The sequence below is a fragment of the Pseudomonas sp. PS02290 genome, assembly GCF_029960075.1.
GTDB lineage: Bacteria > Pseudomonadota > Gammaproteobacteria > Pseudomonadales > Pseudomonadaceae > Aquipseudomonas.
The window spans coordinates 1-48,954 of the sequence record NZ_JASCOY010000037.1 but is presented as its reverse complement, the minus strand read 5'-3'; the positions used below and the strand labels follow the sequence as shown (position 1 = coordinate 48,954).

The 48,954-nt window shown below is 58.6% G+C and carries 54 protein-coding genes and 2 pseudogenes; 32 read left to right on the top strand and 24 right to left on the bottom strand.

Annotation, left to right across the window (positions count from 1 at the left end; all coding sequences use genetic code 11):
* A partial coding sequence (locus QMX88_RS16910) for an ATP-binding cassette domain-containing protein (RefSeq protein ID WP_282371315.1) occupies window positions 1-809 on the top strand: 809 nt, incomplete at its 5' end.
* 151 nt (window positions 810-960) lie between these two features.
* Entirely contained in the window at window positions 961-2,586 is a 1,626-nt protein-coding gene (locus QMX88_RS16905) for a methyl-accepting chemotaxis protein (protein WP_282371313.1), read from the top strand.
* 394 nt (window positions 2,587-2,980) lie between these two features.
* On the opposite strand, the gene QMX88_RS16900 is transcribed toward QMX88_RS16905, so the two are convergent.
* Both QMX88_RS16900 and QMX88_RS16895 read right to left on the bottom strand, forming a co-directional pair.
* Window positions 2,981-3,979, bottom strand: a complete 999-nt coding sequence (locus tag QMX88_RS16900; RefSeq protein ID WP_282371311.1) for an NAD(P)H-quinone oxidoreductase — start codon at window positions 3,977-3,979, stop codon at window positions 2,981-2,983.
* A gap of 80 nt (window positions 3,980-4,059) precedes the next feature.
* The gene (locus QMX88_RS16895) at window positions 4,060-5,235 is read right to left on the bottom strand and encodes a saccharopine dehydrogenase family protein (protein ID WP_282371309.1); all 1,176 of its coding nucleotides are present in this window, start codon (window positions 5,233-5,235) and stop codon (window positions 4,060-4,062) included.
* 110 nt (window positions 5,236-5,345) lie between these two features.
* On the opposite strand from QMX88_RS16895, the gene QMX88_RS16890 reads away from it, so the two are divergent.
* Window positions 5,346-6,245 (top strand): LysR family transcriptional regulator, encoded by a 900-nt coding sequence (locus QMX88_RS16890; protein WP_282371320.1) that lies wholly within the window; start codon window positions 5,346-5,348, stop codon window positions 6,243-6,245.
* Between the two features lie 178 nt (window positions 6,246-6,423).
* Here the strand turns inward: QMX88_RS16890 and QMX88_RS16885 are convergent, their stop codons facing one another.
* From QMX88_RS16885 to QMX88_RS16860, 6 genes are all read right to left on the bottom strand, one after another.
* Window positions 6,424-6,798 carry a hypothetical protein gene (locus tag QMX88_RS16885; RefSeq protein WP_282371307.1) on the bottom strand — a complete coding sequence of 125 codons (375 nt, stop codon included), beginning with the start codon at window positions 6,796-6,798 and terminating at the stop codon, window positions 6,424-6,426.
* 24 nt (window positions 6,799-6,822) lie between these two features.
* Complete coding sequence (locus QMX88_RS16880) at window positions 6,823-7,056, bottom strand: hypothetical protein (protein WP_197983860.1); 234 nt, start codon at window positions 7,054-7,056, stop codon at window positions 6,823-6,825.
* Window positions 7,057-7,112: 56 nt separating this feature from the next.
* The gene (locus QMX88_RS16875) at window positions 7,113-7,526 is read right to left on the bottom strand and encodes a nuclear transport factor 2 family protein (RefSeq protein ID WP_133776318.1); all 414 of its coding nucleotides are present in this window, start codon (window positions 7,524-7,526) and stop codon (window positions 7,113-7,115) included.
* Between the two features lie 82 nt (window positions 7,527-7,608).
* Window positions 7,609-8,208: an NADPH-dependent F420 reductase gene (locus QMX88_RS16870; protein ID WP_192172891.1), complete on the bottom strand. Its 600-nt coding sequence runs from the start codon at window positions 8,206-8,208 to the stop codon at window positions 7,609-7,611.
* A gap of 93 nt (window positions 8,209-8,301) precedes the next feature.
* The gene (locus QMX88_RS16865; RefSeq protein ID WP_282371305.1) at window positions 8,302-9,069 is read right to left on the bottom strand and encodes an SDR family NAD(P)-dependent oxidoreductase; all 768 of its coding nucleotides are present in this window, start codon (window positions 9,067-9,069) and stop codon (window positions 8,302-8,304) included.
* A gap of 82 nt (window positions 9,070-9,151) precedes the next feature.
* Window positions 9,152-9,886 carry an SDR family NAD(P)-dependent oxidoreductase gene (locus QMX88_RS16860; protein ID WP_192172893.1) on the bottom strand — a complete coding sequence of 245 codons (735 nt, stop codon included), beginning with the start codon at window positions 9,884-9,886 and terminating at the stop codon, window positions 9,152-9,154.
* A gap of 140 nt (window positions 9,887-10,026) precedes the next feature.
* Between QMX88_RS16860 and QMX88_RS16855 the strand changes: the two genes are divergently transcribed.
* On the top strand, window positions 10,027-10,584 hold the full coding sequence (locus QMX88_RS16855) for a LysR family transcriptional regulator (protein ID WP_282371304.1): 558 nt from the start codon (window positions 10,027-10,029) through the stop codon (window positions 10,582-10,584).
* Window positions 10,473-11,099, top strand: coding sequence for a substrate binding domain-containing protein (locus QMX88_RS16850; protein ID WP_282371319.1), 627 nt, complete (start codon window positions 10,473-10,475; stop codon window positions 11,097-11,099). Before QMX88_RS16855 ends, QMX88_RS16850 begins: the two co-directional genes overlap by 112 nt.
* 439 nt (window positions 11,100-11,538) lie before the next feature.
* Here QMX88_RS16850 and QMX88_RS16845 read toward each other — a convergent pair whose 3' ends face one another.
* From QMX88_RS16845 to QMX88_RS16835, 3 genes are all read right to left on the bottom strand, one after another.
* Window positions 11,539-12,558, bottom strand: a complete 1,020-nt coding sequence (locus QMX88_RS16845) for a zinc-binding alcohol dehydrogenase family protein (RefSeq protein WP_065991706.1) — start codon at window positions 12,556-12,558, stop codon at window positions 11,539-11,541.
* Between the two features lie 10 nt (window positions 12,559-12,568).
* Window positions 12,569-12,862 (bottom strand): putative quinol monooxygenase, encoded by a 294-nt coding sequence (locus QMX88_RS16840; RefSeq protein WP_065991705.1) that lies wholly within the window; start codon window positions 12,860-12,862, stop codon window positions 12,569-12,571.
* 229 nt (window positions 12,863-13,091) lie between these two features.
* A complete protein-coding gene (locus QMX88_RS16835) occupies window positions 13,092-14,090 on the bottom strand; it encodes a zinc-dependent alcohol dehydrogenase family protein (protein ID WP_282371303.1) in 999 nt (332 codons plus the stop codon).
* A 102-nt stretch (window positions 14,091-14,192) separates the two neighbouring features.
* Between QMX88_RS16835 and QMX88_RS16830 the strand changes: the two genes are divergently transcribed.
* Window positions 14,193-15,080, top strand: coding sequence for a LysR family transcriptional regulator (locus QMX88_RS16830; protein ID WP_282371302.1), 888 nt, complete (start codon window positions 14,193-14,195; stop codon window positions 15,078-15,080).
* Window positions 15,081-15,854: 774 nt separating this feature from the next.
* Here the strand turns inward: QMX88_RS16830 and gloA are convergent.
* Window positions 15,855-16,250, bottom strand: a complete 396-nt coding sequence (gene gloA / locus QMX88_RS16825) for a lactoylglutathione lyase (RefSeq protein ID WP_282371301.1) — start codon at window positions 16,248-16,250, stop codon at window positions 15,855-15,857.
* 202 nt (window positions 16,251-16,452) lie between these two features.
* Here gloA and QMX88_RS16820 point away from each other — a divergent pair, with 202 nt between their 5' ends.
* Window positions 16,453-17,313 carry a LysR family transcriptional regulator gene (locus QMX88_RS16820; protein ID WP_192172900.1) on the top strand — a complete coding sequence of 287 codons (861 nt, stop codon included), beginning with the start codon at window positions 16,453-16,455 and terminating at the stop codon, window positions 17,311-17,313.
* Between the two features lie 96 nt (window positions 17,314-17,409).
* Here QMX88_RS16820 and QMX88_RS16815 read toward each other — a convergent pair whose 3' ends face one another.
* Window positions 17,410-17,901, bottom strand: a complete 492-nt coding sequence (locus QMX88_RS16815; RefSeq protein ID WP_197983862.1) for a phosphate-starvation-inducible PsiE family protein — start codon at window positions 17,899-17,901, stop codon at window positions 17,410-17,412.
* Between the two features lie 209 nt (window positions 17,902-18,110).
* Entirely contained in the window at window positions 18,111-18,266 is a 156-nt protein-coding gene (locus QMX88_RS16810; RefSeq protein WP_282371300.1) for a hypothetical protein, read from the bottom strand.
* A gap of 283 nt (window positions 18,267-18,549) precedes the next feature.
* Between QMX88_RS16810 and QMX88_RS16805 the strand changes: the two genes are divergently transcribed.
* Window positions 18,550-19,533: an LLM class oxidoreductase gene (locus QMX88_RS16805; RefSeq protein ID WP_192172903.1), complete on the top strand. Its 984-nt coding sequence runs from the start codon at window positions 18,550-18,552 to the stop codon at window positions 19,531-19,533.
* Window positions 19,534-20,158: 625 nt separating this feature from the next.
* Here the strand turns inward: QMX88_RS16805 and QMX88_RS16795 are convergent.
* The 3 genes and pseudogenes from QMX88_RS16795 to QMX88_RS16785 form a co-directional block, all read right to left on the bottom strand.
* Window positions 20,159-22,915, bottom strand: a pseudogene (locus tag QMX88_RS16795) (ATP-dependent Clp protease ATP-binding subunit).
* A gap of 281 nt (window positions 22,916-23,196) precedes the next feature.
* Window positions 23,197-23,736 carry a DsbA family protein gene (locus tag QMX88_RS16790; RefSeq protein ID WP_065991699.1) on the bottom strand — a complete coding sequence of 180 codons (540 nt, stop codon included), beginning with the start codon at window positions 23,734-23,736 and terminating at the stop codon, window positions 23,197-23,199.
* An 8-nt stretch (window positions 23,737-23,744) separates the two neighbouring features.
* The gene (locus QMX88_RS16785; RefSeq protein ID WP_282371291.1) at window positions 23,745-24,026 is read right to left on the bottom strand and encodes a redoxin domain-containing protein; all 282 of its coding nucleotides are present in this window, start codon (window positions 24,024-24,026) and stop codon (window positions 23,745-23,747) included.
* A gap of 10 nt (window positions 24,027-24,036) precedes the next feature.
* On the opposite strand from QMX88_RS16785, the gene QMX88_RS16780 reads away from it, so the two are divergent.
* The 8 genes from QMX88_RS16780 to QMX88_RS16745 all read left to right on the top strand — a co-directional run bounded on the left by QMX88_RS16780 (window position 24,037) and on the right by QMX88_RS16745 (window position 28,465).
* Window positions 24,037-24,207, top strand: a complete 171-nt coding sequence (locus tag QMX88_RS16780) for a hypothetical protein (RefSeq protein ID WP_282371289.1) — start codon at window positions 24,037-24,039, stop codon at window positions 24,205-24,207.
* A gap of 13 nt (window positions 24,208-24,220) precedes the next feature.
* The gene (locus QMX88_RS16775) at window positions 24,221-24,781 is read left to right on the top strand and encodes a hypothetical protein (RefSeq protein WP_282371287.1); all 561 of its coding nucleotides are present in this window, start codon (window positions 24,221-24,223) and stop codon (window positions 24,779-24,781) included.
* Between the two features lie 385 nt (window positions 24,782-25,166).
* Window positions 25,167-25,337 carry a hypothetical protein gene (locus tag QMX88_RS16770; RefSeq protein WP_282371285.1) on the top strand — a complete coding sequence of 57 codons (171 nt, stop codon included), beginning with the start codon at window positions 25,167-25,169 and terminating at the stop codon, window positions 25,335-25,337.
* Window positions 25,338-25,384: 47 nt separating this feature from the next.
* Window positions 25,385-25,810, top strand: a complete 426-nt coding sequence (locus QMX88_RS16765; RefSeq protein WP_282371283.1) for a GNAT family N-acetyltransferase — start codon at window positions 25,385-25,387, stop codon at window positions 25,808-25,810.
* A gap of 26 nt (window positions 25,811-25,836) precedes the next feature.
* Window positions 25,837-26,061 (top strand): carbon storage regulator, encoded by a 225-nt coding sequence (locus tag QMX88_RS16760; RefSeq protein ID WP_282371281.1) that lies wholly within the window; start codon window positions 25,837-25,839, stop codon window positions 26,059-26,061.
* A gap of 1,008 nt (window positions 26,062-27,069) precedes the next feature.
* Window positions 27,070-27,957: a KfrB domain-containing protein gene (locus QMX88_RS16755; RefSeq protein WP_282371279.1), complete on the top strand. Its 888-nt coding sequence runs from the start codon at window positions 27,070-27,072 to the stop codon at window positions 27,955-27,957.
* A 73-nt stretch (window positions 27,958-28,030) separates the two neighbouring features.
* On the top strand, window positions 28,031-28,273 hold the full coding sequence (locus QMX88_RS16750) for a hypothetical protein (RefSeq protein WP_282371277.1): 243 nt from the start codon (window positions 28,031-28,033) through the stop codon (window positions 28,271-28,273).
* 15 nt (window positions 28,274-28,288) lie between these two features.
* Window positions 28,289-28,465 (top strand): hypothetical protein, encoded by a 177-nt coding sequence (locus tag QMX88_RS16745; protein WP_282371274.1) that lies wholly within the window; start codon window positions 28,289-28,291, stop codon window positions 28,463-28,465.
* 118 nt (window positions 28,466-28,583) lie between these two features.
* Here the strand turns inward: QMX88_RS16745 and QMX88_RS16740 are convergent, their stop codons facing one another.
* The 6 genes and pseudogenes from QMX88_RS16740 to QMX88_RS16715 all read right to left on the bottom strand — a co-directional run bounded on the left by QMX88_RS16740 (window position 28,584) and on the right by QMX88_RS16715 (window position 32,944).
* A complete protein-coding gene (locus QMX88_RS16740) occupies window positions 28,584-29,303 on the bottom strand; it encodes a PA1136 family autoinducer-binding transcriptional regulator (protein ID WP_282371272.1) in 720 nt (239 codons plus the stop codon).
* Complete coding sequence (hchA, locus tag QMX88_RS16735; RefSeq protein WP_282371270.1) at window positions 29,300-30,178, bottom strand: glyoxalase III HchA; 879 nt, start codon at window positions 30,176-30,178, stop codon at window positions 29,300-29,302. Before hchA ends, QMX88_RS16740 begins: the two co-directional genes overlap by 4 nt.
* 258 nt (window positions 30,179-30,436) lie before the next feature.
* Window positions 30,437-30,874 (bottom strand): annotated as a pseudogene (locus QMX88_RS16730) (tyrosine-type recombinase/integrase); the annotation flags it as partial.
* Window positions 30,875-30,932: 58 nt separating this feature from the next.
* Window positions 30,933-31,481: a GNAT family N-acetyltransferase gene (locus tag QMX88_RS16725; protein WP_282371268.1), complete on the bottom strand. Its 549-nt coding sequence runs from the start codon at window positions 31,479-31,481 to the stop codon at window positions 30,933-30,935.
* Window positions 31,482-31,845: 364 nt separating this feature from the next.
* Entirely contained in the window at window positions 31,846-32,325 is a 480-nt protein-coding gene (locus QMX88_RS16720; RefSeq protein WP_282371266.1) for a DUF6882 domain-containing protein, read from the bottom strand.
* 148 nt (window positions 32,326-32,473) lie between these two features.
* Complete coding sequence (locus tag QMX88_RS16715) at window positions 32,474-32,944, bottom strand: hypothetical protein (RefSeq protein ID WP_282371264.1); 471 nt, start codon at window positions 32,942-32,944, stop codon at window positions 32,474-32,476.
* A gap of 209 nt (window positions 32,945-33,153) precedes the next feature.
* Between QMX88_RS16715 and QMX88_RS16710 the strand changes: the two genes are divergently transcribed.
* Window positions 33,154-33,759 carry a GNAT family N-acetyltransferase gene (locus QMX88_RS16710; protein WP_282371262.1) on the top strand — a complete coding sequence of 202 codons (606 nt, stop codon included), beginning with the start codon at window positions 33,154-33,156 and terminating at the stop codon, window positions 33,757-33,759.
* 50 nt (window positions 33,760-33,809) lie between these two features.
* Here QMX88_RS16710 and QMX88_RS16705 read toward each other — a convergent pair whose 3' ends face one another.
* The gene (locus QMX88_RS16705; protein WP_122622240.1) at window positions 33,810-34,277 is read right to left on the bottom strand and encodes a TlpA family protein disulfide reductase; all 468 of its coding nucleotides are present in this window, start codon (window positions 34,275-34,277) and stop codon (window positions 33,810-33,812) included.
* Between the two features lie 135 nt (window positions 34,278-34,412).
* On the opposite strand from QMX88_RS16705, the gene arsC reads away from it, so the two are divergent.
* The 15 genes from arsC to QMX88_RS16630 all read left to right on the top strand — a co-directional run bounded on the left by arsC (window position 34,413) and on the right by QMX88_RS16630 (window position 48,806).
* Window positions 34,413-34,766, top strand: a complete 354-nt coding sequence (gene arsC / locus QMX88_RS16700) for an arsenate reductase (glutaredoxin) (RefSeq protein ID WP_192172914.1) — start codon at window positions 34,413-34,415, stop codon at window positions 34,764-34,766.
* Window positions 34,763-35,368 (top strand): NAD(P)H:quinone oxidoreductase, encoded by a 606-nt coding sequence (gene wrbA / locus QMX88_RS16695; RefSeq protein ID WP_282371258.1) that lies wholly within the window; start codon window positions 34,763-34,765, stop codon window positions 35,366-35,368. The genes arsC and wrbA overlap by 4 nt, the downstream gene beginning before the upstream one ends.
* Before the next feature lie 144 nt (window positions 35,369-35,512).
* Window positions 35,513-36,184, top strand: a complete 672-nt coding sequence (locus QMX88_RS16690; RefSeq protein WP_205487018.1) for a DNA-3-methyladenine glycosylase I — start codon at window positions 35,513-35,515, stop codon at window positions 36,182-36,184.
* Window positions 36,185-36,274: 90 nt separating this feature from the next.
* Window positions 36,275-36,958, top strand: coding sequence for a GntR family transcriptional regulator (locus tag QMX88_RS16685; RefSeq protein WP_065992829.1), 684 nt, complete (start codon window positions 36,275-36,277; stop codon window positions 36,956-36,958).
* A gap of 768 nt (window positions 36,959-37,726) precedes the next feature.
* Window positions 37,727-38,677: a 4-hydroxyproline epimerase gene (locus QMX88_RS16680; protein ID WP_282371247.1), complete on the top strand. Its 951-nt coding sequence runs from the start codon at window positions 37,727-37,729 to the stop codon at window positions 38,675-38,677.
* Complete coding sequence (locus QMX88_RS16675) at window positions 38,674-39,810, top strand: NAD(P)/FAD-dependent oxidoreductase (protein ID WP_282371245.1); 1,137 nt, start codon at window positions 38,674-38,676, stop codon at window positions 39,808-39,810. Before QMX88_RS16680 ends, QMX88_RS16675 begins: the two co-directional genes overlap by 4 nt.
* Window positions 39,803-40,039, top strand: a complete 237-nt coding sequence (locus QMX88_RS16670; protein WP_282371243.1) for a (2Fe-2S)-binding protein — start codon at window positions 39,803-39,805, stop codon at window positions 40,037-40,039. Before QMX88_RS16675 ends, QMX88_RS16670 begins: the two co-directional genes overlap by 8 nt.
* On the top strand, window positions 40,036-41,292 hold the full coding sequence (locus QMX88_RS16665) for an NAD(P)/FAD-dependent oxidoreductase (protein WP_282371241.1): 1,257 nt from the start codon (window positions 40,036-40,038) through the stop codon (window positions 41,290-41,292). The genes QMX88_RS16670 and QMX88_RS16665 overlap by 4 nt, the downstream gene beginning before the upstream one ends.
* Window positions 41,293-41,575: 283 nt before the next feature.
* Window positions 41,576-42,325 (top strand): AraC family transcriptional regulator, encoded by a 750-nt coding sequence (locus tag QMX88_RS16660; RefSeq protein WP_282371317.1) that lies wholly within the window; start codon window positions 41,576-41,578, stop codon window positions 42,323-42,325.
* Between the two features lie 379 nt (window positions 42,326-42,704).
* Window positions 42,705-43,517: an ABC transporter substrate-binding protein gene (locus QMX88_RS16655; protein ID WP_192172921.1), complete on the top strand. Its 813-nt coding sequence runs from the start codon at window positions 42,705-42,707 to the stop codon at window positions 43,515-43,517.
* A 220-nt stretch (window positions 43,518-43,737) separates the two neighbouring features.
* Window positions 43,738-45,510, top strand: a complete 1,773-nt coding sequence (gene lhpI / locus QMX88_RS16650; RefSeq protein WP_282371238.1) for a cis-3-hydroxy-L-proline dehydratase — start codon at window positions 43,738-43,740, stop codon at window positions 45,508-45,510.
* Window positions 45,503-46,168: an amino acid ABC transporter permease gene (locus QMX88_RS16645; protein WP_282371236.1), complete on the top strand. Its 666-nt coding sequence runs from the start codon at window positions 45,503-45,505 to the stop codon at window positions 46,166-46,168. Before lhpI ends, QMX88_RS16645 begins: the two co-directional genes overlap by 8 nt.
* 10 nt (window positions 46,169-46,178) lie before the next feature.
* Complete coding sequence (locus QMX88_RS16640) at window positions 46,179-46,829, top strand: amino acid ABC transporter permease (RefSeq protein ID WP_282371234.1); 651 nt, start codon at window positions 46,179-46,181, stop codon at window positions 46,827-46,829.
* Complete coding sequence (locus tag QMX88_RS16635) at window positions 46,822-47,544, top strand: amino acid ABC transporter ATP-binding protein (RefSeq protein WP_282371232.1); 723 nt, start codon at window positions 46,822-46,824, stop codon at window positions 47,542-47,544. Before QMX88_RS16640 ends, QMX88_RS16635 begins: the two co-directional genes overlap by 8 nt.
* A 224-nt stretch (window positions 47,545-47,768) precedes the next feature.
* Window positions 47,769-48,806 (top strand): trans-3-hydroxy-L-proline dehydratase, encoded by a 1,038-nt coding sequence (locus QMX88_RS16630; RefSeq protein WP_282371231.1) that lies wholly within the window; start codon window positions 47,769-47,771, stop codon window positions 48,804-48,806.
* Window positions 48,807-48,954: the final 148 nt, after the last annotated feature.

Here is a 48,954-nt window from a genome sequence, read left to right as displayed (position 1 = left end):
TCTTCGAGCAACTGGATGAGCAGACCGAGCAGGACCTGGGCACCGTAGAGCGCGACAAGGTTTCAGGCCGTCTGGAGGTCAAAAACCTCACGTTCACCTACCCAGGCACGGAAAAGCGCGTGCTCAACGACGTGAGTTTTGTCGCCGAAGCCGGTCAGATGGTCGCGCTGGTGGGCCGCTCCGGCAGCGGCAAATCCACGTTGGCGAGCCTGATTCCGCGCTTCTACGATCACGTGCAGGGCCAGATTCTTCTCGATGGCGTCGAGATTCAGGACTACACCCTGCGCAGCCTGCGTCGTCAGATCGCGCTGGTGAACCAGAACGTCACGCTGTTCAACGACACCATCGCCAACAACATCGCGTATGGCGATCTGGCGGGCGTGCCGCTGGAAGAGATCAAGAAAGCCTCGGCCGATGCCTACTCGGACGAATTCATCGACAAGTTGCCTCAGCAGTACCAGACCCTCGTCGGCGAGAACGGCGTGCTGCTGTCCGGGGGCCAGCGCCAGCGTTTGGCGATTGCCCGCGCGCTGCTGAAAAACGCGCCGCTGCTGATTCTCGACGAAGCGACCTCGGCGCTGGATACCGAGTCCGAGCGCCATATCCAGAAAGCCCTGGAGAAGGTCGTGCAAGGCCGTACCACGCTGGTGATCGCCCACCGCTTGTCCACCATCGAAAAAGCCGACGTCATTCTGGTGATGGACGAAGGCCGCATTGTCGAGCGCGGCTCCCATACCAAGCTGCTGGCGCAGAACGGCTACTACACGCGACTGCATGCCAAACAGTTCGAAGAGATCGAGCCCGCCTAGGTCGACACGGTGCTGGGAGGGACACCATACAACTCCGCCAAGGTGCCCTCGCGGCACCAGCTGTCGGCTGAGGGTTGCGTCCACAAGCTACTACTCAAGAAAAAACGCCGGTTGTCGATGTGATTAGCAACATCATCAACCGGACTCGGACATGAATTTCCGTTCATACAATATCGCTACTCGCAGCTTGCTATGTTTCGGCCTATTAGCGGCTCTGGTCGCGGGGGTCGGCATTTTCGGCCTTTCGCAAATGTCCCAGGTCCGCAGCCAAAGCTTAGTGATTGAGACCAACAGCGTTCCGAGCATCGTTGAGGCCGACAACCTTGCCCTGCAGCTGGCCCGTACCCGGATCGAAGTCCTGCGCCTGCTGGCCATCCCGGATGCCACGACTGTGGCGAGCACGCGTGACAAAATCAACACGATCAATAGCGAAGTGGCCGCAGCATTCGGCCGCTATGACAAGTTGGTCAGTTCGGATCGGGAGCGGCAAGCTTTTGAACATCTCCGCCAGATACACCAAGACTACGTCAAGAGTATTAGTCAGCTCGCCGAGCTGGTTGCTCTAGGCAAGTTGGATGAAGCGCGTGGTCTGGTGCAGTCGGGCATGGCTCAGCTGGGCGCTAAAATGAATGAAGGTACCGAGGCCCTGCGCAGGGTAAACCAGGAGGACATCAAAGCGGCCGCCCAGGCCTCCAGCGCAACCTACAGCCAGTCCAGGTCCATCACTTGGGCCGCCATCGGTCTTGCCTTGGGATTGACGCTGCTCCTGGCCTGGCGTCTAACCGTGAGCTTGACCAAACCGATCGCGAATGCCGTGATCGCAGCTAAGAGGATCGCCGGCGGTGATCTGACCCAGGCACTGGAGACCGGTGGCCAGGACGAAGCGGCTCAGCTCCTGCAGGCAATGCAGCAGATGCAGACTGACTTGCGCGACACCTTGGGCCACCTGGGCCATTCCGCGACTCAACTCGCCTCCGCTGCCGAAGAGATGACGGCAGTCATGAACGAGAGTGCTATTGGCCTGCAGCAGCAGAACAGCGAAATTGAGATGGCGGCCACAGCGGTCACGGAAATGAGCCAGGCGGTCGACGAGGTGGCCGGCAATGCTACGTCCACCTCTACCGAATCGCGCAAAGCCGCCGATACTGCGCGCCAGGGTCAGCAACAGCTCGGCAATACACTCAGCTCGATCGAGACCTTGACAGACAACGTCATGGGCGCAAGCGAGCGCGCGGGTGAGCTGGCTGGACAGACCCGCAATATCAGCCAGGTGCTGGACGTCATCCGTTCGGTTGCCGAGCAGACCAACCTTCTGGCTCTTAACGCTGCAATTGAGGCCGCTCGCGCAGGTGACGCCGGTCGTGGTTTCGCGGTGGTTGCCGATGAGGTCCGAGCGCTCGCCCATCGTACCGGTGAGAGCACCCGGGAAATTGAAAGCATGATCGGCAGCATTCAACAGGGCACTGGCCAGACTGTAGACGCCTTACTGACCAGTGCCGACCAAGCCCGGCAGACACGCGAGCAGGCCCAGTCGGCCAGCGCTGCTCTTGCTGCCATTGCCCAATCGGTCTCGGGCATTGACGACCGGAATCTGGTGATCGCGAGTGCCGCCGAGGAGCAGGCTCAGGTAGCCCGGGAGGTCGACCGCAACCTGATACGAATTCGCGATCTCTCTGTGCAAACGGCGGCCGGGGCTGAGCAAACACGAGCAGCGAGCCAGCAGTTGTCAGAATTGGCAGTCGGACTTAACGAGCAGATCAGCCGATTCCGCGTGTAATCCTTACCCTTACCTTAATTTGTAAGCGAGCGTCTGCCGCTGTGGGATGAACCGTGTTTGATACCGGCCTGCCGGTAGCGCCTGCTGATCTTCTGTTGCCCCATCCACCGTAAGTCGGTGTCCGAAAGGCATGAAAAAAGGCCCGCGGGCTGTCGGAAAGTCCGGGGACCTATTTAGCGGATATCCCGTTACAAGCAGTCATGACGCAGCACACTGCTGAAGGCCTGGCGACTGCTTCGGGTCGAGAGCGTTCAGTTAAGACCGGCCGCCTCCGACCCAAATCGGTTAAACCGGACAGAACAAGCCGCTCGCCACCCACGCGACCATGGACACTTCAAACAAGCAACGAAAAACGCCCGGCGGCAGTCAACGACACGCACCGGGCGATTCCCATTCACACCACCTTCAGCACGATTTTGCCGATATGGTCGCCCTGCTCCATTCGCTGATGCGCTTGTGCTGCGTCGGCGAGAGGGAAAACACGGTCAATGATCGGCAGGCATTCGCCTTGACTGAGCAGCGGCCAGACATTGGCGAGTACGGCGCGAGCAATCTCGGCTTTTTCCTCCGCGCTGCGCGAACGCATCATCGACCCTGTCACCGAGCCTTGCTTTTCCATCAACGCCAGCAGATTGAAGTCCTTGACGGAGTTGCCGCCCAGAAAGCCGATAATGACCAGTCGACCGCGTCGCGCAAGTGACGCCACGTTGCTCTCGAAATAGCTCCCGCCCATGATGTCGAGAATGACGTCCACGCCCTTCTCGTGGGTTTGCCGGGCGATCTCCTGAGCGAAGTCCACCTCGCGGTAATTGATCGCTTCGCCACCCAGCGCGCGGATTCGGTCGCACTTTTCCTGGCTGCCGGCCGTTGCAAAAGCCTTGATCCCCAAGGCCTTGCACAGCATGAGCGCGGTCGTGCCGATGCCGCTGGTGCCGCCATGGATCAATACGGTGCAGCCCTTTTGTGCTCGGCCCAACTCGAAAAGGTTGGCCCACACGGTGAAGAATGTTTCCGGAATGGCCGCGGCCTGAATCATGTCCACGCCGTCGGGGACCGGTAATGATTGGGTGGCCGCCACAACGCAGTATTCGGCGTAACCGCCGCCATTGGTCAGCGCACATACCTTGTCGCCCAGCTTGAAGTTGGCCACTTTTGCGCCAACCCCAACGACCTCACCGGCCACTTCCAACCCGGGCACAGGCGTCATGCCGGGTTTCATCGGGTATTTGCCCGAACGCTGTATGACATCAGGACGATTGATGCCGGCGGCGTGAACCCGGATCAGCAGCTCGTGATCACCGGGCATCGGCACATCGGCCTGCATTATCTTTAATACGTCAGGGCCACCGGGTTCGGTGATCTCGATGTAGTTCATACGCTTTGGCAGATTCATGGTTCACCTCTTGTTGAGTGGGCTAAAGACTCTGAAAGCTGAACGTCCAAGACATTCAGCCTTTTTAGCCGCCTATCGAATTAACCCTCGACGGTAAACCTCAGTCCGGCTTTTTCAGTCAGGCGCTTGAGCAACGCCTCATTCAACGCCGCCGCGGGCGTCCAGCAACCGCCCGGGGTCTCCTCACGTGTCACATCGAACGCCAGCGCCATCGCTGACTCGGCCAACATCTTGGAGGTCGACAGGTAGCCCGGATCCTCGTCGCAACTCACGGATGCCTTGAGCACCTGACCGTCTGCCAGTTCTGCGATGAACAACACATCATAAAAGCCTGCATCAAGCTCCTTCTGTGTCGGCCCTTGCCCCGGTTGCGGATGACCGCCCTCATTGAAAGAGAAGCCTGCCAGACCAAGCTCATCGTCTTCGCTCGGTTGCGCACTGAGCATCAGCATTTCGTCGTATTGAAACGACGTGCCCCACAGGTGCCCTTCCAGCAAGTTTGTGCGATGCACCGCCTTGGAATTGATGCCGGACATGATGAAAGGGCCGACCCAGGTCTGAGCCAGCTCATCCCGGTAGGGGGTCTGATCATCAGGTTGCTCGACACCTTTGAATCCCGGTGTGTAGGCAAACGGATCGGCCACCAGTTCACCGAGAGCGGGATCTTGCGCCGCGGCTGCAACCACAGCATCGACACTCAGGAACGTGCCACCGGACAGCACGCCTTGCATGCTGCGCACGCGGCCCCTGATCCGAGGCGCATAGCGAGCGAACTTCTTCATGACCTGCTGCTGGGTGAACCATACGCCGAGGTCGAACGGCACCGAATCGAAACCACAGGAGAACACCAGTCGCGCGCCCGATGCCTGGGCTTGGGCCTGATGGCTGCCGATCATTTGGGCAATCCAGGGAATCTCCCCCGAGAGGTCGACGTAGTCCGTCCCCAACTCGGCGCAGGCTGCCACCAGGTTCGAACCATAGACCGAAAACGGCCCTGCGGTGGTAATCACGACCCTGGTTGCGGCAACCATGTCGCGTACGGACGCCTGGTCCTGGGCATCGGCCACGATCAGCGGCAGCGCTGCGGCGTCTGCCCAACTGTCCCGAATGGCTTCCAGCTTGCTCAAGCTGCGACCGGCGATGGCCCATTTAACAGGGCCGTCGACGCCGTATTGAGCGAAGAGGTATTCAGCGACCAGCCGACCGGTGTAGCCCGTAGCGCCAAAAATGATCACATCGAATGTTTGTTTGCTCATGGAAAAGATGATTCCTGAAAGTGCCGCGAAGCGAAGGCGACACTCTAGCCATCCTGCCTACAAATGATTAGATGGTATGGTTGGAATAGACCTATAACCTCAGAGCATCAATCGTGCGCGACAACGTCACCGACCTACTGGCCCTCCTGCGGGTCGCCCGTGAAGGCAGTTTTACCAAAGCGGCGGCGCAGCTTGGCGTTTCCCAGCCTGCGCTGAGCCGCACCATCACCAAACTGGAATCGCGCCTGGGTGTGCAATTGCTGACCCGCAGTACCCGCAGCGTCGCGCCGACCGAAGCCGGCGCGCGGCTGATCGACAGCATCGGGCCGCATTTTGACGGGATCGAGTCAGGCCTCAACGAGCTGAGCGAACTCAGCGGCATGCCGGCGGGTAGCCTGCGCATCACCTCCATGGAGCACGCAACCCATCTCGTCCTTGCCCCAGCTGCGCTGCAATTGATGACCGACTATCCGGGCATCAAGGTTGAAATCAACGACAGCTACGCATTGGTCGACATCGTCGCAGAGCGCTTCGATGCCGGTATCCGCCTGGGGGCGCAGCTGGCTCAGGACATGATCAGCATGCCCATCGGCCGGGATTTTCGCCTGGCACTAGTGGCCTCCCCCGCCTATCTGGAACACCGCGCTAGACCACTGACGCCACAGGATCTGACCGAGCACGCCTGTATCAACCTGCGCCAGCCCACCTCGGGAGGATTGTGGGGTTGGCCTTTTGCAAAAAACGGGAGAGAAATCAAAGTACGCGCCGACGGGCATCTGGTGAGTAACAACATCTGGCTCATGCGTGATTTTGTCAGGGCGGGCGCCGGACTGGGCTACTTCCCGGAGCATCTGGTCGAGCAGGATCTGGCACAAGGTCGCCTGGTGCGGCTGATGGAGGACTGGACTGGCACCGTCACCGGGTATCACCTCTACTACCCAAGCCGGCGCCAGCACAAACCGGCTTTTCGTCTGCTTCTGGATGCATTGCGTGATCAGTCAGGGCGCTGACTGTCTTCTTTTGGCCGCTAGCTGACCTCAACGAGCGGCCGATCTAGGTCGGAAGCGGTCAGCCACGACCGGCTGCTTTCGACCCAAAGCCGCCCCTCGTGAATGGCAGCATTCGGCCAACAAGAGACGTTCGTCGTGGCCGGAGTGTGCCCCGCCAAGCGGCCGTCGCTGGCAGCCGTCACGGCCTCACAAACCGGTAGACGAAGCGATCGGTCTCGCCCTTGATCGCAGGATCGAACACCTTGACTGATCGCGGATCATCCTTGTTCGCGAGCATGTTGCTTTCCGCGTCCAGCAGGAAGCCGGCCGCCTCCACCTCCTTCCGAACGGAGGCGGGGTCGATCCGGTGCAGCGACTGGGCAACACTGGTGCCCGCTGTGCCAGCGGCGGCGTGGTCGACGATGACGTAGTACCCACCCGGCTTGACCCTATCGCACATGGCGCGATTGAAGTCGGCCGCCGTCGCGTCCTTGGACTGCACCAGCGCGGTGTGGAGATCGTGGTAGAACAGGTGCATCCACAGGACATCCGCGGGCTGCGTGACTTCCGGCATGGCCACGAGGTTCGCCGAAACCGCCTAGACGTTTGCCCGGCCCGGCTCCTTCGCCAACGTACGCATGTTGCCGACAGGATCGTTCTTGAAGTGGGCGACTTCGGCAGGCACGAAGCTATAGACCCGTCCGTTGGGTCCCACGGCGTCAGAGAATAGACGCGTCCAGTCGCCGTCGCCCGGGTAAACGTCGATGACGGTGGCGCCTGGATCAACGCGTGCGAAGCGGATCAACTCGGATAGCTTGGATGTGTCGTACATGGGGACCTCCTACAAAGTTTGGTATTCGAATGGCGAGGGGCCCCAAACGGTTTTTGCTACGTGAGCCCGGATGCGTCGATCTGCGAGGCTCGTGCCAGTGCCTGCGTGTCAATGTACTCGCGGATCTTCGTCAGTCTGCCGTCGCGGACCGTGATGGCGAAGATCCAGTCATCTTCGAACGTCTTATTGGTGGCTTTGATCTTCCCCTTGGCGAAACCGACGACCAGCACCCGGTCTCCCTGCGCGATGAACTCCCGGGGCTCGGTGGACGTCTCCATCGACCTGGATGCGGTCTCGAGCAAATCCGCAAGCCCCGCATGGCCGTGGCGCGTACCGGCCAGAGGCCAGTCTTCGCCCGGGATGATCCACTCGATGTCTTCGGCGACCAGCGCCAGCAGACCGTCCTTGTCGCCGCGGCCAATGGCCGCAAAGAAGTCCTTCACGGTCTGGACGTTTTTCTCGGTATTCATGGGGATTTCTCCGCGTCGATCGAGTCGACTTGCGCTCGACCCGAGCGCGTTCGTTGTGTTGTTATCGTTGGGTACGTCCTGCTCAACCGGCGAAAGTGACGAGGTCCTTGAAGATCAGTCGACCCCAGCTATTTCCGCGTGCGTGGACCAGCAGCCCGCCCTCGGAAAGCCTGCCAAGTTGGACCGGCGAGAAACCGAGATTTTCTGCAAGCGCGCCGATCTCGGCCGCGGCCTCGTCATCGTCGCTGGCCAGGAACACGACCCGCCTGCCGCCATGCACGGCCGGATCCTGGGCGAGGACGGATGCACCCAGATGGTTGAAGCCTTTGACCAGCCTGACACCCGTGAAGGACCGCGCAACGACCATGGAAGAAGGCTGTCCTCCCAGTTCCTCTGTGGGCACTTGGGTGTTGGTTACATCGACGATGGTCTTGCCTTTCCAGGTCGACAGCGCGTTGGCGACATCCTGGTGCGAGTCGAAACGGACGGCCAAAAAGATGATGTCCGCCTTGACCGCTTCCGCCAGTGTTTTGGGAAGGATGGTGGGACCGATCGCAGCGGCGACGGAGGCAAAGCTTTCCGGGTCGCGCGCGGTGGCCACGGATACGTCGATGCCCTTGCGGGCAAACGCCTTGGCCAGTGCCTGGCCGATAGGGCCGAAGCCGATAATTGAATAGGTCATAGGAGTTTTCTCTGAGTTGGGTTGGATCCTGCTTGGATAAGCGCGGCCCCACGGCTTGCCGCTAGGGTGGCCAGCCAAGGGGCCGCGCTGGGGTCAGACCTGCGCCAGGCCGCCATCGACGGGAAGATCGATACCCGTGACGAACGAACTTTCCTCGGAAGCGAGGAATACGACGGCAGCCGCGATTTCCTCCGGCTTGCCCCAGCGACCCATGGGAATCTGCAAGGCGTACTGGGCGGCCGCTTCCTTGGCCTGGTCGGCGGTAAGGCCCGCCGTCTTTTGCAAAGCGCCCGTCTCGGTGGGCCCGGGACTGATGCAATTCACGCGGATCTGGCGATCTTTCAGCTCCATCGTCCAGGCACGCACGAAGTTGCGCACAGCCGCTTTGCTTGCACCGTAAGCGCTGAATCCAGCCGTTCCCAGGACGTTGGTGACCGAAGAGGTCACTATGATCGAGCCGCCGTCTCTGAACAGCGGAAGGGCCTTCTGCACCGTGAAGAAGGTGCCCTTGACGTTCACGTCGAAGGTCTGGTCGAAATGAGCCTCGGTAGCGGCCTCCAGCAGCGCGACCGTACCCGCGCCCGCATTGGCAAAGAGCACATCAATGTGACCATGCTTCTCTTTCACGACAGCAAAGAGCCCGTCCAGATCTTCCAGGCGGGACACGTCGCCCACGACCGTCGTAACGTTTCCCTTCAAGGTGGCTGCCGCCTCCTTCAGTTCGTCCTCCCTTCGCCCAGTGATAACGACGTGCGCACCTTCTTCAAGGAAGCGCTTGGCCGTGGCCAGGCCAATCCCGCTGCTTCCACCGGTCACGACCGCAATTTTTCCCGCCAATTTTTGTGCACTATGGTTGTTCATATATTTTGCCTTTCTAATGTTCGTTATTGAGCAGACCCTGCGGTGCTCCGAACCATCGAACGGAGCGCCGACGCGTCGTGGGTCAGAGTTGCGCCAGGCCGCCGTCGACAGCGAGTTCGCTCGCGGTCATGAAGCTGCTGTCCGAGGAGGCGAGAAACACCGCTGCCGCCGCGATTTCCGAGGGCTCGGCCATGCGCAGCAGGGGCGTCATCGCGCCATAGGACTTCTGGCCTTCCTCGCCGAGCGCCGCCTTCGCGAGTTCGGTTGCCGTAGCGCCAGGCGACAGCACGTTGACCCGGATGCCGGTGCCCTTCAGATCCTCTGCCCAGGTCCTAGCGAAGTTGCGCACGGCCGCCTTGCTCGCGCTGTAGGCGGTAAATTCGGGAGCACCCGTGGTGCCGGCGCTCGATCCGGTCAGGATGATCGAACCGCCCTCGCCCATCAGCGGCAGCGCCTTCTGGACCGTGAAGATGGTGCCCTTCACGTTGGTTTCGAAGGTTTCGTCGATATGGGCGGCGGTGATCTCGCCCAGCTTGAGTGGGCTGCCGGTGCCGGCATTGGCGAAGAGGATGTCGAGGGTTCCGCGCTCGGCCTTCACTGCCACATAGAGTCGGTCTAGGTCGGCCTCATCGGAGACCGAGCCCGTTATGGCGCGGGCCTTTGGACCAAGCTCGGCCACGGCAGCGTCGAGCGCTTCCTGCCGACGGCCGTAGATGAAGACGAAGGCGCCTTCCTGGATGAAGCGCTTTGCCGCCGCGAGACCGATGCCGGTCGCGCCACCGGTGATTACCGCGGTCTTGCCAGTTAGTCTGTTCATGTTCGTATCCTTGGCTCAAGCGGTGGAGGCAGTGACCTCCGTTTGCTGTTGAGACCAATGTAGTGCAGCCGCTGCCAGTGTATTAGTCGGCCTTTTTGTGAATAATTGTTCCATCAATGGAATAATCGCTAGAATGCTCCATGAATCGAGATCTCAATGACACTTTGGTGTTCGTCAAGGTTGTGGAGTTGGGCAGCTTCACGGCTGCCGCGAACACGCTGCACATGCCCAAGGCGACCGTGAGTCGTAAGGTGCGGGAGCTGGAAGAGCGACTGGGTGCGCAGCTATTGCATCGCACAACCCGCAAGCTCGGCTTGACCGAGGCGGGCAACATCTATTTCGCGCATTGCCAGCGCATTGCGCGCGACCTGGACGAGGCGGAGAGCGCCGTCAGTGAGTTGCAGAGCGGGCCGCGAGGCTGGCTGCGCGTGACTGCATCTCATCCGGTGGGCAACACTTGGGTCGCGCCCTTACTCAGCGAATTCCACGCACGCCATCCGGACGTTCGCGTGGAACTGCTGCTGAGCAACGACCACAGGTCGACATCATCGCCGGCGAAATCGACGTGGCGATGCGCGTTGGCACGCTGGCGGATTCCAACCTGGCGGCGCGCAAGCTCGCCGTGTTCCGTACCGCGATCTACGCCACCCCCGGTTACATCGAGCGTTTCGGCGAGCCGCTGCATCCCGACGATTTGATTAACCACCGGGCAACCGTGCAGACCAATCACCGAAGCGCCCACGGCTTCGCCTGGACCCTCGATGATGGAAACGGCAAGCTGCGCGAGTTCCCGGTCGACCCCGTCGTGATCGCCAGCGATCCGAGCGCCCTTCGCACTGTGATGATGGATGGAGAAGGCCTGATGCTGACCAGTGACGTCTTTGTGCGGGCGTTCGTCGAGCAGGGTCTGGTGCAGCGCGTGCTCACCGGCTGGCGTGGCACGGACCTCGACCTGCATGCACTGTTCCCGCGCGGTCAGGTGCAGTCACCGAAAGTGCGTGCCTTCGTCGACTTTCTAGTCGAGCGGCTGAATATCGAGGAGGGCTACCTGGAGGTGTTGAACGGCGATACCGCGCACGGTCCGCCCTGCGGCCGCGATGGAAGCCCAGCGACGGCAGCGGCAGATAGGCACCGGATGCAATCTCAGTCAGCGCCCGAGTCAGGGCCGGCAGCCGCACGCGGTCAGGGCGAGAGATCGCGCACGACCGTCTAGCTGTATGAGCCCAGCACGTTGTTCAGTCGTATCCGCGAGATAGCTAAGAGGTCGTGGAAGCTGGCGTGAGGCCGATTCCAGTTACCCTGCGCGAGGAACGCATTCGACGTCGCGTATGGGTTGCCTGCCGTGGGAGACCAGCGAATCTGATTCCTCAGCAAACGACACTGCTGGACAACGCCGCGACGAGGGTCGACGAATTGGTCATCGGAGTCTGCGACGCGGTGGGATCGAGAGGCCGCTATGGGTCGAAAGCTGTCTGTGAGGAGGGCCCCATGGCTCCGCTGTGTTTGGTCTTTATCGCGTTGCTTGAGGCCGATCGCGGCCCGGCAGTCTCGGGCTTCGATGCTTTCCGTGCGTGTCCAAGCGCCTGAAGCAACACGGTTTGCGCAATGGGTACCTGGAGCTGGAGATTACCCAGTCGTTTCTGTAGTACCTCTTAGAAGCCCTTCAGAACGATCTTGCCTTTCGCCTTGCCGCTTTCCAGTAGAGCATGGGCACGACGAAGATTTTCTGTGCTGAGGCGTCCGTAGTTATCGCCGAGAGTGGTGCGCAAGAGACCCGAATCAACGTGCCGCGCAATTTCGTTGAGGATGTTGTGCTGCTCCTGCATGTCCTCGGTTTCGTAAAGCGAGCGGGTATACATCAGCTCCCAGTGCAACGACAGGCTCTTACGCTTCAGCGGTACAGCGTCAAGCGTGGCCGGATCATCGATCAGGCCCAGCTTGCCCTGAGGCTTCAGTGATTCGATGATTTGCTCGTAGTGCCGATCAGTCTGGGTCAAGCTTGCGACATAGCTGACTTGTCCAATGCCAATGCGCTTGAGCTCTTCGCTGAGTGGCTTGGTATGGTCGATGACGTGATGCGCACCCAGCTCGGCGACCCAAGCCTGGGTTTCCGGGCGCGAAGCCGTGCCGATGATTGTTAGTCCGGTCAGTTGACGCGCCAACTGAGTCAGGATCGAACCCACCCCGCCCGCAGCGCCGACGATGAGCAGCGTTTCGCCCCGGTCGGTGGTATCACTTGCAACACCGAGGCGATCGAAGAGTAACTCCCAGGCGGTCAGGGAAGTCAGTGGCAATGCCGCAGCCTGGCTGAAATCCAGCGACTGGGGCATTGAACCGACGATACGCTCGTCCACCAGTTGCAGCTCACTGTTGCTGCCCGGGCGGATCAACGATCCGGCGTACCAGACCCTGTCACCAGGCTTGAACAGCGTCACGTCGCTGCCGACCGACTTGACCACACCGGTAGCGTCCCATCCGAGGATACGGGGCTGGCTTTCGTCTTCGTGCGGTACGTAGCCCTGTCGCACCTTGGTATCGACAGGATTGACCGATACGGCCTTTACCTCTACGAGCAGGTCGCGCGGCTTCGGCACTGGCTCGGGTATATCGATCTCCACCAAAGCGTTGGGATGTTCGATAGGCAGGCATTTGAAGTGTGCAATGGCTTTCATTCGAAGAACCTCAGGAGATGCGATACATTTTCGTGATGGTGAGTTTTTCAGCAGCACGCTCGATGAAAGGGAGCGCGGCCTGAAAATGCGGTGTCGCTTCGTGAGCAGTCAGCGCCGCTTCAGTGCGCCACTGTTCGATCATGTGGAAAGTGCGAGCCTGCTCGGCATCACGATGGAAATCGTACTGGATGCAATCCGCTTCGGCTCGGCTCGGGCCTTGCAGGCGCTGCAGCGTCTCCTCGAGTTCGGCTTCAAACCCGGCCTTGGCGGTCAAAGTGGCAATCAGTGTCAAAGGGGTGGTCATCAAACCTCCTGCTTGTGGGCGTTATAAAGAGAGAGCGCATTGGCTGGCACGGGTGTATCGAAGATATCCATGCCGTCGGCCGTGCGACCAACAATTTGAATCCGCGGTGCTGCGAGATGGCGGCCTGGTCGAGATCCAGGTTATCGGCACGACACACATGAACTCGTCGCAGGGGAAGACTGAGTCACTGTCTTCTAGGCCCGGTGCACACGATCCTGTGTCGGCGTGACTAAGCCTTTCGCTCAATGACGACTTTGCCAATGGCACGACCTGACTCTAGGCGATCATGTGCCGCGCTGACGCCCGCAGCAGTGAAATCATGGCGCTCATCGATCAGTGGCTTGACCAAGCCGCGATCAACCAGGGCAGCCAGTCTTTGCAGGATCTCGCCATGGTGCTTGCGGTCTTGGTTATGAATGATCGAAACAGCCATAAATACCAGGTCGAGTCTCAATGCCTTGAAGTGCATTTCGGTCAGATCGTAGGTGTCGTAACCGATGATCGAGACGACGTGGCCCTTGAGCTTCGCGGCTTTCAGCGAGTTCTGTAAGACCTCGCCGCCCAGGGTATCGAAGACCGTATCGAATCCCTTTCCTCCAGTGATTCGCTGACTGTATTCCTCAGGCGTCTCGCCGTTATAAAAAATAATTTCATCGGCGCCCAACCGACGGGCAATTTCCGCTTTTTCCGGTGTGGAAACCGTCGTCGATACCTTGGCTCCCAGAACCTTGGCCAATTGAATCCCTATGTGCCCTACACCGCCGGTGCCACCATGTACAAGGACATTGTCATTGGGTTTGATCGAAGCACGGTCGATCAGCGCCTCCCATGCAGTAATCGCCACGAGCGGCAAGCTTGCTGCTTCGCCAAAAGAGAGTGACGTGGGTTTTAGCGCCAGCATATTGGCATCGACCTCCATCTGATCTGCCAGCGCACCGGGAATCCCCACGATGCCGCCGAAACAGCCATAGACTTCATCGCCTGGGTTGAAGCGAGTCACGCCAGTACCGACGGAGCTGACCACCCCTGAAACATCAATGTGAAGAGTGGCCGGGAAAGTCAGACCAGCCGTACCTTCGCTGCCACGGCGAATTTTCGTGTCCACTGGATTCACGCTTGTCGCCCGCACATCGACAATCACATGACCTGCTCGCGCGCGGGGATTGTCCGTCTGAATTTCGACAAAAAGGTCTGAGCTACCATGCTGATTTATCACAATGGCTTTCAAGGGTTTAACTCCGAGGAACTATAGGCCACCAAATTATCATCAATAAAATTGGATAAGTACGTTAGAGTTGTTGAATCTTTCGGTCCTGTTGGTTGGTAATAAGTGCTGGATTCCATCGATGAATTGCGTTTGTTTGTTGCCGTTTTTGAAGAGGGATCCATCCGTGCGGCTTCCGAACGGCTGGGGATGACAGCTGCGGGTGGAAGTAAGCGTCTTCTGGTCCTTGAAGACAGCGTGGGCCGGAGACTTTTTAACCGAACCACCCGTAAACTCAGCCCCACTTCTGACGGTGAGAAGCTTTATCAGCATGCCCTGAGCATCCTCGAAAGCGTCGAGAAGGCCGAGGGAGGATTTTTCCAGAAGACCGAGATTACCGGTCATCTGCGCATAACCGCTTCCGCGACATTTGCCCAAGGTTATTTATCGAGCGTCGTAAGCAGTTATCTCAAACGCTACCCTGGCGTCATCGTCGATCTTCATCCAACGGATCAACTGGTTGATCTGGCCGCCCATGGTACCGATCTTGCGATTCGGCACGGCGTGATGGCCGATTCGTCCCTGATCGCGCAAAGAGTTGCTGCCTCTCGACGCCTGATATGCGCCGCCCCCCAGTATTGGGAAAAACAGGGCATGCCTATCTCTCCAAAAGAACTGGCCATGCTGGACGGGCTGATCGTTGGTAAGGATTCCAGCTGGGCCATGTCCCGGGGAGGCGTCAAAAAAACCTGCAAAATACGCAAACGGTTTTCATCCAGTCTTGGGGAAGTGGTTCGCCAGATGGTGATAGATGGACATGGAATAGCGCTGCTCATGGACTGGCATGTACGAGATGATCTTGATTCAGGCGCTCTGGTGGAGGCATTGTCCGACTGGGCCATTGAGCCGCCGGTGGGAATTTATGCGGTCTACCCTTCAAGAGAAAACATTGCTCCGACTGTCCTGAGCTTTGTTGCTCATCTCAAAGAGTGGGTCGCGGCCCACCCCGTTTGAAGAAAGCGACAGTGCCGCCACGATAAATCCTGCCGGATGGAGTAAGAAGACCAGATGGACCCTCGCCCTCACTGTTCTGATTACGCTCGTCGGTATATGCCTAGCACTCATCGCTAGCAAAAAAACACCCAACCTCAATGGCACCTTTTTCGCACAGGGCCATTGTCGCTCATTACACTGCAACGCCATTGTTTGACATGCGCAAACGTGGTTCCTCCCGTTGGACACACTGCTCTCGCCACGTCCTTGATCGGCGTATGGATCATCGAGATAGCGATGAATACACCCAGCCGAAATCGCGCAACCAAAGCTATCAAGAACATGCAATTGTCAGTGGCGCGCAGAGAAAACAACTTCGTTGTCATCGGCCCGTACAAAAACGGGAGGGACGCAGTGCGCGTCGTAAGAGACCTGAATGACAGTTATAGCATTAGAGGTTGGATTATGAAGGGTAATTGATTTCTGACACTGACAAATTTGGGGATCAGAGATACGCGCGTGCATCAGAACATACAGGAGTTTCCGAACGACCCAGTGCATCCTGATTATTTGAGCCCATACGCCGCCATTTTAATGCGGCGTTTTCGGCGAAGTTGATATTTTTATCGGCAGTCAGGGTGCTGTTTTAAAGCGGTAGGATTCGTTACCGGCTTGAAGATGTGGCAGTGGAGGATCAGTTTATTCAATGATGCACCTAAAACTTCAAGCCTCATGCAAATGAGGTGTTGAGTGGATATATGGTAATGATCCTTATCGCGCGATCGCGGCGCTCGCTCAGTCGAATTGCGTACCTTTTTGAATCAGCTCAACCTTATATCCATTGGGGTCCTCAATGAACGCGATGACCGTACGCCCATGTTTCATAACACCTGCTGGTCGCGGAACGCGATATCCCATGATCGCAGCACGGCTGCATAACGCGTCTGCATCTTCAACCTCGATAGCGACATGCCCGTAAGCATCACCAAGCTCATAGCTGTTTTGTCCCCAATTATGCGTCAGCTCCAGGGCGACCGCCTCGGTCTCCGGACCATAACCAAGGAAAGCCAGTGTGAACTCGCCCTCTGGGTAGTCTTTGCGTCTTAAGAGGCTCATGCCAAGCAGCCTCGTGTAGAAGTGAATGGATTTGTCCAGGTTCACTACACGCAACATGGTATGCAGTATGCGCATCTACTTCTCCGCGGCAGCGTCGGCCATTGCATAGCCAACATCTCTAAAAATACTTTCATCGTAAGCCCGATTTCAGCTCTGGTGCTCAGCCAATAGCCAGTCTGTTTAAGGCTGGATGCATTTGACGGGACAATGTTAAGCTGCAAAGCCAATCACTAAAAGTGATCAGAAGTGAGCCAGGCCATCACAAAAGGAGATTCTCTTGAAACTTTCGCAGCTGGGCTTTTTTTGCGCTGTCGTCGACCACGGCACGATAGCCGCAGCAGCCGCATCGCTGCATTGTGTACCGTCGAACATCACGGCCAGACTGCGAGAGCTCGAAATTCAACTCGGCGTCGTTTTGTTCAATCGCGAAAATAACCGATTGCTGGTCACTCCCGAGGGCAGGTTGGTATACCGAAAAGCCAAACAGCTCATTGACCTGGCAGCTGAAACGCGCTCGTTGTTCTCAAACGATTCCATGCAGGGAGTGCTTCGCGTCGGAGCGCTAGATGTAGCGCTGGCCAATCATCTACCGGAGCGCCTCGTACGTTATCGCCTTGAGGCGCCGGGGGTAGAACTTCACATTCGCCCGGAGCACTCGCTATTCCTTGAGCGACTTTTGATGGATGGCGAGCTTGATTTGATTCTTACTGACGGCCCGATCCAGCATCCTTTGCTGGATAGCCGACTAGCGTTTCGTGAGCGCTTGATCAGAGTAGTGCCCAAAGCTCTTTCCTCGCCCACTCCCCAAGATTTGTCGGGGCTCGAACTATATGTATTCGGTCGCACGTGTCACTACAGACAACAGGTCGATAACTGGTTGGAAAGCAGCGGTATCCAGCCTCGGGCTATTCTGGAAATCGAATCGTATCCGAGTATCTTCGCCTGTATCGCGCAAGGGATAGGTTTCGCCTGCATACCAGAGAGTTACGTGGATCGTTTTGCCAGTCAGGCGCACACGTTTCAGGCTGACCAGGTGCCCAGTCTGGATTCAAGCGATATCTATTTCGTCTGGAGAAAGAACCAGCAATCACCCCTGATCAGAAACTTCATCGAGGTAATCGACAGTCTGGGTGTTTAATTGCAACCACGTCTAAACGATTCGAACTCGTCAAACCCCGACGGCGTCTCTTGGTGGGACGTGGTGGTAATCCCCAACGAAATAGGGCTGGGCCTTTTATTCCTCAGGCAATCTGCCGCGTTTTGTGAACAACCAATAGATGATCCCCAAGACCAGCGTTGCAAACCCCAATGCAGCGATAGTGGCGGCGGGCGTTGAAGCGGAATCAAGAATCACGAATTTGCGACTCAGGGCCAGGAGCGAGATAAGAATCACTGTTCGCAGCTGCACGATGCTGCCGTGCCTGAACGCCGGACGAATGATGGAGTGCTTGAACTCCAAGGCGATCAATACAGTGAAGATCGAACCGAACAGTAACTGGAAATCGCCGTGATCCAAGGGATCAATCGCGCCGCCTACCACCAGCGGCAGCACTCGTCTATAGAGCTGGAACAAAGCAATGACGATGACGCACGAGATCATCACGCCAAGCGCCAGCACGATGATCTGCTCGAATCGCTCATAGGCGTTCATCAGTGACCACTGGACACGAAGGCTTTTCAACGTCGATCTCGGAGGCAGTGGGGCTGAGGGGGCCGGATTCTTCATTAGGTTTTTGCTCCAGCACGTGTGGTTTCAGCTGTCGGCATGGCTCGCCTGTAGCCGCTGATCCAGCGCGCCAGATAGTTGAGTGAAGCAGAGTTTCGGGGGTACGGCCGAATCATTCCCAGTGCTCTCGATGCGCTACCCGCATCGGAGTCTGCCCGACCGCCTCGGCAACAGTGAACCCAGGCTGTTGACGTGAGCTGGTCTGGGTTCTAGTTGCTGATAATGGAGATCTTGTCGTTGCGCTCGATGATTGCGAGCGTGATCTGTTCAACCCGCTCAACCCCCTGCGCCAGTATCGCCGCCAGCGATCGCGGCTGGTTCATCGACGCGTAGCAATCATCGTCACAACCCGCATGGCGATTCATTGCAAACCCGCCTACGCTTGTTGGATGACCCCACGCCTTTACTCAGTTGAGGCAAAGGCTGGGGCAATCAGATTCCCTTCTGACTGTCCGCTTGCCGCGATCTGGACCTGCCCGCGTGTATCACCAGCCACTGGCTCCTTAATACGTCCCGCCCGACCAACATTTACCGCACAACGGGTAAACGTTTTACGCACTCCCCCACCTGTCGTTCTCAAGCGACCGATGCCGCAGCACCTCTGGAAATGAGGCCGCTGTTCACGTTCTCCCATTGAGGAAAATCAGTATGTATCGGCCGAGCACCATTACTTATCAGCAGCATCGAGGGTTCAGCCGGACCTTCACTCAGGGTCATTTGAGCCTTGGATTGTTTTTCCCTTTGGAGGCTTTCGATGGGGACATGCCCAGCATGCTCAACCAGGTCGCTTTGGCCAAACGAGCGGAGGCGTTGGGTTTCTGCGCGCTCTGGTTTCGTGATGTGCCTCTTCGGGATCCCGGTTTCGGCGATGTTGGCCAACTGTTCGACCCTTGGGTTTATCTGGGCTACATGGCCGCGCATACGTCTGAGATTGCGCTTGGCACTGCGTCCATTGCCATACCGTTGCGCCATCCGCTGCATACCGCCAAGGCATCTGCCAGCGTCGATCAACTGAGCGCAGGTCGCTTGATTCTGGGGGTGGCTTCCGGCGATCGTCCGGTGGAGTTTTTAGCTTTCGGCGTCGATCCCGAAAGGCGTGGAGAGCTCTTTCGGGAGCACTACGAGGTTATTAGGAAAGCCCACAGCACCAGCTTCGAACCCATCCGCTGGAGCGGTGGTGAGATGCAGGGCGCTGACTTGATTCCCAAACCCACAACCCAATCCATTCCAATGCTGGTGACTGGAAACAGTCGCCAGTCGCTGGACTGGATCGCGCGCGAAAGCCTCGGATGGATCAACTATCCACGCATACCGAACATGCAGCGGCTGATCGTTGAAGACTGGCGACGTGAGGTCATGAAGCAATGTGGCGCCGTCTATAAGCCCTTCGCTCAGTCGCTTTATATCGACCTCGACGAGACTCCATCCACGCCGCCCACCCGCATTCATTTAGGGTTCAAACTGGGACGCTACCATCTGCGGTTTTTGCTGGAGTCGCTTGAGGAGATCGGGGTGGACCACGTTATCCTGAATCTCAAATACGGAAAGCGCCCTGCTGAGGATGTCATTGAGGAGCTGGGTACTCACATTGTTCCGGAATTCGCAGTACAGCCGCGTCCTGAAGTGGACTGATACACGCAACCATCGCCACGCCCGGTCGATGTGATCTACGGCTGGGTGACCATGAGTTGCTTTCACCCGAAAGCGAAGCCTGCCAGGCTGGCGCTGTTCCAGCGCCATGGATAGCACCACGGTAGCCGTCATGTTGGCGTTGACTTCGGTACTGATGACTCTGAGTTTGAGCGCTTGGCAATGGCACAAACGCAAATTCGCCGCCCTGTGCCATCAATGGAGGGATGCAGTGCGTCGCTGTGGCTGCTTTTAGCGAAGCGCGACGCCATATACACAACGCCTTGACCGCCATCAGCGACAGCACGCCGGAGGTGATGAGCGTCCAGTTTCTGGCCATCACTTGCAGATCCAGCGTCATGTCGACGCCGAGAAAGAACAGCGCCAGCAGCAGGCCACGAAACGATTCTATGGCGGCCTCCAACTGGGGGCGGACACGTCAGGACCGGTAATGCAGAGAGGAAGATAAGTGGTCAGTCCCGAAAAAAGCTTCAGCATCAGGCACCTCCTGAGCCTGCATCAAGAACGCATCTTCGTCTGCCGGGCTCGTCCAGGCATCCGAGGATCCAGTGCTTCATTGCACGACGTCATCAACACTCCTGCTACCCAATGACGGGAGCACGTTGAGCTAAGTCCCTGTCCCCGCGATAGACACGCGATCATCAGGCTGGTCGGGCGGACTCATGTTTGCCGAGGCGTTTGGCGCATCCAGCTTATTGAAGAGCACTTCGTTACGCGCTTTGTCGTAACCCAGCTCAACGCTGTCGCCGGCCTGTAGCTTGCCAGCGAGCATTTCCTTCGCAAGCCACGTTTCGACGGTCTGGCGAATCCGACGTTTCAACTCGCGCGCGCCAAACTCGGGCTGATAACCAACATCCGCCAGATGATCAATGAGGGTGTCAGCCACTTTCACCGTGATGTTCTGGGCAGCCGCAGTTCGAATGACCCGATCAAGCTGAATGCCTACAATCGATCTGATGTTGTCACGGGTAAGGGCATGGAACACGATGATGTCATCAATACGGTTCAGGAATTCGGGACGAAAATGCCCTTTCAAGACTCCCATTAATTCATCACGTAACGCTTTATCCGTAAGGCGTTCATCTTCCGGGCGCTCAAGATTCTCCATGATAACGGGTGAGCCCAGATTGCTGGTGGCGATGATGATCGTATTGCTGAAGTCGACAATACGTCCCTTGCCGTCCGTGAGACGACCATCGTCGAACACCTGCAGCAATACGTTGCTCACATCGGGATGCGCCTTCTCGATCTCGTCGAGCAGAATCACACTGTAGGGCTTGCGGCGGACACGCTCTGTCAACTGACCACCTTCTTCGTATCCCACATAACCGGGTGGCGCACCGATCAACCGGGCAACCGCATGACGCTCCATGTACTCCGACATATCGATGCTAATGATCGATTGATCGTCGCCAAACACCGTCTCTGCCAACGCTTTGGCCAATTCGGTTTTGCCCACGCCGGTTGGACCAAGAAAGAGAAACGTGGCAATAGGTCTGTTGGCCTGTCCAAGGCCGGCGCGGGACAAACGAACCGCATCGCTGACCGCAAGCACGGCGTCTTCCTGCCCGACCAGCCGATCACGCAAAGTGTCTTCCATGTTCAGCAGCTTCTGACGCTCTTCCTGGGTGAGTTCGGTTACCGGAATACCGGTCAGACGGGAGAGTACTTCGGCAATCGACTCAAGGGTCACCTCGAGGGTTTCGGAACCCGTCTTGCGCTCCCAGGCTTCTGTCTCCTCTCCCAACTGGGCTTGTTTTTGACCGATGCGCTCTTGGAAGCCTTTGGATTCATCAAAGCGTTTTCGCGACGATGAATAGTCCTGTTCGCGTTTGAGCTGGGTGATTTCTGCTTCCAGCTCCTGAATGCCAGCGGGCCTTGACGAGGCGCTGATGCGCACGCGGGCCGCAGCCTGGTCGATCAGGTCAATGGCCTTGTCCGGCAGAAAGCGCGAGGTAATGTAACGATCCGACAGCTCCGCCGCTGCCACGAATGCTTCTTCGGCGAACGTCGCCTGATGGTGCGCCTCAAGCTTATCGCGCAGCCCACGCAGGATAATGATGGTCTGTTCTACAGTGGGCTCGGATATCAGGACGGGCTGAAAACGTCTTTCGAGCGCCGCATCCTTTTCGATGTGCTTTTGGTACTCATTGAGCGTCGTCGCACCGATCAGACTGAGCTCCCCGCGTGCCAGTGCGGGTTTCAATACGTTGGCAATGTCCAAGCCGCCCTCTTCACCTCCCTGCCCCGCGCCAACGATCGTATGCAGCTCATCGATGAACAGAATCAGCTCCGAGCTCTTTGCAGCCACTTCATCGAGCAGTTGCTTGGCGCGCTCCTCAAATTCACCACGGTATTTGGAGCCCGCGACCATTGAGTTCAGATTGACTTCAACTAGCCGTCTGCCACGCAGAATTTCCGGGACATCGCCCTTTACTATGCGCTGTGCAAGCCCCTCAACGATGGCTGTCTTGCCAACCCCGGGTTCGCCGATCAGGACCGGATTGTTCTTCCTCCGGCGGGCCAGCACCTCAATAGTGTTTTCGATTTCCAGCGCGCGGCCCAATACGGGATCCAGCTTGCCCTCACGAGCCAATGACGTCAGGTCGCGACCGAACTTGTCGAGTGTCGGTGTTCCCGTGGGGGTCTCGACTCTCCCGTCCTCAGCCCCCTTACCCACCACTTTGACCACCTTCTGCCGCAAAGCTTCAGGGGTCACGCCGTATTTTTTGAGCAGCGTTCCGGCAATGCTTTCGGGCACCGAGGAAAGCCCGATCAACAGATGCTCGGGGCCAACATACGAGTGCCCTAAATCACGAGATGCCTGGAACGCAAAATTGAACACTTTCTTCAGTCGAGGCGAGATGCTCATCTGATCCACCGGAGCCTGCGCCTCCGCTGCGCCCCTTTAAGCGTGTTGATCGATGTAGCCTTTGATGTCGTCCGCAGAAAGCTTCAATTCTTTGAGCAACGCTGTGCCTACGTCGGTATCGGCAAGCACATACAACAGATGCTCAGTATCGAGCTCGCTGCGGTTGAACTCATGGGCTTTATCTCCAGCGCGTTGCAGGATTTCCAGCGTCTGGGAGCTGAATGCATCAGTTGCATCGACAGATTCGCGAGGCACATGCGCAGAGAGCCTTAAGTCATCACCCCCCTGTTCCGCCGCTCCGCCAATGCTGTCGAAAAAGCGGGACACGCCACCGCCCAGCAAAGAGTCGAAGGGGTTCAACATGCTTTGATGGCGTAAAAGTTGACGGTAATCGTGGTCGCAAACTGACATGGTTCTGGCCTGACCATTTTGCGACACGGTCACTCGCGCGACAGCGGGTCTGGCGTTACATATTTCACAGAGAGTAACCATGATGAGTTGTCTCCAAAAATGGATAACACGGACTCATACAGATGGATCTACGTGCCCTCAACGATGCTCAGGAAACAGGGGCATGAGACCAGCAATACGCTGAGCTTGGTCGCCAAGACGATGAGGTGGGAGGGAATGGCAGCCTTGGGAAACGATGCCACCCGATCAACATAGTCGCGATCTCATGAAAGCGCGCCACGGCTACTTGATTACCGACGAACGACGACCAGACATTTCGTGTAAATAAACAGCCTGTCGTTAGCTATCAACCCAGGCGCTAGCTAGCGATTGAGTCCACGCATCGAGGAAAGCTCAATCGCCTGACTCATCTCGGTGACCTCGGGAGGCCCGTCATAGCGAAGCCCGTCGATGTAGAACGCGGGCGTGCCGTTTACCCCGCTACGTACGCCGCCATTGAAATCGGATTGTATTTTGGGCAGATAGATATCGGTTTGCATGGCAACAACGAGTTCATCGCTGGAAAGGCCGTGTCTCAGTGCGATGGCGCCATACAGCGGCACGCCCAATCGATCCTGATTTTCATACAACTCGTCGTGGGCCTCCCAGAAGAATCCTCGACTCCCGGCATATTCAGCGGTGACAGCTGCACCCAGCGCATGCGGGTGAGCAGTGGTTAGTGGAAAGTTGCGGAAAACAAGCAACAGATCCTCGCCAAAATGCTGCTGCAGCTTCTTGACGACCCAGTACGCCAAACCGCAATAGGGGCATTCGTAGTCGCCATATTCCACCAGTGTGACCTTGGCATGCGCCCTTCCCTGGCGATGGTCGTTTGCAGTTACCGGGACTTTGAGAGTGGCCATGTGATCACCTACTGGTTTTTGGAGGGCGTGCTGTGTGGGGAATCCGCCAGAGCATCCAGCGCATCCAGAATGCCGTCCGCTCCAGGATTGATTGCCATCGGTGAAACGTAACTCCAGGCGACCACCCCCTCCTTGTCAATCACGAACAACGCCCGCTTACAAACTCCAAGGTGGGATTCGTACGCGCCATACTGTCTCGCCACCGCTCCTTTGGGCTCGAAATCGGCAAGCAGGCTGAAGTGAAAACCACGGTCTTTGACGAAGGCCTGATGACACCAAGCGCTGTCCACGGAAATCCGCATGAAATTTGGAATAGGTATGGTAGCCGGTGTGATTGTGATCCTCCTGATCGCTTATGGTTTTGATGTCGTCACTGAGCCTGAACCGCTTGCACCGATGCAGAACAATCAGAGCGGCGGGATTCCCGTTACCGACCGCCACAATCACAGCCAGGCGCAACCCGCCAAGTAGTCACGGAAAAAACATGGAAGAAGTAGCTGTTTTTACTCGGCAGATTGCCTTGCGATCTACTGATCACAAACGGGCTATGCAGCTCGTGTCGGTAGCAAATATCCCAAGTCAGATGATGGCAATTCTGCGTCAAGAGCTGGACTCAATGGTTAGGGTCATCTACCTATTGGCTCAGGAACCTGCACGGCGTGATGAATTAATTACTGCGTCTGTGAATGGTGAGCTCTGGCGGCAACCCAATGGGCGCGGTCGTGTAACGGATCATGAGATGGTTGAGCTGGCACAGCATCTCCAAAATTGGGCTCGATCCGTCTACAAATTTGGTTGTGCTTTCATCCATTTATCCAATTTGCACGATTACAACGACAAAGATCCGCTGCAGCAGCTTCCAGCCGCTGAGCGTGACGCGGTTCTAGAGCACTGCCGGCACTACCATGGTGGTCCTGCGGGATCAGAATTTTCGGAGTTGGTGCCATACTTGCCGAGCGTTTTGGAGAAAGTGTCCAGCAACCTTGAACACTACCTAGAGCAGCTAAGGGATGGGGGATTTCATAAGCCATGTGACATTTGGTAGGAATACGCTCAGCCGCACCCTCAAGCCATGGCCGTCAAACAGGCGGGGCCAAGGTCGTAGAAACAGGCCAATTTTCGCCATCCAGATGAAGCAGGAACATACTTATGAACCCGATCCCTAAACCCCCTGCCTTACTCCAAGCGCCGTTAACCCTGACTCTTGGGCCTTCCGCTGTAGCCATGATGAATAAGCACCGTCAAGCCGCTTTTGACTATCTCCATGGGCCAAGAGGTAGTGACCGCCCGCCAGCTGTGCTGGAACAACTGAAAGCAACCTATCTTGAAACAGGGGCAGATTTGGCGTTGTGGCTTCGTGAGTGCCCTGAATCAACTGGAGCGGTCTGAGACACCAAGTCATCAGTGTTAAGTTAAAGGAAAACGCGACCATGAGCAGCTTTGGCGTCTACCACACGTCGAACACTGGCCCCGGTTGCTTCCTGACTGGTGATGAAGCCGAAGGCTTTGGCGGAACGTACCGTCTCACCGACGCGAGCAAGTTCAAAACCAAGGCGACAGCCGAGAAGGTTGCTCGCAATTACGGTGCCCGTTGGGACTAGATGCAGAGTCCTGCGGCAAGCCACTGAGAGCATGTAGGAATTGGTTGATGAAACAGAATTTCATAGTCATATGCGATAGCCCTGACACCAGTTTTGAGCAGCTGGTGGGTAGCGGTTTGGATGCGTTCAATGATGGGATTGCCGGTTCAAATGACCGTCGTACCCTCTCTGTCATCGTCCGTGACCTCGATAGCAACGAAGCTCTTGGTGGAATCGTCGGCAGAACATCCCTCGGGCTAGCGTTTCTCGACCTATTTCACCTGCCAGAATCTTTGCGTGGCTCAGGGTTAGGGACCAAGGTGCTGAAAGCCTTCGAAAAGGAAGCCTTGCATCGCGGGTGTCGTTCCGCAGTGCTTTACACCATTAGCTTCCAAGCACCCGGATTTTATGAAAAAAATGGTTGGGTGCGTTTTGGTGAGATTGCCTGCGATCCGGAAGGAGTGAGCAGAGTGTTTATGTCTAAACAGCTTTGACGGCTATAGGACTATAGGAAAGTCGTATGCTCCTCCTGACTCGCCGCCAAGGTGAGAATATTGTGATTGGCGACAAAATTCAGATCCAGGTTTTAAGCATTTCAGAGGCTGCTGGGGATGTACGTATCCAGATCGAAGCCCCGGACCTACTTGCGGTCCAGTGCGTAGACAGCCATAGCGCCGTGACCTCTCGCAGGGCTAGCCCTGTCATTACTCACAAGCGCCGATGGCGTTCCATGCTCACCAAGTAGGAAATGAGCCATGTCCCGTAAGCCCGCCGCCCCCGCTACTGAGCTAGTTGTACAATCCGACCCTGAGGACCTGGCCGCGCTCCGCCGCGATGCAGAGCGGTACCGTTGGCTTCGTGAGCGTGCCGTTCGGATCAATGGCAGCGAGGTATGGTGGCAGGGCGATTTTCTGGATCTGCGTTGCGACACCGGCCTGGGGCATGTCCAGGGTGAATATGAGGTGGTGCCCGACCTGGCTCCGCCCAGCCGACGGCTGGCTAAGCCTGCTCTGAAACCAGAGTGACAGCGGAAAGATTGCCCAGGTCCTCACAATGCATCAAGCTGAGTAGAAACGTACTTTAACGGGAAGGTCAGGTGATTCGATGCTGCCTACTTCTTCTACACCATCAACCAAATTAGAAGCGCAAAAATTTATATGGAATTAATGACCACGCCACTTCCGCTTGGCTATCAGCTTGTACAAAACCTTGGGGTCATATCCGTGACTACGCCGATCCAGATTACTCAAAAGGGGATAATTCAGTCCATCGTTGAGCGGAATCGGAACGAGTGGTCGGAAGCATATGATGCTTTCATGGCGGCGGCCCCTAGCGGTACTACGATCATTTTCGGCATGCAGGTCGCCACTGCGGCTGTCGTGCTCGGTACTCGCGCATTCCTGTCTGTCACCATGACTGGGACAGCCGCTATTCACGAGCTTGAAGGGGGCTAGGTGTTGGCTGACATCTTCGCGACAGGCGCGTAGAATTAAAGTCACACCACTGAGGTATCAGCTATGCGGAAATCATTGATTGATTCTATAGGGCGAGCCACAGCCTCCAAATTGATGGAGGATGCCGTTTTGCAAGCTATTGAGGAAAATCGAGAGCTTGGCCTGGCTGATAACGCACAACAGGTCCAACTGGTAAGCGGCACATTGTGCATAGTTAAAGCTGGTAGAGGCGTTCCTTTGGTTGCACGCGGTGCTGTACCGTCAGCGCCTCGAAATCTGAGCAAACAAGTTCCTATCGCATGAATGAACTCGAACCAAGGATGGTAGTAATTGCTGGGCCAAATGGATCCGGCAAAAGTACTGTTACGAGTGGTCTCGCACAGTCTGATAAGTTCCCAGCGCAGTATATCAATGCTGACGATATAGCTAAATTTGAGCTCTCGAATATTTCTGATGCCCTTGACCGCAATCGTCAGGCCGCAGCGCTGGCTGAGGAGAGGAGAAAGGGGGCATTGGAGTCGGGAGCGGCTTTTGCTTTTGAGACGGTCCTTTCCACACCAGGAAAGCTTGCTCTGTTTGACGAGGCGAGGGACAAAGGCTTTAGTGTGGATTTAATTTTCATTACTACCGCTCATCCCTCCATAAACGTTGACAGGGTTAACCTTAGGGTTGCAAAGGGTGGACACCCCGTAACCACCGATAAAATCATCGATCGCTACGAGCGTGCTATGCAGCTCCTGCCCAGCGCTATTCAGAAGTCAGACAGCGCCGAGGTCTACGATAATACTTCGAGCACGCACGGTCCCGTGCTGGTCGCTATGAAGAGCGAAGATCACCTTGACTATGACGACAGAGGTTTGCCCTGGGTAACTGAGCGGTTGGCTAAACCATTTGCCGAGAGAGCAAAGTCCCGCAATCATCTCGCCGGTCTGGTGAGTAACGAATTAATCATCGACGCTCATGTTGGTAACCTAAACACCTACGAGGGTGTCGTGGTGGGAGTAACTGCCGCTCATGTATTACAAAGAACTCAAGGTAACAAGTTGATCCTTCATGATTTGGCCATTTGCGCACCGCACTTAGTCTTCTTCGCAGGGCAACACGTTACAGTGTCCTACGCTTTTGGAGCCGATGGCAAACATCTGCCATCAAAGCCTAATGACCGGCCTCGAAGCCCCCGCCCTTGATTTCCTCCCAACCATCGGATGTCAGTATGAAAACGCTGACGCCTTGCGGCACCACGGATAGAGGAAATCTGACATGGCCACCTACCGAATTGATGACAAGCACGACATAACCCTTCGACCGGCTGAGCGGATTGCCAAGGCGCTATACCGTTGCGAGGGTCTGTTGGGGCTGACTGATGGGTCGCTTACGAACTCCCGATTTCTCGGCGAGGGCAAGACCGCAAGCCAGGCTGAAAACTCGGCGCGCACCAAAGCTAGATTTGCTGTTGCTGCAGGCCAGATTGAGTACGTAAAGGCTGATGACTCTGGTGATTGAAGTGAGGGTGGCCCCATGAAAGTCAAGGAACTGATCAGCAAGCTGAAGAAGATGGATCCGGACGCTGAAGTTATCATTCAGGATCACGACCACACCGAGGACGAAATGGCAGGTCCGGTAGAGTCTGTAACTGTCTCGGATAGTGCGGTTCTTATTGACCGGATGGGCGGTCCTGTCGTCGCCTTGAATTGATAGAGGAAAGCGCGACCATGGACACGCCGCAAATCACTGTTTTTATGGTCATGGCAACTGGTATCAAACATGACCACCGCCCGTTCCAAACCGTCCACCACTCGATCTCGCTGCGTTCTTAACCATCGATCTCGCCATTACGGATGGCCATCCTGATGGCTTGTGCCGTCGTCGTCACGCCCAGACGTCGGCGCGCTGAGCGCAGGTGATTTTCAACCGTACGCTCCGACAAACCGAGAGTTGCTGCAATATCCGCTTGCCGTCTTCCGGCAGCCGTCCATTCCATGACTTCGCGCTCACGCGGGGAAAGGCTTCTTAATGCTTCGTTCAGTGGCGCCTCAAGCAGCTGCCGAGCTGCGAAAAAAGCGGCCGTCGCAACTAGGCTGAGTCCCAAGCGAACCCGCGCGCTTCCATCCACCGGTTCCCCCCCCAAGCTCATCGCGCCTTCAAGCCCTTGCGGGCCGAAAACTGGCACTTGTAACCCCTGAATCCCTGGGTCACCTGGAGAACGAATCACGCAGTAGCGCTCTTCTCCCTTGACCTGCTTTTTCTGCCAGAAGAAGGATTGCCGAGCATTCAGAAGGTGGCGAGTCACCGGACAATGTCGAACATAAGTCTCGGCATCAACCGTTTGACCGTTATCGAACCAATTGCCTTCGACCCAGTAGATATGCTCAACCACTTCTTCACTTGCCGTCGATGCAGAAAACAGCACGAATCGATCATAGCCGTAGGGTGTGGCGAACCCCCTGACGGCTTTCTTGATTGATTCAAGCGTGCGCGCCGACTCTATCTCCAGAGTAGCTCGCATCGCTGTTTCGGCCGGCCATTCGCTCAATCCGATGCGACCTCTTTCAATAATGCTTGAGCTGCCAACTTGCCCAGATTATTGCCTGCCAATGGGCTGTCGCCGGTCAGCAGCTTGCGGTCTTGGAGCGTTGCACCTGAAATATCCTGATTGACGATCTCAACTCCCAGGGCTTTCAATTGCTCACCAAATTCCCAGGTCAGATGCCCAGGCATATAACCGATGTCGGGCGTCTTTGCGTCGATACTGTCTGGAAATGCGCAGATCTTGTAGCCGTTGAAAATGTAGGAGTTCCTCGACTCGCCAATGCCCGCCGCGAGCATTGCTGCTGGGCCGTGACATAGGGAAATCACAAATTTGTCGTTGGTGATTGCCCAATGCAGAGCCGCTTTCACGTCGACACTCTCCGGCAATCCAATCAGCGCGCCGTGACCGCCAGGTATGAAAACGCCGATGTAATCCGAATCCTGGCCCAGCGCCTTCTCAACCACCTCGCGTAACTTCAAAGGTTTTTTGAACTGCTCACGGTATTTGGCGTAGAAATCCTTTACCTCAGTATCTTCGCTGGGCATGGCCCAGAATTCGAATTTCACTGGATTGCCTGAAAGGGTCGCAACGTCGAACGCGAAACCGGCTTTGTCGAGGTGATACATGGGCAACAACGTCTCGACCGGGTGATTGCCCGTGGAAAACATTGTTCCGTTGTCGGTCAGTAAATAGCGCTCATCAGCCCCGATCAGCAAAATCTTCCAGCGGCCACCTTTGTATGGATTAGCGTAATCCGCATCACTCAGATCAGATTTTGGCGAGGTAAATTGGCTAAGCGAATATGGGGAGGGGAAGAAGGCATTGTCCTCTGCCTGATCCGGAGTGGGACGCTTGTCGTCACTCTGCACGGTAGTCATGGTTATCTCCTACTAATGGGCCGATTGCCGAGGTCAATGCTAGTAGCCTGACGCAGGCCCAGCAATGAGGGTTTTCCCTCAAAGAAATTTTCCGCCCACATACCGTGGTAGATCGGCAGCTTTTGGCCGCTGTTACCTAAACCTTTCACTTTTTCCGCGCTGCACACACCTCAATACTTCACCCTGAACGTGGGTGAGTCCTCTGGCCGGTTCTGCCGGCGATCGTAGATCCGCGTCGTGCTGATATTGGCGTGGCCCAGCCAGATGCGCCCGATCGCGCTTGCCTTTGAGCGTGTCCGGATCTGGCGCATCGAGCAGGGCCTTGGCTTGGTGATCACCGAGCGCCGGCGCTTTTCCTTCATTGGTCTCGATACGGGGTCGTTTGACACCATGCACCGGATTGCCGCCGGTGACCGCATTACTGTTGAGACGGTGGTCATAGAGGCTGGCCAGCGCCGCCAGTTTGCGGCGGATGGTTGCGCCGGCCAGACACCGGCGCTCCAGATCGGCGCGCCAGGCCGGCACGTGCGCCCGGGTTACCGAGCGAAATTCGTCTGCAGTCGCCAAGCCTACGAAACGACAGAAGTCCTCAAGGTCGCCCTGGTACGCTCGCCGAGTACGCAAGTTGTCGATATTGGCGTACCACTCGACGGCTGCCGGCACTTCAGCCAGCGTCTGAAACTGTGCCGCCGTCAGCCGGCATTCATTGGGGGAGGGGGCTGATACACCGGCGCCGGTGGCTTGCGTATATCCTTCATCGAATGCCCGGTCCTGCAGGACGACCTGCCGCATGTTCGCTGGCCACCCAAGCCCAGTATTCGCGGATGGAGAGGTCCACCTCCGATTCGGGTACCAGGTGCTGCCAACGCAGTTGTTCTTGTTCCTGGTCACCCGTGCGGATATCGCGTTTGATTTCTACGCCGGCAGCGGCGAAACGCCGGCGCGCCTTGCTCCAAAATCCCACGGAGGTTCCTACTTCGTGCAGCGGCACCAAGGGCACCTGGTGAATGCACCACAGACGCCATAGTGTCGCAGTCGCCACGCCACGTCCCTGGTACTCGCCGTCAATGGTCAGGTCGTATATGTACACCCGATCGTTGAGCGGATTGATGCCGAATTCAACTGTTCCCATGCGCTGGCCGTCGACCTCGATGCCCGCGACAAACTCGGTACCAGGAAACGCAAAACACCCGCGAGTGGACTCAGTACGTTCGATCACCACACTGGTGTTCGTACAGAGAGCATCCAAAGTTTGGGCGTTGCGTACCTGACGGGAATTAAGAATCCGGTCGAAAGCTGACATGCCGCCTCCTGTTGTTCAAAGCTAACGATAACGGGTTATCTGTTAAATAGGCCCCCTGACTTTCCGACGGTCCGGGGGCCTTTTTATGGCCGCAGATTCTTGTTCATTGCGAACGACAGCTATCGACCCATAGCTGCCCTTCATATAAGGCAGCTTGCGGCCAGGAGAAACTGTCCAAGAGCTGGTTCCGCACAGGAGATTCGTTCGAGCGTTGGTCGGGGCTTGGTTACTCGCGCGTCAGGCCAAACAGACCACCTTTCCGCAGTGGCAGACAGTCTAGCTAAACGCCTTCAATCAACGGCATTACAGTGAGCCGGTACTGTGTATTCGTTCAAGCACCTATGAGTATCCGGGCGCAAATGCATCAGTGCTTAATGCGCTTCAACTCGGTAATTGCCAAGTAAATCGTTGGTCCATCGGACGAAGAAGGTGCTCGATAACAACCCACTGCTTTCAAGTGTTGAACCGCAAAGGCAGCAAGCTCCCAGGCCATGGATTCATCCTCGATAGGAAACGCTTCTTCGTCGCCAAACAATTCAAAGCCCGTAATGGCTTGTAGCTCCTTGAGCGGCGACGCCCTCTCGCGAAGTGCATCAGGCACGGAGGGGTTACTCCAAGCCCATTTCCAGCTTGACTGCTTCGGTACAAAGGAGCCGATATTGATAATCAGCGCTCGAACGACCTCCCTGTCCAGCTCATCGAAAAAACTGAGAGCGGCGGTCTCCTGATTAAGCCACCAACGTGAGATACCACCCAAACCATACTTTTGCTGTAATGCTTCCTGCTTGCTCATCAACGCGGCCATGGCCGTTTCAAGCAGCACCTCAAAATTGTCTTCCGACATCAAGTCTTCCTTGTTGATTGACGCCGGTACGCGCCTTTGAGCCCGGACATCCTTAGGTGATATGAGAGCGGTTTCTGCCTCATTGGATCCTCTGCTTTCTGGCCCGTAGGCATAACCGACACCTATCTGCCATACCCAGTCACCTGATTTACTGCGCGAGCGACACGATCCATTTAAGGGCAGTCAAAGTCATTAGCACCCCGATAAGTTTCGTAATCGCCAATCCGGCCTTAATGGAAACCATCTGTTTTTCGTGACGAGTCATTGCACCAAAAGGTGGAATTGAATCTGCGCTTTGGCCGGTCTTTTTCCACTCCATCTCTCGGGTGTATCCGATACTCATGAAAACATAGAGAATCACAGTCACGCCCAAACATTTCAGGAGATCATGCACTGAGACAGATTCATCTGCCGTACCAAAAACATAACAAACCGCAGCCACTCCCCAAAGGCATACGCCAAACCACGTGAGTGTTTTTCTAGCCCGTGGCGATGCTTTTAGGTTCTCAGCCAAACTGAAGGGACAAAACAAGCCGTCTCTTTGAAATCGGTCTTCAAGTGACACAACGTAGCCTGAGAGAAACGCCAAAAAACCCAAGAATATGAGCATAACCAGCATGTCTTTGAGTCCGTCCTTGCCATATTGTCGTTTGTGTTGAAATTTCTAATTTACCCAAACCATTCAGTCGCGACGAAAAGCAGTCTCTAGGTTCCGATAAAATCCTGCCGGACAGGATAATAAATGGACTTCGTACCAGATATCGGCCGTTTTGGGTCGGTGGCGCCAACTCTCTAGTCTGATGACCTCAGGATGGTTTCGTCTTCATCATGAAATCACAAGGTTCGCAGGACGCAGGCTCTTTGGAATGGGCGTTAGTGAGCCAGAGAAGCGATCAGGAAAGCAGGAAACGAAAAGATATTATGGAAACATCAGACGTCAAGCTCGCCCGGGTAACGCGCACCGATATCGACGAGCTCCTACACGCGAATCGGGAAAGCCGGGACTACCACGGCCGCTGGGTACAGCCGTTCACAACCGCCACAGGTTTCGAGGAGTGGTACTCCGCTCAAATCACAGGCGCGAGTGTTGGCCTACTGGCTCGCGATACAGAATCGGGTCAGATCGTTGGAGTGACCAACCTAAGCCAGATTTTCTATAAAGGATTTCAGAACGCGTATCTCAGCTATTGGGGCATGGTCTCGTTTGCCGGGACGGGAAGGATGTCACAGGCGGTGGAACTGACGACGAGGTATGCCTTTGAGGAGCTGGGTCTTCACCGTCTCGAGGCCAATATTCAACCTGAAAATGTGCGTTCAATCGCGCTGGTCAAGCGTCTCGGATTTCGGAAAGAGGGGTTCTCCCCGAAATACCTGCAGATCGCCGGGGTCTGGTGCGATCACGAGCGCTGGGCACTTCTGGCCGATGAGCGTTAATCAGCGAGCAGCGCCGTTTAACATCTAAGCTGACTGCCCAATGATCTGCTTCAGCCCTTCCCTTTCAACTCCGCCAACTTCTGCATCACGCCCGCAGCCGTCTGTTCGCCCATCAACTGCTCACGCACTTTGCCCTTGTCGTCAATGATGTAGGTCACCGGCAGGGCTTCGCTTTTCGGCAGGTCATATTGTTCGGCCGGGTCTTGGGCCAGCACGGTGAAGGTGATGCCCAGCGCTTTGCTGGCGCTCTTCAGGTCTTCGCCCTGGAGGTTGTCGAAATTGACGCCGAACACGCTGACGTTCTGCCCTTTCACCTGCTCGGACAGCGTGTTGAGTTCGGGGATTTCGGTCCGGCAAGGGCCGCACCATTCGGCCCAGTAATTGACCACCAGCCAGTGCTTGTCGACGCGGCTGCTGGCGACTTTCTCGCCATTCTGATCCGTGCCCAGGTCCACGCCGCACCCGCTGAGCAACAGACTTCCAATCAGTGCTGCCGCCGCTGCCAATCGCCTTGCCATGATGCTGTTTCCTTCTAGGTGCTCTTTCTTTCCAGATGCACGCTGCGCCGATTGCGCATCGCTCGCCGCGTGTTACCGGTCGTTACCGTGACGCAGGTAGAATAGCCGCCACCTCAGGCAAGATGCGACCCGCAAATGACCGATCTCACGCTTTATCACAACCCGCGTTGCACCAAATCCCGCGGCACGCTGGCATTGCTTGAAGCCCGCGGCCTGACGCCGACCATCATTCATTACCTCGAGACCCCGCCCGACGCCGCGCAACTGCGCGACCTGCTGGGCAAGCTCGGCATCGGTGCTCGCGGACTGCTGCGCACCGGTGAGGACGAGTACAAAACCCTGAACCTGGCCGACACCAGCCTGAGCGACGAGCAGCTGATCGCCGCCATGGCGGCCCATCCCAAGTTGATCGAGCGCCCCATTCTCGTCGTCGGCGACAAGGCGGTGATTGGCCGTCCGCCGGAAAACATTCTGGAGATCCTGCCGTGAGCGCGCCCTATATTCTGGTTCTGTTTTACAGCCGTAACGGCGCAACCGCGGAGATGGCGCGACAGATCGCCCGTGGTGTCGAGATGACCGGCATGGAAGCGCGTCTGCGCACGGTGCCTGCAGTGTCCACTGACTGCGAAGCCGTGGCGCCGAGCATTCCGGAGGCCGGCGCCTTGTACGCCACTTTGGACGATCTGAAAAACTGTTCGGGCCTGGCCTTGGGCAGCCCGACCCGCTTCGGCAACATGGCCGCGCCGCTGAAGTATTTTCTCGACGGCACCAGCAACCTGTGGCTGACCGGCGCACTGGTGGGCAAACCCGCCAGCGTGTTCACCTCCACTGCCAGCCTGCATGGCGGGCAGGAAACCACGCTGTTGTCGATGCTGTTGCCCCTGCTGCACCACGGCATGCTGATCAGCGGCCTGCCCTACAGCGAAGCGGCACTGATCGAAACCCGTGGCGGCGGCACGCCTTATGGCGCCAGTCATCACGCCGGTGCCGACGGCAAGCGCGCGCTGGATGAGCACGAGACCACGTTGTGCCGTTCGCTCGGTCAGCGGCTGGCGAAAACCGCACTGTTGCTCGATCCGCCCAAGGGCTAAAAACCAAGGCGTTGCTCGCGCACGATTGCTGGAACCCCTTGCTCAAACCGGGTCAAACACAGAGCCCCTGCCGGGGTTCTGCGTCAGCGCTCGGAAATGCGCTACGTCAGCGATCGCGCACATGAATTTTGTTTTGGAGAGGGCATGCAAGATTACAAATGGCTCCATGAATACTGTCTTAACCGCTTTGGTTCCGTCGCCGCCCTTGAGGCGCATCTGCCGACCCCCGCCACGACTAAAAAACTCAAAGCCCTCAGCGACGACCGTTACCTGTCGACCATGGCGCTGCGGGTCTTTCGTGCGGGCTTGAAGCACAGCCTGGTGGACGCTAAATGGCCGGCCTTCGAGCAGGCCTTCTTCGGCTTCGATCCGGAAAAAGTCACGCTGATGGGCGGCGATCACTTGGAACGCCTGATGCAGGACGCGAGGATCATCCGTCATCTGGGCAAGCTCAAGAGCGTGCCGCGCAACGCCCAGTTGATCCTCGACATCGCCCACGAACACGGCAGCTTCGGCAATTTCATCGCGGAATGGCCGGTGACCGATATCGTCGGGCTGTGGCGTTACCTGTTCAAGCACGGCAATCAGATGGGCGGGCTGTCATCGCCGCGCTTCCTGCGCATGGTCGGCAAGGACACCTTCATCCCCAGCCATGACGTGGTCGCTGCGCTCAACGCGCAGAAGATCGTCGACCGCGTGCCCAGCAGCCAGCGTGATCAGGCGGCGGTGCAAGCGGCGTTCAATCAGTGGCATGCCGAGAGTGGACGGCCGATGTGTCAGCTGTCGATGATGCTGTCTTACACCGCCAACCATTGATCGTTTCTCCGGCGGAGTGAAAAGACACAGCGCGTAACAAATCGGACGTCGTATACAATATTCGCCGTCCCCTACTGCTGAGTCATTCGCGTGCCTTTTCTTCTTCCAGACGCTCCCAACCTCGGTGTCGCGCCCTCCGCGTCCGAGGTGATTGCCAAGTACCTGCGCGAGTCGATCATCTCCGGCCAGTTCGCCGAGGACGAGCCGATTCGTCAGGACGACATCGCCCGCGTGTTCAACGTCAGCAAGATCCCCGTGCGCGAAGCGCTCAAGCGTCTGGAGGCCGAAGGGCTGGTGCAGTTTCAGCGCAACAAGGGTGCTGTCGTCACGCGGATTTCCGAGCCGGAGCTGGCGCAGATTTTTGAAGTACGGGTGCTGCTGGAAGTGCAAGCCATCCGCCTCGCCGTGCCACGAATGACCGCTGCACAGCTGGATCGGGCCCGGGCCATCTGTGACGAATTCATGCGCGACGACGACATCGGGCGCTGGGCCGAGCTGAACTGGGCGTTCCACACCTGCCTGTATGAGGCGGCGCAACGGCCGTTTTTGCTGAACATGATTCGCTCGATCCACGACAAGGTTGAACGCTACCTGCGGGTGCAGATGAGCTTTGAAGAAGGCAAAGAGCGCGCCGACCTGGAGCACCGCGAGATCCTCAAGGCCTGTGCCGATCGTGACGTGGACAAGGCGGCCGAACTGATCGAGCACCACATCATCGGCGTCTGCCGAACCCTCTACGCCCACCTCCCCCACGCGGTGCTTAGCGAGATCTGATCGACTGGCGGCTGTGCCGATTTCGTCATTGCGGCGGTTGAAATCGGTCAAGACCCTGGGCGACGTACGCGCCACTCTATTGGCAATAGTGATGACGCCTTCCCGGCTGAAGCCGGTCCCACTAGGGACCGTCGTAGCCAGTTCCATCGGGTGCACGCGTTGCTTTTAGTGGGACCGGCTTTAGCCGGGAAGAGGCCAGCGTAAGCACCACAAAATTTGCAGTGTGACGACTGACGCCTTCCCGGCTGAAGCCGGTCCCACAAGGGATCGTCGTAGCCAGTGCCATCGGGTGTACGCAGTCCTATAGTGGGACCGGCTTTAGCCGGGAACAGGCCAGCGTTAACGCCTCAAAACTTGCAGTGTGACGACTCACGCTTTCCCGGCTGAAGCCGGTCCCACTAGAGATCGTTGTAGCCAGTTACATCGGATGTACGCAGCGCTTTTAGTGGGACCGGCTTTAGCCGGCAAGAGGCCAGCGTAAGCACCACAAAACTTGCAGCGTGGCGACCGACGTCTTCCCGGCTGAAGCCGGTCCTACAAGGGATCGTCGAAGCCAGTTACATCGGGTGCACGCAGCGCGTTTAGTGGGACCGGCTTTAGCCGGGAAGAGGCCAGCGTTGACATCATAAAACTTGCAGTGTGACGACTGACGCTTTCCCGGCTGAAGCCGGTCCTACAAGGGATCGTCGAAGCCAGTTCCATTGGGTGTACGCAGTCCCATCAGGGATCGTCGTAGCCAGTTCCAGACTCAGTCCGACAGGGGAATACATGAAACGCATCCAGATCCTCGATTCTCATACCGGCGGCGAGCCGACGCGGCTGGTGCTCGACGGGTTCCCCGATCTTGGGCGGGGCAGCATGGCCGAGCGGCGTCAGTTGCTGGCTGAGCAGTTCGATGACTGGCGGGCGGCGACGGTGCTTGAACCCCGCGGCAGCGATGTGCTGGTCGGCGCGCTGTTGTGCGAGCCGGTCGATCCCGAATCCTGCGCCGGGGTGATCTTTTTCAACAACAGCTGCTATCTGGGCATGTGCGGCCACGGCACCATCGGGCTGGTGGTGTCGCTGGCGCATCTGGGCAAGATCGGCCCCGGCGTGCACCGCATCGAAACCCCGGTAGGCACGGTTCAGGCCACGCTGCACGACGACCGCTCGGTCAGCGTCGACAACGTGCCCTCGTACCGCTACCGCAAAGATTTCGTCATCGAGGTGCCCGAACTGGGCAGCGTGACCGGCGACATCGCCTGGGGCGGCAACTGGTTTTTCCTGATCGCCGACCACGGCCTGAGCGTCGCCGCCGACAACCTCGACGCCCTCACCGATTACACCTGGAAGGTCCGGCAGGCGCTGGAAAGCCAGGGTATTCGCGGCGAAGACGGAGGCGTCATCGACCACATCGAGCTGTTCGCCGATGACTATCACGCCGACAGCCGCAACTTTGTGCTCTGTCCCGGCAAAGCCTACGACCGCTCGCCCTGCGGCACCGGCACCAGCGCCAAACTGGCGTGCCTGGCGGCAGACGGCACACTTCAACCCGGCACCCTTTGGCAGCAGGCCAGCGTGATCGGCAGTCAGTTCGAAGGCCATTTCGTCTGGGAGCACGGCGAGCGGCAGGCGGGCGACCGCATCGTGCCGACCATTCGTGGCCGCGCTTACATCAGCGCCGAAGCCACTTTGTTGCTGGACGACGAAGACCCTTTCGCCTGGGGCATTCGCTCATGACCGAGGCGCCCACGCTGCGAGGCCATGCCGCTGATGTGATCGTCATCGGCGGCGGCATCGTCGGCGCGGCATGCGCGGATGAGCTGGCGTCTCAGGGTTTGCACGTGCTGGTGCTGGATTGTCATCGCCCAGCCGCGACCGCTGCGGGGATGGGTCACTTGGTTGTTCTCGATCACAGTGCTGCCGAGCTGGCGCTGGGGGAATATTCCGTCAGGGCCTGGCGCGAACTGGCGCCGCAGATGCCGGACGACTGCGCGATGCGCACCAACGGCACCCTGTGGCTGGCCTGCAACGAAGAAGAAATGGAAGAAGCCGAGCGCAAACAGGCCGCGCTGAGCGAATACGGTCTGGCCTGCGAGTTGCTGTCCGGCGCCGAACTGGCAAAGGCTGAGCCGTCGTTGCGATCCGGCCTGCTCGGCGCCTTGAAGGTCAGCGGCGACGGCATTCTTTACGCGCCCAACGCCGCGCGCTGGCTGTTGCAGCGCCAGTCTTCCCGAGTGGTTCAGCGTCAGGCCGAAGTCGTGGAGGTCCAGGGCAACCGTGTCCGGCTGGCGAATGGTGAGTGGCTGCAAGCCCCCGCCGTCGTGCTGGCCAGCGGCATCTACGCCCGCGAGCTGTGCCCTGACCTGCCGCTGCAGGCGAAGAAAGGCCACCTGTTGATCACCGACCGTTACCCCGCGCAGATCACCCATACGCTGGTCGAATTGGGTTACGTCACCAGCGCCCACAAGGGCAACGGCCCGTCGGTGGCGTTCAATGCGCAGCAGCGCCCGACCGGCCAATTGTTCATCGGCTCATCGCGGCAGTTCGACAACCATAATCCAGAGGTCGACGCGGCCATGCTCGGGCGAATGCTGCGCCGGGCGATGGATTTCCTCCCAGGCCTCGGCGACATGAACGGCCTTCGCAGTTGGACCGGCTTTCGTTCCGCCAGCCCCGACGGTCAGCCGCTGATCGGCCAGCACCCGCATCAGCCCGGCCTGTGGCTGGCGGTCGGGCACGAAGGCCTCGGCGTCACCACGGCAACCGGCACCGCCCGCCTGCTCGCCGCGCAAATGCTGCGCACACCGCCGCCCCTCGCCGTTGAACCGTATTTGCCCCATCGTTTTATCGGAGCCCGCGCCCATGCCTGAGTTGAGCATCGACGGTCAGCCTTTTTGCTTCGCCCAAGGCACCACGGTGGCCGCCGCGCTGATGTCCAGCGGTGATCGTTGCAGCCGCACGTCGGTCAGCGGCCAGCGTCGCGCGCCCTTGTGCGGCATGGGGATTTGCCAGGAGTGCCGGGTGAGCATCGACGGCCTGCGCCGATTGGCCTGCCAGACGATCTGCCGCGACGGCATGCGCGTCGAGACTCAGCCATGACTGAGCATGTCGATCTGCTGATCACCGGCGCAGGTCCGGCCGGCATGGCGGCGGCCCTGGCTGCGGTGCCTTACGGGCTGAGCATCGCCCTGCTCGACGACAACCCGCTGCCGGGCGGGCAGATCTGGCGCGACGGCCCGAACGCTGAGGTGCCGAAACAGGCTCACGATATGCGCGGGCAGTTGCAGGGTTTCAGCAACGTTCGCCTGCACAGCGGCTGCAAGGTGGTCGCGCTGGCGGGGCCGAAGCGCTTGCTGCTGGAAGACGCCGAGCGCGGCTGGGTGTTGAGTTACGACAAACTGATTCTGTGCACTGGCGCACGGGAGCTGCTGCTGCCCTTCCCCGGCTGGACCCTGCCGGGCGTCACCGGCGCAGGCGGCTTGCAGGCGCTGATCAAATGCGGCCTGCAGGTGACAGACGAACGCGTTGTGATTGCCGGGACTGGCCCGCTGTTGCTGGCATCGTCGGCGACCGCGCAAAAACACGGCGCCGAGGTTGTGCGCGTTGCCGAGCAGGCGCCTTTGAGCGCCGTCGCCGGTTTCGGCGCCGGGCTGTGGCGCTGGCCGAACAAGGCGATCCAGGCGATTACGCTGGCCAGTGCCGCCTATCGAACGTCGGCCCATGTGCTGGCGGCGCTGGGCACGGATCGGCTGGAGGGCGTGCGCATTCAGGTGGGTGCCAAAGTCGAAGAGTTGGCCTGTGAGCGTCTGGCCTGTGGCTTCGGTCTGGTGCCCAACGTCGAGATCGGCCGGGCGCTCGGCTGTACTGTTCAGAATCAGGCCATCGTGGTGGATGAGTGGCAGGCGACGCGTCTGCCCGATCACTTCGCAGCGGGTGAATGTACCGGTTTCGGCGGCAGCGAATTGGCACTGGTCGAAGGCCGTATTGCCGGGCTGGTGGCGGTCGGTGAACGGGATAAGGCGCGAGGCTTGTGGGCTGAGCGGCAGCGCTGGCAGGGTTTTGCGGATCGGTTGAACACGGCGTTCCGCCTCAATCCTGCGCTGAAACACCTGGCGATGCCGGAAACACTGGTCTGCCGTTGCGAGGACGTGGGTTACGCGGACCTGGCGGAACATGGCAGCTGGACCGGGGCCAAACTCGCCACCCGCTGCGGGATGGGCGCGTGTCAGGGGCGGATCTGTGGGACGGCGGCGCAGACGTTGTTCGGCTGGGACCCTCCGTTGTTGCGTCCGCCGTTCAGCCCGGCGCGGATCTCGACGCTGGCGTGTCTGGACGAGGGGGCCCCTGTTTAAAGCGCCTGATTTATTAAATTGCGTGAGTGAACGGGGTGGCGCTCCACATTGCTCACAAAGACGGTGTTTAGAACGCGGAATATCCAGCGGATGTCTCGGCCCCTTCGCGAGCAAGCTCGCTCCCACAGTTTCTTCGTCTGCAGGGATCTCGGCACTCAGAGCGCTGTTCCAAGAGGACTGATTTATTGATACGGCGGCTCCAGTCGCCCCCCGACTAGCCGCCGCACCCAACATCCCGCATCATCGACCCATCTCCCGCCCGGCCGTCCTGCCCGTGAACACGATTGACCTCATCCCCGCAGCGCCCTTGCACGATCTCGAACAACTGCTCGCCAGCCTGGCGTTGGTCGCGCCGCTGTTCGATGCGATTCCGGGTGTCGTGTTCTTCGTCAAGGACGCCCAGGCGCGCTATGCGCTGGTCAACCAGACGCTGGTGCAGCGTTGTGGTTTCAAGGAGAAAAGCCAGATCGTCGGGCTGACCGCCGAGGAAGTGTTCCCCGCGCGCTTCGGGCCGTTGTACACCGCCCAGGACCGCCGCGTTCTGGCCGATGGCAGGCAACTGAGCGATCAACTGGAGTTGCACTTGTATTACGGCAATCAGCCGATCTGGTGCCTGACCCACAAGATCGCTCTGCGGGACCGTCAGGGCGCGATCATCGGCCTGGCCGGTATTTCACGGGATCTGCAAATCCTGCAGACGACCCACCCGGCGTATCAGAAGCTGGTCGAGGTCGACGCGTACATTCGCGAGCACTTCGCGCGGCCCATCACCCTTGAGCAACTGACGGCCATTGCCGGGCTGTCCATCGCCCAGCTGGAGCGGCACTGCAAACGCATCTTCCAGCTGACACCCCGGCAGATGATCCACAAGGCGCGGCTGGGTGAAGCGTCGCGATTGTTGCAGGAAGACCTGTCGATCACCGAGATCGCCCTGCGCTGCGGGTACACCGATCACAGCGCGTTCAGCCGCCAGTTCAAGGCGCTGACCGGGGCGTCGCCGAGTGAGTATCGGGATTCGCAACGGCGCATATGAATCCACCGCCATCCTCCCTGGATGATCGCGGTGCTTCTGTAGGACTGGCTTTAGCCGGGAAGAGGCCGGGGTGTGCACCGTTGATTTTGCAGTGTTCCGAATAACGCGTTCCCGGCTAAAGCCGGTCCTACGGTGATTGCAGTGCGGCGCAATCTGCATCTTTGCCGCACGGCAACGTGCATCAATGAAGCACGCCGCGCATTCCTGCTCCTTTATGTAACACCGCCCCACGCGTTTAAAACACTCATCTAAACCCCGGCCCGCTGATCCAGAGCCCTGCACGCCGTACTGGCAAAACAGGCACGCTGCGTGCATATCAAATATCGTATACGAAATTACTTATCCGGCCGTTTCCCCCTTTGCACGCACCGAGGCTTCTATGAAAAACCAAGCTGTCGCCGTCGCCCTCCTCGCCGTCATGAGCTCTTCATTTATCAACACCGCGCTGGCCGATAAGCTCGATGACATCATCGACTCCGGCAAACTGCGCTGCGCCGTGACTCTGGACTTCCCGCCGATGGGGTCCCGTGATGACAAGAACAACCCGGTCGGGTTTGACGTCGATTACTGCAACGACCTGGCGAAGGTGCTGGGCGTGACTGCCGAGGTGGTGGAAACGCCGTTTCCGGACCGCATTCCTGCGCTGGTTTCAGGGCGCGCTGACGTGATCGTGGCGTCGACCTCGGACACCCTGGAACGGGCGAAAACGGTGGCGATGACCATCCCGTATTTCGCCTTCCAGATGGTGGTGCTGACCCGCGACGACGCCGGCATCAACAGCTACGACGACCTCAAGGGCAAGGATGTCGGCAACACCAGCGGCACGTTCGAAGCGATCGCGCTGGAGAAGGATCAGAAGAAATGGGGCAGCGGCAGTTTCCGCGCGTACCAGACCCAGAACGACACCATCCTCGCCGTCGCCCAGGGCCACATCAAAGCGTCCGTGGTCACCAACACCGTCGCCGCCGCCTCGATCAAATCCGGCAAATACAAAGGCCTGAAGATTGCCGGTAACGCGCCCTACACCATCGACTACGTTTCTCTTGCGGCCAAGCGTAACGAGTACGGGCTGATCCATTACCTGAACCTGTTTGTGAACCAGCAAGTGCGCTCGGGACGCTATGCCGAGCTGTATGAAAAGTGGGTGGGCGGCAAGCCGGTCGACCTGACCGTGCCGGGCGTCTATTACTGAGATTGCTTGATCGTTAATACGCCTCACGATGATCGTTCCCTCGCTCCGTGTGGGAATGCAGCCCCAGACGCTCTGTGTCAAAAAGTTCAACCCGGAGCGTCGCAAGCGGCGTTACCACGCGGAGCATGGGAACGATCACCGTCGGACGATCACCGCACGGAGCGTGGGAACGATCATCGGCGTCATCCCCAGAACCGGGTCATTCATTCAGGAGCCCACGATGTCTGAAGTCTCGTTGAACGGGCGCTGTCTCGTCTCCGGCAGCGCGCAGGGTGAATTGCTGTACGCCGACGTGGGCCTGAGTTTCTGGGGCGGGGTCGAGCCGTTTACCGGTGAAGTGATCGACCGCCATCACCCCCTCAGCGGCCGGTTCATCAACGGTCGCGTGCTGGCCATTCCCAGCGGGCGCGGCTCGTGCACCGGCAGCAGCGTGTTGCTGGAACTGATCCTCAACGGCCACGCCCCCGCCGCGCTGGTCTTTGAGCGCGTCGAAGACATCCTTACCCTCGGCGTGTTGATCGCCGAGCAGATGTTCGGCCATTCGATTCCGGTGATCAGCCTCGGCGAAGCGGGTTTTGCGGCGCTGCGGGACGTCGCTTTCGTGCGGGTCGAAGATGACCGCGTGAGCGGCTTTTCCAGCCCTCCGCCTCCACTTTTACGCGATCACCCACTTCAGGCGGACCGCCGCGCCATCAGCACCATCGCCCTGACCGAAACCGACCAGGGCTTTCTCGACGGCGCTTACGGCAAAGCCGCGCAGGTAGCGATGGGCATCATCCTGCGCATGGCCGAGCTGCAAGGCGCGACCGAACTGCTGGACATCACCCAGGCGCACATCGACGGCTGTATCTACACCGGCCCGGCCAGCCTGCGTTTCGCCCGGCAACTGGTGGCCTGGGGCGGCAAAGTCCGCGTGCCCACCACCCTCAATTCCATCTCCGTGGACAAGCGCCGCTGGCGCGAATTGGGCGTTGATCCGGCCCTCGGCGAGCCGGCCAGTCAGCTGGGCGATGCCTATCTGGAGATGGGCGCGCGGGTGAGTTTTACCTGCGCGCCGTACCTGCTGGACAGCGCCCCGGAGCTCGGCGAGCAAATCGTCTGGGCCGAATCCAACGCCGTGGTGTACGCCAACAGCGTGATCGGCGCGCGCACCCTGAAATACCCGGATTACCTCGACATCTGTATCGCCCTCACCGGCCGCGCGCCGAAGATCGGCTGCCACCTGACCCAACAACGGTTGGCGACCCTGCGCATCGACGTCCCTGCACTGGACGGCCTCGACGACAGTTTCTACCCGCTGCTCGGCTATCACGTCGGGCTGCTGTGCGGCGCCACGATCCCGGTAGTCTGCGGCCTCGAACACAAGGCGCCCACGCTGGATGACCTCAAGGCCTTCGGCGCGGCGTTCGCCACCACGTCCGCTGCGCCGATGTTTCATATCGCCGGCGTGACGCCCGAAGCCACCACCGCCGAACTGGCGCTGGACGGGCATGCGCCGGAGAAAACCCTGAGCGTCAGCCCGGCGGACCTGCTGCACAGCTGGCGCGAGCTAAACAGCGCGCAAACGCCGGAAGTGGACGCCGTGACGCTGGGCAATCCGCATTTTTCCCTGAGCGAATGCGCGACGCTGGCGCACCTGTGTGGCAGCCGGCGCAAGCATGACAACGTGGCGATCGTGATCACCTGCGGCCGCGCCACCCTGGAACGCGCGCAACAGGCCGGCTATGTCGAGACGCTCGAAAACTTCGGCGTGCAGTTCGTCACCGACACCTGCTGGTGCATGCTCGGCGAGCCGGTGATTCCGCCGACCGCGCGCAACCTGATGACCAACTCCGGCAAATACGCGCACTACGCTCCGGGGCTGGTGGGGCGTCGCGTGCATTTCGCCAGCCTGGGCGAGTGCGTCGACAGCGCGATCACCGGTGTCGCCAGCGGGCGCCTGCCAGCCTGGTTGATGGCGGCGCACCAGGCGGAGGTCAGCGCAGATGTTTGATTACAGCTTCCACTGGCGCGCGGCGTTCAAGGCCCTGCCCGACATGCTCAACGGCGCGTGGGTCACCTTCGAAACCGCCGCGCTGTCGATGATCCTCGGCGTCACCATCGCGCTGTTTCTGGTGTTCATGCGCCAGGGCAAAAACCGCCTGTTCCGGGGCTTCGCCGCCACCTGGATTTCCATCGCGCGCAACACGCCGTCGCTGTTTCAGGTGTACATCCTGTATTTCGGCCTGGGCTCGTTCGGCCTGCACATCAGTTCGTGGGCCGCGTTGCTCGCCGGCATCACGATCAACAACGCGGGCTATCTGGCGGAGAATTTCCGTGGCGGTCTGAAGGCTGTGCCCGACACCCAGTTGCGCGCCGCCCGTTCGCTGGGCATGAGCGCGCCCCAGGCGTACCGGCTGATCGTCATTCCGCAGTTGCTGCGCATTGTTTTCTATCCGCTGACCAACCAGATGGTGTGGGCCGTGCTGATGACCTCGATGGGGGTGATCGTCGGCCTCAACAACGACCTCACCGGCGTGACCCAGGACTACAACGTCAAGACCTTCCGCACCTTCGAATTCTTCGCCATTGCGGCGGTGCTCTATTACCTGATCGCCAAGCTGATCGTGGCCGTTGCCCGGCTGCTGTCCTGGCGGCTGTTCCGGTACTGAGGAGATGGGCATGTTCGAGAGCACGTTCACCTGGAACGACCTGCAATTCATGCTTCAGGGCGCCTGGGTCACGATTTTGCTGACCGTGGTGTCGATGATCATCGGCACGCTGGCCGGGGTGGTCTGCGGCATGGCCCGCGCCCTCCTGCCGCGCAGCACGATTCCGCTGGCATGGGTGCTGGACGTGTTCCGCAGCGTGCCGTTGCTGATTCAGTTCGTGCTGTTCAACGCGCTGAAAAGCATCGTCGGCCTGAACTGGAGCGCCTTCGCCGTGGCCTGCGTGGTGCTGGGGCTGTATGTCACCGCTTATTGCACAGAGATCGTGCGCAGCGGCGTGCTGTCGGTGCCGCTTACGTTGCGCCGCGCCAGCCGCTCCCTGGGCCTGACGTACTGGCAGGACTTGCGCCAGATCGTCATGCCGATGGCCACCCGCGTGGCGTTTCCCGGCTGGATCAACCTGCTGCTCGGGGTGATGAAAGACACCGCGCTGGTGATGTGGATCGGCATCGTCGAACTGCTGCGCGCCTCGCAAACCATCGTCACGCGCATTCAGGAGCCGCTGCTGGTGCTGTGCATCGCCGGCCTGATTTATTACGTCATGAGTCTGGTGGTCGCCCGGTTGGGCGCCCGGCTGGAAACGAGGTGGCAGGAAAATGATTGAGATTGACAACGTGCACAAGTCATTCGGCGAGCTTGAGGTCATCAAGGGCGTGAGCCTGAAGGTGAACAAGGGCGAAGTGGTGTCGATCATCGGCGGTTCGGGCTCGGGCAAGTCGACGCTGCTGATGTGCATCAACGGCCTGGAATCGATCAAGAGCGGCAGCATTCGCGTCGATGGCACCGAGGTTCACGCCAGGGGCACGGACATCAACAAGCTACGGCAGAAGATCGGCATCGTCTTTCAACAGTGGAACGCCTTTCCCCATCTGACAGTGCTGGAAAACGTCATGCTCGCCCCGCGCACCGTGCTGGGCAAAAGCAAGGCCGAAGCCGAAGCGCTGGCGGTCAAGCAACTGACCCATGTGGGCCTGGGCGACAAGCTCAAGGTGTTTCCCGGCAAGTTGTCGGGTGGGCAGCAACAGCGCATGGCGATAGCCCGGGCGCTGGCGATGTCGCCGGATTACATGCTGTTCGACGAAGCGACGTCGGCACTCGATCCGCAACTGGTCGGCGAGGTGCTGGACACCATGCGCATGCTGGCCGAGGACGGCATGACGATGATTCTGGTGACCCACGAAATCCGCTTCGCCCGGGACGTGTCCGACCGCGTGGCGTTTTTCCGCAACGGGCTGGTGCATGAGATCGGCACGCCGGATCAGGTGATCGGCAACCCGCAACGGCCGGAGACGGCGGATTTTTTGCGATCAATCAATTAGGGGGTTGGCTTGAAGAGGGCGTCCATGGAAGCCACCACCTGTAGGAGTGAGCTTGCTCGCGATGACTGCATTGCAGTCGCCAGAGAGGTTGCGACTGTACCGGCCCCTTCGTGAGCAAGCTCACTCCCACACGTCATCCAGCGTGAGTGAGATCGAAGGCTCGCCTCATTTTCTGATGAGCCCAAGCAAATCGATGAGTATTTTTTACAGGAGGGCCTTAGGTCATGCGCTCAACGAAAGTGATTCATGTGGTCAGTTGTCACGCCGAAGGTGAGGTGGGCGATGTGATTGTCGGCGGGGTTGCGCCGCCACCGGGAGACACGATCTGGGAGCAGTCGCGCTGGATCGAGAAGGACAACGTGCTGCGCAATTTCATGCTCAACGAGCCGCGCGGCGGGGTGTTCCGCCATGTCAATCTGCTGGTGCCGCCCAAGCACCCGAGAGCGCAGATGGGCTGGATCATCATGGAACCGGCCGACGTGCCGCCGATGTCTGGCTCCAATTCCCTGTGCGTGGCGACGGTACTGCTGGACAGCGGGATTCTGCCGATGACCGAGCCGGAAACCCGCCTGGTCCTGGAGGCGCCCGGCGGCCTGATTGAAGCGATTGCCCAGTGCCGCGACGGCAAGGTGACGAGCGTCGAGGTGCACAACCACCCGTCGTTCGCCGATCAGCTGGACGTGTGGATCGAGGTGCCGGGGCTGGGGTCGATTCAGGTGGATACCGCCTATGGCGGCGACAGTTTTGCCATCGTCGATTCGGTGAAGCTGGGCTTTGCGTTGACCGCTGATGAGGCGAAGGATCTGGTGGACACCGGCCTGAAAATCACCAAGGCCGCCAACGAGCAGCTGGGTTTCAGCCATCCGTTGAACAAGGACTGGAATCACATTTCGTTTTGCCAGATCGCAGCGCCGGTGAGTTTTGAAGGCGGCGTGGCCCATGCGGCCAACGCGGTGGTGATTCGTCCCGGCAAAATCGACCGCTCGCCGTGCGGCACCGGCTGTTCGGCACGGCTGGCGGTGTTGCATGCGAAGGGCCAGCTGAAGGTGGGCGACCGGTTTATCGGGCGTTCGATCATTGGCTCGGAGTTTCACTGCAGGATTCAGAGCGAGACCGAGGTGGCCGGGCGCAAGGCGATCATCCCGAGCCTGTCCGGGCGGGCGTGGATCACCGGCACGCACCAGCACATGCTTGATCCGAGCGATCCATGGCCGGAGGGGTACAAGTTGAGTGATACCTGGCCGGTGGGGTTGAAGTTGTAAATGCTGCGTCGGTTTGCGAATGATTGCACAGCCGATTTGGCTGGACGCATGCAAATCCTGTGGGAGCGAGCTTGCTCGCGAATGCGGTACGTCTGCGATGGATGTGGTGACAAATACACCGCATTCGCGAGCAAGCTCACTCCTACAG

Excerpts from the sequence above, each read along its gene's own strand:
- QMX88_RS16905 (WP_282371313.1), top strand. The coding sequence starts at position 961 with ATGAATTTCCGTTCATACAATATCGCTACTCGCAGCTTGCTATGTTTC.
- QMX88_RS16900 (WP_282371311.1), bottom strand. The coding sequence starts at position 3,979 with ATGAATCTGCCAAAGCGTATGAACTACATCGAGATCACCGAACCCGGT.
- QMX88_RS16895 (WP_282371309.1), bottom strand. The coding sequence starts at position 5,235 with ATGAGCAAACAAACATTCGATGTGATCATTTTTGGCGCTACGGGCTAC.
- QMX88_RS16885 (WP_282371307.1), bottom strand. The coding sequence starts at position 6,798 with ATGCCGGAAGTCACGCAGCCCGCGGATGTCCTGTGGATGCACCTGTTC.
- QMX88_RS16880 (WP_197983860.1), bottom strand. The coding sequence starts at position 7,056 with ATGTACGACACATCCAAGCTATCCGAGTTGATCCGCTTCGCACGCGTT.
- QMX88_RS16875 (WP_133776318.1), bottom strand. The coding sequence starts at position 7,526 with ATGAATACCGAGAAAAACGTCCAGACCGTGAAGGACTTCTTTGCGGCC.
- QMX88_RS16870 (WP_192172891.1), bottom strand. The coding sequence starts at position 8,208 with ATGACCTATTCAATTATCGGCTTCGGCCCTATCGGCCAGGCACTGGCC.
- QMX88_RS16865 (WP_282371305.1), bottom strand. The coding sequence starts at position 9,069 with ATGAACAACCATAGTGCACAAAAATTGGCGGGAAAAATTGCGGTCGTG.
- QMX88_RS16860 (WP_192172893.1), bottom strand. The coding sequence starts at position 9,886 with ATGAACAGACTAACTGGCAAGACCGCGGTAATCACCGGTGGCGCGACC.
- QMX88_RS16855 (WP_282371304.1), top strand. The coding sequence starts at position 10,027 with ATGAATCGAGATCTCAATGACACTTTGGTGTTCGTCAAGGTTGTGGAG.
- QMX88_RS16845 (WP_065991706.1), bottom strand. The coding sequence starts at position 12,558 with ATGAAAGCCATTGCACACTTCAAATGCCTGCCTATCGAACATCCCAAC.
- QMX88_RS16840 (WP_065991705.1), bottom strand. The coding sequence starts at position 12,862 with ATGACCACCCCTTTGACACTGATTGCCACTTTGACCGCCAAGGCCGGG.
- gloA (WP_282371301.1), bottom strand. The coding sequence starts at position 16,250 with ATGCGCATACTGCATACCATGTTGCGTGTAGTGAACCTGGACAAATCC.
- QMX88_RS16815 (WP_197983862.1), bottom strand. The coding sequence starts at position 17,901 with ATGAAGAATCCGGCCCCCTCAGCCCCACTGCCTCCGAGATCGACGTTG.
- QMX88_RS16810 (WP_282371300.1), bottom strand. The coding sequence starts at position 18,266 with ATGAATCGCCATGCGGGTTGTGACGATGATTGCTACGCGTCGATGAAC.
- QMX88_RS16805 (WP_192172903.1), top strand. The coding sequence starts at position 18,550 with ATGTATCGGCCGAGCACCATTACTTATCAGCAGCATCGAGGGTTCAGC.
- QMX88_RS16790 (WP_065991699.1), bottom strand. The coding sequence starts at position 23,736 with ATGGCCACTCTCAAAGTCCCGGTAACTGCAAACGACCATCGCCAGGGA.
- QMX88_RS16780 (WP_282371289.1), top strand. The coding sequence starts at position 24,037 with ATGAAATTTGGAATAGGTATGGTAGCCGGTGTGATTGTGATCCTCCTG.
- QMX88_RS16775 (WP_282371287.1), top strand. The coding sequence starts at position 24,221 with ATGGAAGAAGTAGCTGTTTTTACTCGGCAGATTGCCTTGCGATCTACT.
- QMX88_RS16770 (WP_282371285.1), top strand. The coding sequence starts at position 25,167 with ATGAGCAGCTTTGGCGTCTACCACACGTCGAACACTGGCCCCGGTTGC.
- QMX88_RS16765 (WP_282371283.1), top strand. The coding sequence starts at position 25,385 with ATGAAACAGAATTTCATAGTCATATGCGATAGCCCTGACACCAGTTTT.
- QMX88_RS16760 (WP_282371281.1), top strand. The coding sequence starts at position 25,837 with ATGCTCCTCCTGACTCGCCGCCAAGGTGAGAATATTGTGATTGGCGAC.
- QMX88_RS16755 (WP_282371279.1), top strand. The coding sequence starts at position 27,070 with ATGAATGAACTCGAACCAAGGATGGTAGTAATTGCTGGGCCAAATGGA.
- QMX88_RS16750 (WP_282371277.1), top strand. The coding sequence starts at position 28,031 with ATGGCCACCTACCGAATTGATGACAAGCACGACATAACCCTTCGACCG.
- QMX88_RS16745 (WP_282371274.1), top strand. The coding sequence starts at position 28,289 with ATGAAAGTCAAGGAACTGATCAGCAAGCTGAAGAAGATGGATCCGGAC.
- hchA (WP_282371270.1), bottom strand. The coding sequence starts at position 30,178 with ATGACTACCGTGCAGAGTGACGACAAGCGTCCCACTCCGGATCAGGCA.
- QMX88_RS16725 (WP_282371268.1), bottom strand. The coding sequence starts at position 31,481 with ATGTCAGCTTTCGACCGGATTCTTAATTCCCGTCAGGTACGCAACGCC.
- QMX88_RS16720 (WP_282371266.1), bottom strand. The coding sequence starts at position 32,325 with ATGTCGGAAGACAATTTTGAGGTGCTGCTTGAAACGGCCATGGCCGCG.
- QMX88_RS16715 (WP_282371264.1), bottom strand. The coding sequence starts at position 32,944 with ATGCTGGTTATGCTCATATTCTTGGGTTTTTTGGCGTTTCTCTCAGGC.
- QMX88_RS16710 (WP_282371262.1), top strand. The coding sequence starts at position 33,154 with ATGAAATCACAAGGTTCGCAGGACGCAGGCTCTTTGGAATGGGCGTTA.
- QMX88_RS16705 (WP_122622240.1), bottom strand. The coding sequence starts at position 34,277 with ATGGCAAGGCGATTGGCAGCGGCGGCAGCACTGATTGGAAGTCTGTTG.
- arsC (WP_192172914.1), top strand. The coding sequence starts at position 34,413 with ATGACCGATCTCACGCTTTATCACAACCCGCGTTGCACCAAATCCCGC.
- QMX88_RS16690 (WP_205487018.1), top strand. The coding sequence starts at position 35,513 with ATGCAAGATTACAAATGGCTCCATGAATACTGTCTTAACCGCTTTGGT.
- QMX88_RS16680 (WP_282371247.1), top strand. The coding sequence starts at position 37,727 with ATGAAACGCATCCAGATCCTCGATTCTCATACCGGCGGCGAGCCGACG.
- QMX88_RS16675 (WP_282371245.1), top strand. The coding sequence starts at position 38,674 with ATGACCGAGGCGCCCACGCTGCGAGGCCATGCCGCTGATGTGATCGTC.
- QMX88_RS16670 (WP_282371243.1), top strand. The coding sequence starts at position 39,803 with ATGCCTGAGTTGAGCATCGACGGTCAGCCTTTTTGCTTCGCCCAAGGC.
- QMX88_RS16665 (WP_282371241.1), top strand. The coding sequence starts at position 40,036 with ATGACTGAGCATGTCGATCTGCTGATCACCGGCGCAGGTCCGGCCGGC.
- QMX88_RS16655 (WP_192172921.1), top strand. The coding sequence starts at position 42,705 with ATGAAAAACCAAGCTGTCGCCGTCGCCCTCCTCGCCGTCATGAGCTCT.
- lhpI (WP_282371238.1), top strand. The coding sequence starts at position 43,738 with ATGTCTGAAGTCTCGTTGAACGGGCGCTGTCTCGTCTCCGGCAGCGCG.
- QMX88_RS16645 (WP_282371236.1), top strand. The coding sequence starts at position 45,503 with ATGTTTGATTACAGCTTCCACTGGCGCGCGGCGTTCAAGGCCCTGCCC.
- QMX88_RS16640 (WP_282371234.1), top strand. The coding sequence starts at position 46,179 with ATGTTCGAGAGCACGTTCACCTGGAACGACCTGCAATTCATGCTTCAG.
- QMX88_RS16635 (WP_282371232.1), top strand. The coding sequence starts at position 46,822 with ATGATTGAGATTGACAACGTGCACAAGTCATTCGGCGAGCTTGAGGTC.
- QMX88_RS16630 (WP_282371231.1), top strand. The coding sequence starts at position 47,769 with ATGCGCTCAACGAAAGTGATTCATGTGGTCAGTTGTCACGCCGAAGGT.